48 protein-coding genes and 3 pseudogenes (2 of these 51 only partly in view) are annotated in these 57,671 nt (G+C 72.7%); 24 read left to right on the plus strand and 27 right to left on the minus strand.

What is annotated here, in order from left to right; translation table 11 throughout:
* Both ACN28G_RS23885 and ACN28G_RS23890 read left to right on the plus strand, forming a co-directional pair.
* Window positions 1-41: the end of an SAM-dependent methyltransferase gene (locus ACN28G_RS23885; protein ID WP_280519285.1), read on the plus strand. It extends 1,084 nt beyond the left edge of the window; only the last 41 of its 1,125 coding nucleotides appear in the window; its start codon lies off the left edge, out of view; the stop codon is at window positions 39-41.
* A complete protein-coding gene (locus ACN28G_RS23890; RefSeq protein WP_175440685.1) occupies window positions 29-1,216 on the plus strand; it encodes an NADH-quinone oxidoreductase subunit D in 1,188 nt (395 codons plus the stop codon). The genes ACN28G_RS23885 and ACN28G_RS23890 overlap by 13 nt, the downstream gene beginning before the upstream one ends.
* Window positions 1,217-1,224: 8 nt before the next feature.
* Here ACN28G_RS23890 and ACN28G_RS23895 read toward each other — a convergent pair whose 3' ends face one another.
* From ACN28G_RS23895 to ACN28G_RS23910, 4 genes are all read right to left on the minus strand, one after another.
* Window positions 1,225-3,639, minus strand: a complete 2,415-nt coding sequence (locus ACN28G_RS23895) for a hypothetical protein (protein ID WP_421480369.1) — start codon at window positions 3,637-3,639, stop codon at window positions 1,225-1,227.
* Between the two features lie 168 nt (window positions 3,640-3,807).
* Window positions 3,808-4,809 (minus strand): glycine betaine ABC transporter substrate-binding protein, encoded by a 1,002-nt coding sequence (locus tag ACN28G_RS23900; RefSeq protein ID WP_421480370.1) that lies wholly within the window; start codon window positions 4,807-4,809, stop codon window positions 3,808-3,810.
* A 175-nt stretch (window positions 4,810-4,984) separates the two neighbouring features.
* Window positions 4,985-5,707, minus strand: coding sequence for an ABC transporter permease (locus tag ACN28G_RS23905; RefSeq protein ID WP_091445037.1), 723 nt, complete (start codon window positions 5,705-5,707; stop codon window positions 4,985-4,987).
* Complete coding sequence (locus tag ACN28G_RS23910; protein ID WP_091445040.1) at window positions 5,704-6,390, minus strand: ABC transporter permease; 687 nt, start codon at window positions 6,388-6,390, stop codon at window positions 5,704-5,706. Before ACN28G_RS23910 ends, ACN28G_RS23905 begins: the two co-directional genes overlap by 4 nt.
* 2 nt (window positions 6,391-6,392) lie before the next feature.
* Here ACN28G_RS23910 and ACN28G_RS23915 point away from each other — a divergent pair, with 2 nt between their 5' ends.
* Window positions 6,393-7,409: an ABC transporter ATP-binding protein gene (locus ACN28G_RS23915; protein WP_229688655.1), complete on the plus strand. Its 1,017-nt coding sequence runs from the start codon at window positions 6,393-6,395 to the stop codon at window positions 7,407-7,409.
* 39 nt (window positions 7,410-7,448) lie between these two features.
* Here ACN28G_RS23915 and ACN28G_RS23920 read toward each other — a convergent pair whose 3' ends face one another.
* The 7 genes from ACN28G_RS23920 to folP all read right to left on the minus strand — a co-directional run bounded on the left by ACN28G_RS23920 (window position 7,449) and on the right by folP (window position 12,023).
* Window positions 7,449-7,946, minus strand: coding sequence for a hypothetical protein (locus ACN28G_RS23920; protein ID WP_091445042.1), 498 nt, complete (start codon window positions 7,944-7,946; stop codon window positions 7,449-7,451).
* 71 nt (window positions 7,947-8,017) lie between these two features.
* Window positions 8,018-8,326 (minus strand): hypothetical protein, encoded by a 309-nt coding sequence (locus ACN28G_RS23925; RefSeq protein ID WP_091445045.1) that lies wholly within the window; start codon window positions 8,324-8,326, stop codon window positions 8,018-8,020.
* 56 nt (window positions 8,327-8,382) lie between these two features.
* Window positions 8,383-9,588: an ABC transporter permease gene (locus tag ACN28G_RS23930; RefSeq protein ID WP_421480371.1), complete on the minus strand. Its 1,206-nt coding sequence runs from the start codon at window positions 9,586-9,588 to the stop codon at window positions 8,383-8,385.
* A gap of 123 nt (window positions 9,589-9,711) precedes the next feature.
* Window positions 9,712-10,197 (minus strand): DUF3180 domain-containing protein, encoded by a 486-nt coding sequence (locus ACN28G_RS23935; RefSeq protein WP_373868442.1) that lies wholly within the window; start codon window positions 10,195-10,197, stop codon window positions 9,712-9,714.
* 70 nt (window positions 10,198-10,267) lie between these two features.
* Entirely contained in the window at window positions 10,268-10,795 is a 528-nt protein-coding gene (gene folK / locus ACN28G_RS23940; RefSeq protein WP_091445049.1) for a 2-amino-4-hydroxy-6-hydroxymethyldihydropteridine diphosphokinase, read from the minus strand.
* On the minus strand, window positions 10,792-11,157 hold the full coding sequence (gene folB / locus ACN28G_RS23945; protein WP_421480372.1) for a dihydroneopterin aldolase: 366 nt from the start codon (window positions 11,155-11,157) through the stop codon (window positions 10,792-10,794). The genes folK and folB overlap by 4 nt, the downstream gene beginning before the upstream one ends.
* The gene (folP, locus tag ACN28G_RS23950; protein WP_421480373.1) at window positions 11,154-12,023 is read right to left on the minus strand and encodes a dihydropteroate synthase; all 870 of its coding nucleotides are present in this window, start codon (window positions 12,021-12,023) and stop codon (window positions 11,154-11,156) included. Before folP ends, folB begins: the two co-directional genes overlap by 4 nt.
* 361 nt (window positions 12,024-12,384) lie before the next feature.
* Here folP and ACN28G_RS23955 point away from each other — a divergent pair, with 361 nt between their 5' ends.
* The 7 genes from ACN28G_RS23955 to ACN28G_RS23985 are packed head-to-tail and all read left to right on the plus strand — an operon-like array spanning window position 12,385 to window position 20,842.
* Window positions 12,385-12,699, plus strand: a complete 315-nt coding sequence (locus ACN28G_RS23955; protein WP_091445056.1) for a hypothetical protein — start codon at window positions 12,385-12,387, stop codon at window positions 12,697-12,699.
* 12 nt (window positions 12,700-12,711) lie between these two features.
* Complete coding sequence (locus ACN28G_RS23960; RefSeq protein ID WP_091445058.1) at window positions 12,712-13,074, plus strand: hypothetical protein; 363 nt, start codon at window positions 12,712-12,714, stop codon at window positions 13,072-13,074.
* A 49-nt stretch (window positions 13,075-13,123) separates the two neighbouring features.
* Entirely contained in the window at window positions 13,124-16,537 is a 3,414-nt protein-coding gene (locus tag ACN28G_RS23965) for an ATP-binding protein (RefSeq protein WP_421480374.1), read from the plus strand.
* A gap of 1 nt (window position 16,538) precedes the next feature.
* On the plus strand, window positions 16,539-18,491 hold the full coding sequence (locus ACN28G_RS23970) for an MFS transporter (RefSeq protein WP_421480375.1): 1,953 nt from the start codon (window positions 16,539-16,541) through the stop codon (window positions 18,489-18,491).
* Window positions 18,488-19,045 (plus strand): hypothetical protein, encoded by a 558-nt coding sequence (locus ACN28G_RS23975; protein WP_091445065.1) that lies wholly within the window; start codon window positions 18,488-18,490, stop codon window positions 19,043-19,045. The genes ACN28G_RS23970 and ACN28G_RS23975 overlap by 4 nt, the downstream gene beginning before the upstream one ends.
* Window positions 19,042-20,226: a M23 family metallopeptidase gene (locus ACN28G_RS23980; RefSeq protein ID WP_091445067.1), complete on the plus strand. Its 1,185-nt coding sequence runs from the start codon at window positions 19,042-19,044 to the stop codon at window positions 20,224-20,226. Before ACN28G_RS23975 ends, ACN28G_RS23980 begins: the two co-directional genes overlap by 4 nt.
* A 13-nt stretch (window positions 20,227-20,239) precedes the next feature.
* Complete coding sequence (locus ACN28G_RS23985; RefSeq protein WP_421480376.1) at window positions 20,240-20,842, plus strand: hypothetical protein; 603 nt, start codon at window positions 20,240-20,242, stop codon at window positions 20,840-20,842.
* Between the two features lie 5 nt (window positions 20,843-20,847).
* Here ACN28G_RS23985 and ACN28G_RS23990 read toward each other — a convergent pair whose 3' ends face one another.
* The gene (locus ACN28G_RS23990) at window positions 20,848-21,408 is read right to left on the minus strand and encodes a hypothetical protein (protein WP_421480964.1); all 561 of its coding nucleotides are present in this window, start codon (window positions 21,406-21,408) and stop codon (window positions 20,848-20,850) included.
* Between the two features lie 206 nt (window positions 21,409-21,614).
* Between ACN28G_RS23990 and ACN28G_RS23995 the strand changes: the two genes are divergently transcribed.
* Window positions 21,615-24,194, plus strand: a complete 2,580-nt coding sequence (locus tag ACN28G_RS23995) for an FtsK/SpoIIIE domain-containing protein (RefSeq protein ID WP_421480377.1) — start codon at window positions 21,615-21,617, stop codon at window positions 24,192-24,194.
* Between the two features lie 4 nt (window positions 24,195-24,198).
* Window positions 24,199-25,041 carry a hypothetical protein gene (locus ACN28G_RS24000; protein WP_229688654.1) on the plus strand — a complete coding sequence of 281 codons (843 nt, stop codon included), beginning with the start codon at window positions 24,199-24,201 and terminating at the stop codon, window positions 25,039-25,041.
* Between the two features lie 41 nt (window positions 25,042-25,082).
* On the opposite strand, the gene folE is transcribed toward ACN28G_RS24000, so the two are convergent.
* The 4 genes from folE to ACN28G_RS24020 form a co-directional block, all read right to left on the minus strand.
* A complete protein-coding gene (gene folE / locus ACN28G_RS24005; protein ID WP_091447608.1) occupies window positions 25,083-25,700 on the minus strand; it encodes a GTP cyclohydrolase I FolE in 618 nt (205 codons plus the stop codon).
* Between the two features lie 161 nt (window positions 25,701-25,861).
* Window positions 25,862-27,880, minus strand: a complete 2,019-nt coding sequence (gene ftsH, locus ACN28G_RS24010; protein ID WP_091445075.1) for an ATP-dependent zinc metalloprotease FtsH — start codon at window positions 27,878-27,880, stop codon at window positions 25,862-25,864.
* Window positions 27,881-28,204: 324 nt separating this feature from the next.
* A complete protein-coding gene (hpt, locus tag ACN28G_RS24015; RefSeq protein ID WP_091445077.1) occupies window positions 28,205-28,780 on the minus strand; it encodes a hypoxanthine phosphoribosyltransferase in 576 nt (191 codons plus the stop codon).
* 97 nt (window positions 28,781-28,877) lie between these two features.
* On the minus strand, window positions 28,878-29,015 hold the full coding sequence (locus ACN28G_RS24020; protein WP_421480378.1) for a hypothetical protein: 138 nt from the start codon (window positions 29,013-29,015) through the stop codon (window positions 28,878-28,880).
* A gap of 151 nt (window positions 29,016-29,166) precedes the next feature.
* Here ACN28G_RS24020 and ACN28G_RS24025 point away from each other — a divergent pair, with 151 nt between their 5' ends.
* The gene (locus tag ACN28G_RS24025; protein WP_421480379.1) at window positions 29,167-30,168 is read left to right on the plus strand and encodes a GlxA family transcriptional regulator; all 1,002 of its coding nucleotides are present in this window, start codon (window positions 29,167-29,169) and stop codon (window positions 30,166-30,168) included.
* Between the two features lie 83 nt (window positions 30,169-30,251).
* Here the strand turns inward: ACN28G_RS24025 and ACN28G_RS24030 are convergent, their stop codons facing one another.
* The 4 genes from ACN28G_RS24030 to dacB all read right to left on the minus strand — a co-directional run bounded on the left by ACN28G_RS24030 (window position 30,252) and on the right by dacB (window position 35,229).
* Window positions 30,252-30,842 carry a hypothetical protein gene (locus tag ACN28G_RS24030; protein WP_091439060.1) on the minus strand — a complete coding sequence of 197 codons (591 nt, stop codon included), beginning with the start codon at window positions 30,840-30,842 and terminating at the stop codon, window positions 30,252-30,254.
* Window positions 30,843-31,207: 365 nt separating this feature from the next.
* On the minus strand, window positions 31,208-32,194 hold the full coding sequence (tilS, locus tag ACN28G_RS24035) for a tRNA lysidine(34) synthetase TilS (protein ID WP_091445081.1): 987 nt from the start codon (window positions 32,192-32,194) through the stop codon (window positions 31,208-31,210).
* A gap of 10 nt (window positions 32,195-32,204) precedes the next feature.
* Window positions 32,205-33,272, minus strand: a complete 1,068-nt coding sequence (locus ACN28G_RS24040) for a zinc-dependent metalloprotease (RefSeq protein WP_091445083.1) — start codon at window positions 33,270-33,272, stop codon at window positions 32,205-32,207.
* Window positions 33,273-33,405: 133 nt separating this feature from the next.
* The gene (dacB, locus tag ACN28G_RS24045) at window positions 33,406-35,229 is read right to left on the minus strand and encodes a D-alanyl-D-alanine carboxypeptidase/D-alanyl-D-alanine endopeptidase (RefSeq protein ID WP_421480380.1); all 1,824 of its coding nucleotides are present in this window, start codon (window positions 35,227-35,229) and stop codon (window positions 33,406-33,408) included.
* A gap of 149 nt (window positions 35,230-35,378) precedes the next feature.
* On the opposite strand from dacB, the gene ACN28G_RS24050 reads away from it, so the two are divergent.
* On the plus strand, window positions 35,379-35,885 hold the full coding sequence (locus tag ACN28G_RS24050; protein WP_091445087.1) for an inorganic diphosphatase: 507 nt from the start codon (window positions 35,379-35,381) through the stop codon (window positions 35,883-35,885).
* A 46-nt stretch (window positions 35,886-35,931) separates the two neighbouring features.
* Here ACN28G_RS24050 and eccD read toward each other — a convergent pair whose 3' ends face one another.
* Window positions 35,932-37,329, minus strand: coding sequence for a type VII secretion integral membrane protein EccD (gene eccD / locus ACN28G_RS24055; protein WP_421480381.1), 1,398 nt, complete (start codon window positions 37,327-37,329; stop codon window positions 35,932-35,934).
* 103 nt (window positions 37,330-37,432) lie between these two features.
* Between eccD and eccCa the strand changes: the two genes are divergently transcribed.
* The 3 genes from eccCa to ACN28G_RS24070 all read left to right on the plus strand — a co-directional run bounded on the left by eccCa (window position 37,433) and on the right by ACN28G_RS24070 (window position 43,873).
* Window positions 37,433-41,440, plus strand: a complete 4,008-nt coding sequence (eccCa, locus tag ACN28G_RS24060; protein WP_421480382.1) for a type VII secretion protein EccCa — start codon at window positions 37,433-37,435, stop codon at window positions 41,438-41,440.
* Window positions 41,441-41,586: 146 nt separating this feature from the next.
* Window positions 41,587-43,047 (plus strand): type VII secretion-associated serine protease mycosin, encoded by a 1,461-nt coding sequence (mycP, locus tag ACN28G_RS24065; protein ID WP_421480383.1) that lies wholly within the window; start codon window positions 41,587-41,589, stop codon window positions 43,045-43,047.
* A 97-nt stretch (window positions 43,048-43,144) separates the two neighbouring features.
* The gene (locus ACN28G_RS24070) at window positions 43,145-43,873 is read left to right on the plus strand and encodes a phosphatase PAP2 family protein (RefSeq protein ID WP_091445096.1); all 729 of its coding nucleotides are present in this window, start codon (window positions 43,145-43,147) and stop codon (window positions 43,871-43,873) included.
* Between the two features lie 59 nt (window positions 43,874-43,932).
* Here ACN28G_RS24070 and ACN28G_RS24075 read toward each other — a convergent pair whose 3' ends face one another.
* The 6 genes from ACN28G_RS24075 to ACN28G_RS24100 form a co-directional block, all read right to left on the minus strand.
* Complete coding sequence (locus tag ACN28G_RS24075) at window positions 43,933-45,111, minus strand: MarP family serine protease (RefSeq protein ID WP_091445099.1); 1,179 nt, start codon at window positions 45,109-45,111, stop codon at window positions 43,933-43,935.
* A 118-nt stretch (window positions 45,112-45,229) separates the two neighbouring features.
* Window positions 45,230-45,919, minus strand: a complete 690-nt coding sequence (locus ACN28G_RS24080; protein ID WP_421480384.1) for an NUDIX hydrolase — start codon at window positions 45,917-45,919, stop codon at window positions 45,230-45,232.
* Window positions 45,916-46,698 carry a redoxin domain-containing protein gene (locus tag ACN28G_RS24085; RefSeq protein ID WP_421480385.1) on the minus strand — a complete coding sequence of 261 codons (783 nt, stop codon included), beginning with the start codon at window positions 46,696-46,698 and terminating at the stop codon, window positions 45,916-45,918. The genes ACN28G_RS24080 and ACN28G_RS24085 overlap by 4 nt, the downstream gene beginning before the upstream one ends.
* Window positions 46,699-46,766: 68 nt before the next feature.
* The gene (gene nth, locus ACN28G_RS24090) at window positions 46,767-47,546 is read right to left on the minus strand and encodes an endonuclease III (RefSeq protein WP_421480386.1); all 780 of its coding nucleotides are present in this window, start codon (window positions 47,544-47,546) and stop codon (window positions 46,767-46,769) included.
* A gap of 85 nt (window positions 47,547-47,631) precedes the next feature.
* The gene (locus ACN28G_RS24095; RefSeq protein WP_091445107.1) at window positions 47,632-48,789 is read right to left on the minus strand and encodes a CapA family protein; all 1,158 of its coding nucleotides are present in this window, start codon (window positions 48,787-48,789) and stop codon (window positions 47,632-47,634) included.
* An 11-nt stretch (window positions 48,790-48,800) separates the two neighbouring features.
* The gene (locus ACN28G_RS24100; RefSeq protein WP_091445109.1) at window positions 48,801-49,643 is read right to left on the minus strand and encodes an adenosylcobinamide amidohydrolase; all 843 of its coding nucleotides are present in this window, start codon (window positions 49,641-49,643) and stop codon (window positions 48,801-48,803) included.
* Window positions 49,644-49,862: 219 nt separating this feature from the next.
* Here ACN28G_RS24100 and ACN28G_RS24105 point away from each other — a divergent pair, with 219 nt between their 5' ends.
* The 7 genes and pseudogenes from ACN28G_RS24105 to ACN28G_RS24135 form a co-directional block, all read left to right on the plus strand.
* Window positions 49,863-50,540, plus strand: coding sequence for a Crp/Fnr family transcriptional regulator (locus ACN28G_RS24105; RefSeq protein WP_007073398.1), 678 nt, complete (start codon window positions 49,863-49,865; stop codon window positions 50,538-50,540).
* Between the two features lie 268 nt (window positions 50,541-50,808).
* Window positions 50,809-51,411, plus strand: a pseudogene (locus tag ACN28G_RS24110) (TetR/AcrR family transcriptional regulator); the annotation flags it as partial.
* 164 nt (window positions 51,412-51,575) lie between these two features.
* The gene (locus ACN28G_RS24115) at window positions 51,576-53,288 is read left to right on the plus strand and encodes an acyclic terpene utilization AtuA family protein (RefSeq protein WP_421480965.1); all 1,713 of its coding nucleotides are present in this window, start codon (window positions 51,576-51,578) and stop codon (window positions 53,286-53,288) included.
* Window positions 53,285-54,886 (plus strand): acyl-CoA carboxylase subunit beta, encoded by a 1,602-nt coding sequence (locus ACN28G_RS24120; protein ID WP_421480387.1) that lies wholly within the window; start codon window positions 53,285-53,287, stop codon window positions 54,884-54,886. The genes ACN28G_RS24115 and ACN28G_RS24120 overlap by 4 nt, the downstream gene beginning before the upstream one ends.
* A gap of 28 nt (window positions 54,887-54,914) precedes the next feature.
* Window positions 54,915-56,876, plus strand: coding sequence for an acetyl/propionyl/methylcrotonyl-CoA carboxylase subunit alpha (locus tag ACN28G_RS24125; RefSeq protein WP_421480388.1), 1,962 nt, complete (start codon window positions 54,915-54,917; stop codon window positions 56,874-56,876).
* Between the two features lie 13 nt (window positions 56,877-56,889).
* Window positions 56,890-57,402 (plus strand): annotated as a pseudogene (locus ACN28G_RS24130) (acyl-CoA dehydrogenase family protein); the annotation flags it as partial.
* A 195-nt stretch (window positions 57,403-57,597) separates the two neighbouring features.
* Window positions 57,598-57,671: pseudogene (locus ACN28G_RS24135) on the plus strand (acyl-CoA dehydrogenase family protein); its annotated part runs 556 nt beyond the window's last position; the annotation flags it as partial.

Here is a 57,671-nt window from a genome sequence, read left to right on the forward strand (position 1 = left end):
GCATCGATCCCGACGCGGTCATGGCACGATGGCGAACATGACCACGGACACCGGTGATCTCCGCGAGCTGACCGTCGGCACCGGCGCGGGACTGGTGGCCGGCACCTCCGGTGAACAGCTCGGCACCGACATGGTGCTCAACATCGGCCCGCAGCACCCCTCCACCCACGGCGTACTCCGGCTCAGGCTGGTCCTCGACGGCGAACGGGTGATCTCCGCCGAGCCGGTCGTCGGATACATGCACCGGGGGGCCGAGAAGCTCTTCGAGGTACGCGACTACCGGCAGATCATCGTGTTGGCCAACCGGCACGACTGGCTCTCGGCGTTCTCCAACGAGTTGGGCGTGGTGCTCGCCGTCGAGCGGTTGATGGGCCTGGAGGTGCCGGAGCGGGCGGTGTGGCTGCGGATGGCCCTCGCCGAGCTCAACCGGGTGCTCAACCACCTGATGTTCCTCGGCTCGTACCCGCTGGAGATCGGGGCGATCACCCCGATGTTCTACGCGTTCCGGGAGCGGGAGACCCTCCAGGCAGCGCTTGAGGAGGTGTCCGGCGGACGGATCCACTACATGTTCAACCGGATCGGTGGGCTCAAGGAGGAGGTACCGGCCGGGTGGACGGGGCGGGCCCGCGACGCCATCGGTGTCGTCCGGCGACGTATGCCGGACCTCGACGACCTGATCCGCCGCAACGACATCTTCCTGGCCCGTACCGTCGGGGTGGGGGTGCTCTCCGCCGCCGACGCCGCCGCGTTCGGCGCCTCCGGGCCGGTGGCCCGCGCCTCCGGGCTCGACTTCGACCTGCGCCGCGACGAGCCGTACCTGGCCTACGGCGAGCTGGACGTGCCGGTGGTCACCCGCACCGCCGGCGACTGCCACGCCCGCTTCGAGGTCCTCCTCGACCAGGTGTACGCCTCACTCGACCTGGCCGAGCAGTGTCTGCACCGGGTCGACCGGCTCACCGGACCGATCAACACCCGGCTGCCGAAGGTGGTCAAGGCCCCGGAGGGGCACACCTACGCGTGGACCGAGAACCCGCTCGGGGTTAACGGGTACTACCTCGTCTCGCGCGGGGAGAAGACGCCGTGGCGACTCAAGCTGCGCACCGCCTCGTACGCGAACGTGCAGGCCCTGGCCACCCTGCTCCCGGGCGCTCTGGTGCCGGACCTGATCGCGATCCTCGGTTCGATGTTCTTCGTGGTCGGCGACATCGACAAGTAGTCCGCCGGTCAACGCCAGCGACCGCCCGACTCGTCGCCACCGGCGTAGGGGGTCGCCTGATCGCCGGGGTAGGACGTCTCGTATCCGCCGGCGTGCAGAGAACGGTCGGCGCCGGCGCGGGGAACGTCGCCGCGGGGCGGGTACCCGTAGCGCTGTTCGTCGGGACGCTGGTGCCGACTATGCCGGCTCGGCTCGGGCTCCCCAGTTGACCAGCCGCTGTCCGGCTGCCCAGCCGCCGGCCAGTCGGTCCCGGCGGCCGGCTGCCCAGCCGCCGGCCAGCTGCCGTCGGGCTGTTGTCCCGCCCACCGGTCCTCGGCCGCCGGTTGCCCCGGCGGGGCCGCCGGTCGCCACTGCTCGGGCACCGGCACGCCACCAGCCGGCAGCGCCGGGCGGCCCTCCGGCCCGGCCCGGCCGCCGCCCCACCGACCAGCACCGGCCGGACCGTACGCCCCGGCTTCGCCCTGCCGACCTGCCTGCTCCGGCCTGCCTGTCTGGCGGTGACCACCGGTGGGGCCGTACCTGACGGGCTGACCCGGATCCCCGGCCGGAGCGCCTTCCCCGGCCTGGTCACGTCGACCAGCACCGGCAGCTCCGCCGGGCTGTTCGTACCCGTCGGGTGGGACACCGTGGCGGACCTCCGCCCACTGGTCCTCCACCCGGAACCCGCCGCCGGTGCCGTCGGCGTGCATCGTCGCGCGCCGTTGGCCGACCCGCACCTCGTGGCCACCTTCGTCGGCGCGTACCTCGGTCCACCGGCTCCCGGCCTGCGCCTCCGACCAGCCTTCGGCCGCACCGTGCCCGGTGGCGCGGCCGTGCGTTCCGGAGTGCCCACGCGGATCGGCGTGCCCGTACGGATCGGCGTGCCCACGCGGGTCGGCGTGCTTGTACGGGTCGGCGTGCCCATACGGATCGGCGTGACCGTACGGGTCGGGGCTGCCGGTCCACTGTTGCCCAGCGGGACGGCCGGTCCACTGTTCTTCATCCGGTCGACTGGTCGGGGCGGGACCGGGCGGGACCCGCCGCCCAGGAGGGGCAGGGTCGTCACGCCCGGCCCAGGACCGGGACCGGTCCGGACCAGCCGGCCCCGGCCAGGCCTGCTGTTCCCCATCGGACCAGGACCGCCCGGCCGATCCCGGATCGGACCAGGAACGGTCCGCCCCGGGTGGGCCCGCCGGCCCAGGTCCGGAGTCGGACCACGCCCGCTGGTCGGCACCGCCCCAGCGGGCGTGCTCCTGCCGGTCCGTCCGCGAGCGGTCATCGGCGCGGGACCGGTCATCGGGCCAACCATGGTCTGGCCGGGAATGCTCCGCGGCTCCCCGCCCAGGCTCGTCGTGTGTGGTGGGCGGCGACCACGGGCGCGCGTACCGGTCATCCGTTACCGGCGCGGCGCCGGATCCGTCCAGCACGGTGTGCCGGGTGACGTGCACGGTCTCGGTGTGCCGCACCACCCCCAGCTGGCGGGACGCGAAGTCGGAATGCCCGCCCGATGGCACCCCGCCCGATGGCACCCCGCCCGATGCCGTCCGTCCCGCAGACCGTCCGGCCGCTTCCGATCCGGTGCCGTACCGACCCGGCGGGCCGGCCGGCTGCTCGTACGCCGGGCGGGCGGCAGCGCCGTACCGGCCGGTCGGAGCGGGTGCTGGCTCCGCGTCGTACCGCCGGCCGCTGTCGGCGGTCTCCCCCGACGCGCGCGCCCGCCCGGGCGACCCGGCCACGTCCGGGGCGGAGGATACCGGGTGCCAACCGTCCGGTTCGGCCCTCGCGGAGTCGACCGACGGGGGTGGCCAGCCCGGCGGCGTCCCGGTCGTGGCACCGTCCGGCACCTCGGCAACCGGTATCCGGGAACGGGGAACCGCCACCGGCACCTCGGGGACGGAAACCCCGGCCGCCGGCACCTCCGGAACCGACGCCCGGGCCCGCGGCACCTCCGGAACCGACGCCCGGGCCCGCGGCACCTCCGGAACCGACGCCCGGGCCCGCGGCACCTCGGGGACGGGCAACTGGGCCCGTCCGGGACCTGCCGGCTGGTCCACGGCGGGCGGGGGCGGGGAATCGTCAGTGGGGGCGGAGTCGAGCCGTCGACGCAGCTCGGCCACCGCGTCCTGGGCCCGCTGAGACTGGTCGAGGGCCTGGTTGCCCCGCTGGGCGGCGGCGACGATCTCGCCGCGCAAATCCCGACGGAGTTCCTCGATCTCCTCGTACACCCCGTCCGCATCGGTGCCGTCCTCCGGCCGCAGCGCGATCGACAGACCGATCAGCACGACCGAGGCGATGGCCAGTACCGCCGCGAACCGCAGTGGTCCGTTGCTGTCGGCGATCAGCAGTGTCAACGCCGCTACCGGCGCAAACGCCACGCCGGTCCAGAAGAGCACGGTCAACAACGACGGGGTACGCCGATCGGCGGTGGGAACCGTGGCGGGCATGGGTGTGCAGCCTACCCAGCGGGTCCCGGGCAACGGAACAGTGGTGGACAACCCGGTAGGAACGGGGCGGACGCCGGAAACCGCCGGTTCAGGGGCCGGCCGGGCCAACAGACGAACGGTGCGGGACCCCGGATCGGGGTCCCGCACCGTTCGCAGCGCTCTGGTCGGTCAGCCCTGGGCGTAGGCGCCGTCGGAGGAGAAGATCAGACCCACACTGATGGTGCCGGTCCGCAACCCGGTCTTGGTCAGCGGACCGCCCTGGTCCAGCGACGAGAACGAGCCCACGGCGAGCCCGTACGTCTTCTCCAGGCCCGGCTTGCAGAAGGGCCGCTCCTGGCACTCCGGCGGACCGCCGAGCACCGTCGCGTTACCCGAGCACTTGTCGGCCAGGTCGGAGAGGGTACGGACGCCGTACTTGTCGGCGAAGGCCTGAGTGACGGCGAAGGCGTTCTGGTTCTGTGCCGCCGAGGCCGCCCCGAAGGTGAGGCCGTTGCGCTCGCCGAGGCCCTTGAGCGCCTCGACGGTCTTCTCCACCTCCGGGGAGGAGACCGGCTGCGCGTCCTTGTTGAGCTTGGCGTTCAGGAACTCGGCCATGGTGGCGGCGTACTCCGGTACCACCTGGATCTCACCCTTGGCCAGGGCCGGCTCGTAGAGCTCCCGGTTGCCGATGGTCTGCACCGTGACGTCGTACCCGGCCTCGGTGAGCACGATCCGGTAGAGCTCGCCGAGCGTCTGGCTCTCGGCGAAGTTGCCGGCGCCGACCACGATCTTGCCGCCGGGGCCCTTGGCGATGCCGTTGGTCAGTCCGTTGCCACCGGCGAACTCCTCGGCGGCCACCTTCGAGGACTTCCGGTCCACGTCGACGGCCTTGTTCAGCTGGATCAGCTTCTCGGTGTCGAGCGCCGTGGAGACCTTGTCCAGTGCCGCGATGAGCTGCGGATCGGCCGCCTCGGCGTTGACCGCGGGGAGGATGTTGTCGGCGTTCTGCAGGTTCTTGTCGTCCTCCAACGCCACCAGCTGGTCACCGGCGACCGGCGCGCAACCGGCCCCCGACGCCTCCTGCTGCGGGGCCTCGGTGCCGGAGGAACCGGCGTCACCGCAGCCGGTGAGCAGGCCTGCCGCGGCGAGAGCACCCACCGCGCCGATGGCCAGCCGTGTACGAGCGCGCATGATGCCCGCCTTCCGTGTCCCGGCGCGGCCCTACCGGGCCGGCCGCGTGTCCGACGGGCGAACTGAACCGGCCGCCCGTGCTCTCCAGCCAACATCCTCACGTACGGGTCCGACAAACCCAGGCGACGTTTGTCACCGGATCGTCACCGAGAAGCAGCCCCGCGGGTGCCGCCGGTCAGTTGCCGGCGATCGCGTTGCCGGCCCGACGGTTGGCCCGACGCCTCGCCGGTCGCAGCGGACGCGGGGTCACCAGCCGCTCGATCAGGGCCAGCACCAACTCGGCCAGGAGCGCGAGCCCGGCCACCAGGAGGCCGCCGGCCAGGATCTGGCCTCCACCGCTGGCGATGCTCAGCCCGAACCCGGCGCGGATGATCTCCCCCAGCCCGCCACCGTTGACGAACGTGGCCAGCGCGGCGGTGGCGATCACCTGGACCGTCGCGGTACGGAAACCGGCCGCCAGGTACGGCACCGCGAGCGGCAACTCGACCCGGCGCAGCACCTGCCCACCGGAGAGCCCCATGCCACGCGCCGCGTCGCGGGTCTCCGGATCGACCTGACGGACCCCGGTGTACGCGTTGGCCAGCAGCGGAGGAACCGCGAAGACGGCCAGCGCCACCACCACCGCGGGTCGGCCGAAACCCAGGAAGGTAAGCGGCAGGATGGTCAGCAGCGCGAGGGTGGGCACGGCGAGCGTGACGTTGGAGACCAGCACGACCAGGCCGCCGCCGCGGCCGGTGTGCCCGAGCCAGAGCCCGAGCGGCCAGGCCAGCAGACAGCCCAGGGCCACCGCCGTCGCGGACATGCTCAGGTGCTCGCCGAGCCGGTCCAGGATCCCGCCCGGGTTGGTCCAGTTCAGCGGGTCGTTGAGCCAGCGGACCGCCTGCTCGACGGCGCTCACCGGGCCCGCCTCGTCACCCAGGGGGTGAGCAGTCGTCCCGCCCCGGCCAGCAGCAGATCGGCCAGCAGGGCCAACAGCACGCAGAGCAGCGTACCGGTCATGATCTGGGCCTTGTAGAAGTTGTTCTGGAAGCCGGCGAAGATCAGCTGACCGAGCCCACCGCGCCCCACCACCACCCCCACCGTGACCAGCGCCACCGTCGACACCGTGGCCAGCCGGAGCCCGGTGAGGATGCCCGGCAGCGCCAGCGGCAGGTCGATCCGGAACAACCGCCCCCACCGGCCGTACCCCATGCCCTCGGCCGCCTCGCGGACCTCCGGCGGCACCTGGTTCAGACCGGCCACCGCGTTGCGCACGATGACCAGCAGCGCGTACAGCACCACCACGCTGAGCACCGTGACCGCGCCGATGCCGAGGTACGGCGCGAGGAACGCGAAGAGGGCCAGCGAGGGGATCGTGTAGAGCACCCCGGTCAGCGCGACGATCGGCCCGGCCAGCGGCCGGAACCAGTACGCGGCGACGGCGAGCGGCAGGCCGACCAGAGCGGCGATCAGCACCGCGCGGACCGTCAGCCAGGCGTGGTCACCCACCGCGGCGAGGATCGTGTCAGAGTTGTCCCGCACATACTGCCAGGAGAACCACGGGTTACCCGGGTCGGCCCGGTAGCTCAGGCGGAGGGACATACGTGGACGGTACCGTGAAGACCGCAGCCGACGCCGACCCGGATCGGGCCGGGCGGACCTCTGCGGCCTCGATCAGCCTGCACGGGATCCGCAAGCGTTACCCGGACGGCACCGAGGCGGTCCGGGAGCTGAGCCTGGAGATCGCCGCCGGTGAGCTGGTGGTGCTGATCGGCCCCTCGGGCTGCGGCAAGTCGACGGTACTACGGATGATCAACCGGCTGATCGAGCCGACCGGCGGGCGGATCCTGCTCGGCGACACCGACGTCACCCACGCGGACCCGGTCGAGCTGCGCCGCCGGATCGGCTACGTGATCCAGAACGTGGGGCTCTTCCCGCACCAGACGGTGAGCGCCAACGTCGGCACCGTTCCCCGACTGCAGGGCTGGTCCCGCGACCGGGTCCGCCGGCGCGTCGAGGAACTGCTCGACATCGTCGGTCTGGACCCGGCCCAGTTCGGTCGCCGCTACCCGCACGAACTCTCCGGCGGTCAGCGGCAGCGGGTCGGGGTGGCCCGGGCGCTCGCCGCCGATCCGGTCGTGCTGCTGATGGACGAGCCGTTCTCGGCCGTCGACCCGATCGTGCGGACCCGGCTGCAGGAGGAGTTCCTCCGGTTGCAGGCCGAGGTGCGCAAGACCATCGTGCTGGTCACCCACGACCTGGACGAGGCGGTCCGGCTCGGTGACCGGATCGCGGTGCTCTCCGAGGGCGGCCGGCTGGAACAGTACGACAGCCCGGCGGTACTGCTCGGGGCGCCCGCCACGCCCTTCGTCCGGGAGTTCGTCGGTGCCGACCGCGGGATCCGCCGGTTGGCCGTGACCCCGGTCGGCGCCGACGCGCTCGACCCGGTGCCGGCCGACGAGGTCGACCTGCCCCACGTCGCGCTCGGCACCTCGGCGTACGACGCGCTGGCCGTCATGCTCTCCTCGGCCGTGGACCGGGTGCTGGTCGACGCCGACGGTCGACCCGTCGGGGTGCTCACCCGGCACCGGCTGCTCTCCCTCGGCCAACCGACGACCTGACCCGTGCCGACAGGGCGGCCACCCCGTCCGCCCTCCTGCTCACGCCCGACCGCCGAGGCTCGCGGCCCCGACGATCCAGCCGGCGAAGACGCCGTACGTGGCACCCGTGCCGACCGCCTGGAACGCGGTCATCAGCGACGCGTCCGTGCCGAGCAGCGAGCCGAGCAACGCGGCGAAGGCCCCGGCCAGGACGTACGCCGCCCAGCCGGAGAAGAACTGGCTGAGTCCGCCGGGCGCCCGGGCGGTCTGGGCCGCCGGCAGCAGGTAGAGGAAGAGGGCGGCCAGCACGACCACCAGGATGGCCCGTAGGTCACCCGGGGCCATTCCCGGTACCTCGTCGAACCCGAACTGCCAGGACGGCCAGGCGAGCAGCCGCATGAACCAGCCACCGGCCCCGCTCGGATCGGTGTTCGCCTCGGCCCAGTCCGCGTACGCCGGGCTGCCGCAGACCGCGACGAGCAGCAGCGCGGCGAACGTGCCCGGACCCGCCGCGGTGCCGTGACCCCGGGCGGTCCCGGTCCCGTTGGTGACAGCCATGGTTGATCAGTTCCCGGACCACCCCGGCGGGCAAACCCGCTGGCCAGGCCAACGTGAAAGGCGGTCGGGTATCAGTGCTTCATCAGGTAGTCGATGAAGGCGGCCCGCAGCAGGGGAGCATGCTCCTCGTACCCGTGACCGGTCAGTTCCCGCCACAGGGCGGCGGCCTCGTCGATGGTCGGCCCGACCGAGTTCGGCGCACCGTCGAGTGCCGCGGCCTCGTCGGCGTTGGGCAGGTGACGCAGCACCGACCAGAAGAAGCCGACGTCGCGACGTTCCCGGGCGAGCGCGAACGCCTGTTCCCGAAGCTCCTCAGTGGAGAGCGCGTCGAGTTCTTCGAAGGTGCGTCCCGCGCCGCCGACGTCCGGTGTCTCGGTCATGGCACCGAGCCTAACCGGCGAGATCATCGTCCGCTCGGTGGACGCGACGGGAGAACTCAACCGTCGTCGGTCTCCCAGCGTCGGGGCCCGGACCCCCAGTCCGGCGTGGTCCACGGGTCGACCGGGCGACGTACCGGCTCGGTCGGCAGCGCCGGGGACCATGAGTTGACCGGCCGGGTTCGCGGCACCGACCAGCCCGAACTGATCGCCCCGTCGCCGCTGGTCGGGCTCTCCGCCCCGTCCGCGTCCGCCGCCCGGGGCCGTCCGTACGTCTCGACCAGGCGGGTGACCAGGAGCCCGACCGCCAGCACGGTGCCACCCACCGCCCACCGGTTGACCGCCCAGCCCCGCGCCTGGACCCAGGCCAGGAAGAGCGCCACCAGGCTGACCGCCAGCAGGGTCCCGAAGATGCCGCCGCGCCGACCGTAGGCGCTGGTGCCGGCGAGCATCGCCGTGCCGACCGCCAACACGGTGAGGTCGAGGCCGTTGACCGGGGCCAGCGGCGCGGTCGCGTCGGCGGCGAGAAGCACCCCGGCCAGCACGGCCAGCACGGTGGAGGCCACGAGCGAGAGCCCGGTCACCACCGCCGCCGCGATGCCCTGCCGACCGGCCGGGTCACCGCCCGGCCGGGTCCGTCCGACGAGCCGGCGAACCGACCGGATCGCCCCGAACGCCCCACCGAGGACCGCCAACGCGGCGAACCCGGCGAACAGGTACAGGGCGTTGCGGCGGGGGTCGTGTTCACCCTGCGCCAGGACCGGCGCCGTCCGCTGTTCGATGTACCCGATCACACCGGCCGCACCGGCCAGGCTCGCCGCCCAACCCGGCACCCGCAGCACCACCACGGCTAGGGCCAGCACCAGCCCGCCGAGCACGGCCGCCACCGTCGCCGGACCGAGCGCTGCCGGAACCCCGCGTTCACCCTGCTCGGCGAAGTGCAGCGCGGCGGCGACCGCCACCGGGCCGATCGCCAGGTTGACCGCCGAGGTCCGCAGGCTCAGCTCGGCGGCGAGGGTCAGCAGCCCGAGCGCCACCAGGTCGATCAGCAGGGACCGCAGGCCACTCCCGCTCAGCGCCGCCGGCTGCGCCTGCCAGAGCAGGTACGCCAGCACCGCCGCACCGACCAGCAGCACCGCCTCCCAGCCGAGATGTACGGCGACGCGGTCCGGACCAGGCTCGTCAGGTAGCTGGTCGTCGACGGCCACCCAGGGCCCGGCTCCGTCCGACGGCGGTTCTCGACGGCCCGGTTCGTCGTAACCCATGACGCGCCTCCCACGGTGGCCGGTGGTCCGCCAGCTCTGACGCGGCAGGCCGTCGGCGGCCGGTGCTTCTGCGCTCGCCAGGCGACGGTACCCGGGCGCCGGGCCGGGTGTAACCCCTGTCGATCAACGGGCCCCCGGTCGCCCCTCCCGTTCGCCGTCGGTGCGGTCGTCGTCGGGCCGCTCGGGCACCCGGCAGGAGCGTTCCAGCCAGAGGGCCGCCCCGACCAACGCGAGCGAGGCGAGCAGGCCCGCACCTGCGGCGGGCCGGTCGGCGATGGCGGCGTTGGTGCGCTCGACGAACAACCAGCCGGTCACCCCCGCGTAGCCACCGGCGAAGATCGCGCCGGCCAGGGCGGAGGCCTTGGCGAGCACCACGAACCGGGCCACCAGCAGTGGATCGACCGGCTCCCGGCCGGGCTTGCGCTCGATGCGCGCCCGGGTGTTCAACCCGGCGTACCCCTCGATCACGGCCAGGGCGGCCAGGGTGAGCACCGGCAACCAGGGCAACTCCGGCAGCGCCCGGTAGTAGAGGCCACTGATCAGCAACCAGGCGACCGCCGCGGCGGCGAGCCCGGCCACCACCAGGGTGGAGATCCTGGTGGGTCCCATCCTCGACCGGTCCGGGTCGTTCCTGCCCGGCGGTGGGGGCTGTGCTGTCATGCCGACCGGCTCCACTGGGTCATGCCGTCGACTCTATCGCCAGATCGGGGCGGGGACGCAGCGCGAGCGCGTCCTCGGCGGCCGGGCCGGTGTTCAACAGGTCGGTCAGCCAGCCGTGCCCAACCAGCCGTCCGTACGGCTGGATGTCGATCCACGGTCGCAGCACGAAGGCCCGCAGGTGCGCCCGGGGGTGCGGCAGGGTCAGCTCGGGGTCGTCGCTGACCACCGGCTCGTCGTCGGGCCCCCAGACGGTCACGACGTCGACGTCGAGGGTGCGGGGGCCGAACCGGCGGGCCGGATCGCGGGTCCGCCCGGCGGCGTTCTCGGCCGCCCGGGCCAGCTCCAGCCAGTCGCGTGGGCCGGCGGCGGGATCGACGGCGAGCAGCACCGCGTTGAGGTACGCCGGCTGGTCGACATCCCCCCACGGTGGAGTCTCGTACACCCCGGAGGTAAGCAGCACGCGGTCGGCGAAGGTCTCCACCGCGGTGCGCAGGTGCCCGAGGCGGTCACCGAGGTTGCTGCCCAGCGACAGCACCGCCCGGGTCACCGGGTACGCCCGCGGGACATCGTCACGGCCACGTCGGTGAAGGTGTGCGGCACCGGCGCCTCCGGCTTGTGCACGGTGACCGTGGCGGTGGTCACCCGGGGGTCGGTCAGGCAGACGTCGAGCAGCCGGTCGGCGAGGGTCTCGATCAGGTTGACCGGTTCACCGGTGATCACCTCGACCAGCCGCTGCGCCAGCTCGCCGTAGTGAACGGTGTCGGTCACGTCGTCGCTGGCGGCGGCCGGGCGGAGGTCCAGGCGCAGCTCCGCGTCGACCACGAAGTCCTGCCCCTGGGCGCGTTCGAAGTCGTACACCCCGTGCCGGCCGCGCGCCCGCAGCCCGGAGAGGGTGATGGTGCCGGTCACGGCGCTCCTCGCTGCTCGGTGGTGCTCGGTGCCAGTCGGGGACGGCCGCTGGCCTGCCAGACCGCCAGGGCGTCCACGGTGTCGCGCACGTCGTGCACCCGTACCCCCCACGCGCCGGCGGCCACGGCGAGCACGCTGGTGGCCACCGTCGCCGCGGCCCGGCCGGCAGTGGGCCGGTCCCGGCCGTCCGGACCGGCGAGCAACCGCCCGAGGTACGACTTGCGGCTCGCCCCGAACAACAGCGGGAACCCGAGGTCGAGCAGTTCCGGCAGGCGGGCGGTGAGCGCCCAGTTGTGTGCGGCGGTCTTGGCGAAGCCGAGCCCCGGATCGACCACGATCCGGTCGGCGGCCACCCCGGCCCGCAGTGCCTCGTCGATCCGCTGGCCCAGCTCGGCGCGGACGTCGCCGACCACGTCGACGTAGCTGGCCAGCTCGGCCATCCGCTGCGCGTGCCCCCGCCAGTGCATCAACACCCAGGGGCAGCCGGCGGCGGCGACCACCCGGGCCATCGCCGGGTCGGCCAACCCGCCCGAGACGTCGTTGACCAGGTCCGCGCCGGCGGCGAGTGCCGCCTCGGCCACCCGGGCGCGGGTGGTGTCGATGCTGGTCGGCACGCCTGCGGCGGCGAGCTCCCGGATCACCGGCAGCACCCGGGCCGCCTCGGTGTCGGCATCCACCCGGTCGGCCCCCGGACGGGTCGACTCCCCACCGACGTCCACCAGGTGCGCCCCGTCGTCCCGGAGCCGCACACCGTGTGCGACGGCGGCGGCCAGGTCCGCGTATCGACCGCCGTCGGAGAAGGAGTCGGGGGTGACGTTGAGGACGCCCATCACCACCGGGGTCCGCGCCCGTACCAGATCGGTCACGACTTGACGGTACCGGTCGCGCCGACCGACTCCGACGGCCCGGGTGGTAACCGACAGGAACGCGTCTGACGTGCCGTTTAGCACAGGTGTACTATCGGTCGTCCGCGCCCGATCGGGTCGCCTCTTCGCGGCTTGTCGCAAAGCAGGGCGGGCCGTACGCTTTGGAATTGCCCAGCATCGAGACGGCGAAGCCCGGAGGGAGGGCTGAAGCGGGAGCAAACCGCCCAAACTTCACCACTCTCCGTGGTGAGCCACCAACACAGGGTCCGAGCACCGTCCCCTGTGCCCAGTGAGCAATGTTCCCGCCCGGCACACCTACCGCACCGCCGCGGCACGCCGGCCGCGATTTGGGGAGGTTCCAATGATCGCCATCGAGCTCCTGGAGACGACGTCTTCCGGCGTCGCCCAGACGCTCCACGCCCTGGCGTCGACTCCACTCGCCGAGCCGGCGCCCAAGGGCATCGACACCGAGGGTGTCGTCACCTTCTTCGCCAGCAAGATCGCACCCATTCTGCTCGCCGTGCTCGGTGTCATCTTCATCGGGCGAGCCAGCCGGGGTGAGATCTCCAAGGTGCTCACCAGTTCGGCGATCGCGATCGTCGGGCTCGCCTTCATCGCCGGAGCCGCCACGCTCTTCTTCGTCGGTGACTACCTGATCGATCTGATCTTCGAGTAGGCGCGGTCACAGATGCGGCTGCGCACCGACGACGACATCTACCGGGCTCGCCTGGTCTACCTCGGCCCGCCCGGCTACACCCTTCCCGTCCACCTGCCATACGCCCAGTACGGCGTCTTCATGCTGCTCGTACCCCTCTACATGTTCATCCACTGGTTGTTCACCTTCACCGTCGAGATCTTCCCGGCCTGGGAGATCGCGCTCGCGATCGTGACCACCTCGTTCATCTTCCGGTACGTCGATCCGGACCGGCCGGCGCGAATGGTGATCCGTACCGCGCTGACCGACTGGCGACGGACCCGGGAGCCGGCCGCCGAGCAGCGCGATCCGCGCCTGGTCGGGAGCCGGATCAGGATCCGGGAGGAGCTGGCATGACCGGGCGTACACCGTTCGGGTGGTCGAACGAAGCGGGTGGGACAGTCGCATGAATCGCCCCTCCACGCCGGGATACCCGGCCGGCCACCGCGCCGCACCGAGCGGTAACCGAGCGCGTTCTTTCGACTACCCCCAGGACGAGTCGGTCGGCGACGACCCCGCCGGAGATCCGGCGCTGACGACCGGTCCCGGGCAGGGTGGGGTCGGCGTCTTCCAGGCTCCCCGACCGACCCCGCACCGTCCGCCCCGCACCCCGGTCGAGGCGGCCTCGACGGTCGGCGACGCGGACATCGACTCCCCCTTCCTCGACCTCTTCGGTGCCACCCGTCCCCGGGGCAACCGGCCCGCCATCGCCGCCGGCCCGGGACGGGTCGTCGACCGCGAGCACCCCCGGACCATTCCGCATCAGGTGACCGCGCCGGTTCCGACCCGGCCCGCCTCCCGCCCGCCGCTGACCGACCAGGCTCCACCACCGGACGTTGCGGCACCCGTCCCGCCGTCGCCGAGCCCTGCCGGGCCGCCGCCCAGCCCCAGCCCCGGCCCCCGGGTGCCACACCAGGTCGGAGACCGCCTGCCCACCCTCCGCCAGACCACCGGCGCCGAACTGGACCGGACCGAGACCGAGACCGACGTCAGCCGGGCCGTCTTCCCACCCGAGTCGACCCGGCAGTCCACCGGTGCCCGGCCCGCCCCGGCCGGGGACCGGGCCGGTGGCCAGCCCGACCCGCACCCGCTCACCGCGATTCGCGACCTGCCTCGCCCGCCCGAGCCCGAACCGCCGGTCCAGGCCCGGCCGGAGCGGGTGGCGCCGATCGAGGCAGCGTCGCCGGCCACTCGCGATACGCCCGCCCAGCGGCGGACGGATCGGCCGGTCAAGCCCCGCCGACTCAAACCACCAAAGATCAAGTTCGGGGACCGGGACCCGTCGGTCGAGCTGGCGATCACCGAGATCGCCGGTCACCTCACCTTCACCCCGAACACCGTCACCGCCTGGTACTGGCTGCCCGAGGTCCGGTGGGCATTCCGGCCCGACGCCGAGCGCGAGGCGCTGCTCTCCGCGATCTCCGAGCAGTACGCCGGACTCGCCGGCTTCCGGCTGCACCTACGCCGCACCACCCGGCCGTTCCCCGCCGACGAGTGGGCCCGCACCATCGACACCCACACGGCGGCGCCACTGCCCGACGTGCCGGGCACCGCCGGTTGGGCCGACCACCTGGTGGCCGCCCAGCGGCACCTGCTCTCGGTCAACCACGCCGAGGGCCAGACCTACCTCGGGGTCACCTTCGCCCGCCGGTCACTCGGCGACTCTCTCTCCGAACGGGTGCTGCGCACCTTCGGCCGGGGCGTCGCCGAAGGTGAACGACGTCGACTTGGCCGTACCGTCGAGCAGTTCGACGAGGTGCTGGGTGCGTTCGGCATGCGCGGCCGGCGGGTCACCTCCCAGGAGTTGGAGTGGCTGCTCTACCGCTCGGTGGCGCTCTGCATGGCGCCGCCCGGCGTCCTCTCCCCCGTCGCCGACGGCCGGTGGGAGCGGGGCGACCTGCTCGCCCTCACCGAACAGGTCGAGCGCTACCGCACCCCGTACGGCTCGACAGTCAAGCTGGTCAACCGGATGACCGGCGAGGAACGGCACGTGGCCGTGCTCGCCGTGGGCCGGATGGAACCGCTGGAGATCCCCGAACGGCACGAGCCATGGCTGCACTTCCACGAGCGGCTGCCCTGGCCGATGGAGATCTCCACCCGGGTCGACATCCTCGGCTCCACCGACTCGTTCCGTAACCTGGAGCACCGGCTGCGCATGATCCGGTCCCAGCAGCTCGACTACGCCGAGCACGGCATCGACGCGCCGCCGGAGCTGGAACGGCTGGCCAAGCGGGCCCTGGTCATCGGCGACGAGATGACCACCGGCCTACCGGTCGACTCCGCGCGCGCGCACGGTTGGCACCGGATCGCCGTCGGGGGCCGCAACCGGGAGGAATGCCTGGAACGGGCCCGCCGGTTGATCCAGCTCTACGCCCGGGAGCTCCGGGTCTCCCTGCAGCACCCGAAGAACCAGGACTGGCTGGCCCGCGAGTTCATCCCCGGCGAGCCCATCGCCAACACCGGGTACGTCCGGCGGATGCCGGTCCCGTTGCTGGCCGCCGCGCTGCCCCAGGCCGCGTCCACCGTCGGCGACCGACGCGGCGACCTGATCGGCCGGACCGCCGGTACCTGCCGCCGTCCGGTCTTCCTCGATCTCCACTTCCCGATGGAGGTCCGGGAACGCTCCGGGCTCGCCGTCTTCGTCGCCGAACCAGGCGGCGGTAAGTCCACCCTGCTCGGTGCGCTCGGCTACCTGGCCGCCCGACGTGGGGTGCAGGTGACCCTCCTCGACCCGTCCGGCCCGCTGGCCCGGCTCTGTGCGATGCCCGAACTGCGGCCGTACGCCCGGGTGCTGAACCTGACCGGCTCCGAGCACGGCACGCTGGCACCGTACTCGCTCATCCCGACCCCGCTTCGCAGTGAGTTCAGCGCCGGCCCCGCGGGTGACCGGGAGTTCGAGATCGCCGTCTCCAACGCCCGGGCCGAACGCCGGATGCTCGTCCAGGACATCTGCATGATGCTGGTACCACCGCAGGTCGCCCGGGAGGCCTCCACCGCGACCCTGTTCCGGCACGCCGTACGACAGGTCCCCGCCGAGGAGACCTCCACCCTGGACGACGTGGTGGCCTGCCTCGGTCAACTCGACGACGACGCCGGCCGGGAACTGGCCAACCTGCTGCTGGACACCGCCGAGATGCCGCTGGCGATGCTCTTCTTCGGTCGACCGCCCGAAGGCCTGCTCGGCGCCGACGCGGCACTTACCGTCATCACCATGGCCGGGCTACGGCTGCCGGACCTCAAGATCGAACGGGAGTACTGGTCGGCCGAGGAGGCGTTGGCCCTGCCGATGCTGCACACCGCGCACCGACTGGCCGTACGGCGCTGTTACGGCGGCTCCATGTCGTCCCGCAAGCTGGTCGGTCTGGACGAGGCCCACTTCATGGAGGGTTGGCGATCCGGGCGTTCGTTCCTGGTCCGGCTGGCCCGGGACTCCCGCAAGTGGAACCTCGCCGCGCTGGTGGCGTCGCAGAACCCCCGCGACATTCTCGGCCTCGATGTCCAGAACCTGGTCTCCACGGTCTTCGTCGGGCGGATCGCCGAGGACGCCGAGATCGCCACCGAAGCGTTACGCCTGCTGCGGGTACCGGTCAACGACGGCTACGAGGCCACCCTCGCCTCGTTGTCGACGGCCGACGCCACCTCGGCCGCCCGGCTCGGGTTCCGGGAGTTCGTCATGCGCGACGTCGACGGTCGGGTGCAGAAGGTTCGGGTGGACGTCTCCTACGTCGACGGGCTGTTGCAGCACCTCGACACCACGCCCACGGCGATCGCCTCGGCCACCGGAAACCTGCCGACCACCCTGTCGGACCTGGAGGCGTGACATGGTGCGGGCCCGAGCACGGATCGCGGCGCTCCTGCTCACGCTCGGCGTACTCGCGGGCGCCACGATCTCCTGGCCGTTGGTAAACGCCACGCCAGCGTCGGCGGCACCGGTCGTCGGTGCCCAGCGGGCCGCCGCCGACCTCTGTTCCACCCAGGAGTGGCAGGCCGACTTCCGCGCCTGCGTCGGTCGACTCCAGCAGGTCGCCGAGACCGAGGTGACGTGCCGCAAACCACCGACCCCCACGGCGCCCGACTCCGGCCTCGCCGGCTGGTTCGCCGCCCGCCCGGACTCGGCCAAGGAGCCGGGCCCGAAGGGTATCTACAGTGACTACGGCTACGCCGGTTACAGCTACACGACGTACGACATCGACGCCGGTTGCGCCACCGCGGTCCTGCATCCGGACTACAAGTTCACCAACACGGTGGCCAACGGCGAGTTCATGGTCGCCACCGCGATCGTCGGCGCGTCCAACGCGCTACGGGAACGCGCCTGGGACCCCGGCTCGATGTGGGGCTGGGCCGATCCACTGGTGGATCAGGCGACCAAGGCCGTCTACCAGAAGGTGTTCAGCGTCTTCGGCATCGTCACGCTCTGCGTCGTCGGGTTGTATCTGCTGTGGCGGTCCCGACAGTCGGACATGAGCAGCGCGATGACCACCGCCGGTTGGGCTTTGCTGGTCATGGTGGCCGTGACCGCCCTGGCCGCCTGGCCGGTCAAGTCCGCGAACATCGCCGACGGCACCCTGGTGACGACGCTCGGCGTGGTCCACAACGCGGTCGGCCCGGCGGCGCGGGACACCCCACCCGAGCAGTGCGATGATCCAGACCCCCAAGCTTGCAAAGACCACAGGCCACCGGCCGTCCGGGCCAGTGACACATCGGCCGAGTCCATGCTCTATCGCAACTGGCTGCGGGGCGTGCTCGGTTCAGCGGACAGTGAGACCGCGAAGAGGTACGGACGAGCTCTGTATGACGCGAAGTCGCTGTCCTGGGAAGAAGCCGAGAGGCTGCGGGCCAACCCGCGGACACGTGAGGCGACCGTCAAGGCCAAGCAGCGGCAGTGGATGACCGTGGCCGCGCAGATCAAGACCGAGGACCCGGAGGCGTACGAGTACCTGCAAGGGGTACGGGACATGGACCGGGTCGGTGCCGGCTTCATCGCGGTCCTCGCGGCCCTGCTCTTTGCGATGTTCGACCTCACCGCCTCGGTGCTGGTGCTGCTCGGTTTCCTGATCTTCCGCTGGGCGGTCATCGCCGCGCCGATCCTCGGCACGCTCGGCCTGCTGCGTCCGGCGAGTGCCGGACTCCGGCGGCTGGGCAACGCCGTCGTGGCCGCCGTCTTCAACATCGCCATCTTCGGTACCGGTGCCGCCATCTACCTCTTCGCGGTGGATCTCATCATGAGCACCCCCACCCTGCCGGGTTGGCTCCAGGTGGTGCTGGTCTGGCTGAGCGGGGTGGTCGGTTGGCTCCTGCTGCGGCCGTACCGGCGGATCACCCAGTTGGGGGGCAAGGACAGCAGCGAGGCGGTCAGTTCGGCCGGGTCCTGGCATCGGCGGTTCTTCCGCGACATGCGGACCGCGGCCCGGTTGGACGTGGCGGAGCCCGGTGGCACCGCCGAGCCGACCGCCGGTCGCCAACGGACGGTGGTCGTCGCGCCGTCCAACGTCCGACCGGAAGCCCGCCGGGAAGACCCCGCCCACACCGGCAAGCCCGCCACCGAGCGGCAACGGCCGGACGGACGGGAGCGTCCCGACGAAGCGACCGAGCCTGCGAAGCAGCCGGATCGGCCTTCCAGGGTCGCCCCACGTCCCCGTCGACGCCAGCCCGCCAGTTGGCAGGAGCCGGACGTGCCCGAGGAGACCCCGTCGTTCGCGATCTACCGGCCCGGGTCGACCGACCGCACCCAAGCGGCCACACCCGCTCCGCGGGTGCGCTCCGAGGCTCGGTGAGGGCGATGCGCCGGGCGGTGGAGTTCATGTTCACCCGGGTGTTGCGGTCCCGGGCGGGAGCCGCACTGGTCATCGCCGTCCTCGTGCTCGGTGTGATCGCCACCGCCCGGCTGGTGGCCGGGAGCACGGATGCCACCTCGGGACTCAGCGGCGGTCCCGCCCGGCCGATCACCACCGTGGATCCCTCGGTCGGTGACGACGGTGTCATCGATGTCCCGGATCCGCCCGCGCCGGTCACCAGCCCTGGCGAGCTGACCCCGGAACAGACCGCGGACCGGTTCACCGCCATCTGGCTCGGGGGGCCTGACGTCACCGCGGACCAGTGGCAGGCGGACCTGCGGCCGTTGTCGACTCCGGAGCTGACCGAGAAGCTGGCCGGAGCCGACCCGGCCGCGGTGCCAGCAGAGCGGGTAGTCGGTCGACCCACCATGCGACCCCGACACGAGTCCTTCGTCGAGCTGCTGATTCCCCTCGACTCGGGACAACTCCGGCTTGAACTGGTGGCACCGGACGGACGGTGGCTGGTGGATGCCGTGGACTGGGAGCGGGCATGAGCGATGCGAACTGGGGTTCGGGGCAGCCGAGCCGGAACCGGCCTATTCGGCTCGGTGCCCTGAGTGCCGCCCTGACGGCGACCCTGGCCCTGCTCTGCTGCACAGGTGGTGCCGGAGCCTTCTTCCTCACCGAGCTCAGCGGTGACGCGGCGGAGGAGCGGGTGGAGAGTCAGTCGGCGTGCGGGCCGGACCACAAGGTCGATGCGACCGGCCGGATGCCGAGGTCCGCCGGCTACGGAGAGCGGCAGCTGCGCAACGCCGCCATCATCATCAAGGTCGGTCAGGACATGAAGGTGCCGGCCCGTGGCTGGGTGATCGCCATCGCCACCGCCATCCAGGAGTCCGGGTTGAAGAACTACGCGAACTCCACCGTGCCGGAGTCCCTGGCCCTGCCGCACGAGGCGGTCGGCCGGGACCACGACTCGGTGGGGTTGTTCCAGCAGCGCCCCGGTTGGGGATCGGTCAAGCAGCGGATGACCCCCTCCTACTCGGCCCGTAAGTTCTACGAGAAGCTGATCCAGGTGCCGAACTGGGAGAAGCGGTCACTTACCGATGCCGCGCAACGGGTACAGATCAGCGCCTTTCCCGACGCGTACGCGAAACACGAGGAGACGGCGAGCCGCATCGTCGATGCTCTTGCCGGTGGGGCGGCCCGCACCGTCCGGGTCGCGGACCAGGCCGTCTGCAACTCCGCCGCCCGGGGACAGATCGCCGCCTCGGGCTGGACCGCCCCGATCCCGGGCGGCGTCGGCTCCGGCTTCCGGACCAGCCAACGACCCAGCCACAACGGGGTGGACATCGCCGCGCCCAAGGGGACGCTGATCCGTGCCGCTTCCGGCGGCCGGGTTCTCGTCTCCCGCTGCGATCCGGATCGGGCCGGTCGTCTCAGTTGTGACGTCGACGGCTGGCCCAACAAGGGCGGCTGCGGCTGGTTCGTCGACATCCTGCACGCCAACGGAAACATCACCCGCTACTGTCACCTGGTGGAGCGGCCGGAGGTCCGGGTCGACCAGCGGGTCAAGGCTGGTCAGGTGATCGGTAAGGTCGGCAGCAGCGGAAACTCCTCCGGGCCGCACCTCCACTTCGAGGTGCACGTCCGCTCCGACCGGTCCAGTGCCGGAGCCGTCGACCCGGTGCCCTTCATGCGGGAACGGGGTGCTCCGCTGAAGGGGGCGGCGTGAGGCAGCGACAACGATGACCGGGCCTTTGCCGGACCCGTTCGCCGACCACCCGGACTGGGCACCACACCCGCCGAGGCCGATCCAGATCGTGCCGGCCACCGGTCGGCGTGACCTTCGTGGCAAACGGGTCTCGATAGGCCTACCCGGATTGGGCTGGCGGAATGACCTACGCGCCGACGAGCAGGTCGTGCAGTCCAGTCGCACCTACGTGCCGGTGATCCCGGAGCACGAATGGTATCGGGCCGAGGACGAGCAGATCGAGGTGTTCGCTCCACTGGTGCCGGTCGAGCGGGTCTGGGTCGAGACGCTCGACAGTCGTCCCTCGGCAAGCACCCACCAGAGCGAGTCCTCCGTGCGTCTCGTCTCTCTTGATTCGCCTGCTCACCGCGCACCGGTCCCGGTCTTCGAAGCGGATTCGGTGACCGGACGCCGGGTCGTCCACGTCGAAGGGGCCACCGAACATCGTGATCTGCGTGCGGTGACCGAGAGTTATTCAGGCACCGACGGTGACATCTGCGTGCGGGTTACGCCGGAGATGGAGTGGTACCGCTGGGCTTGGCGTGGCCAGCCGCCCACCACTCTCGAAGTACCCGTACATCTACTTTGGATCGAATAAAGGACTCAGCTCAACTTTCTACCGCCACAAACACGCCAGCCATCCGGATCGTCGGTCACATCAAACTGCCAGTTTTCTCTTCGACTGCTACGTGGCTCGCCATTCGCCGAGCTAGAGACGGTCAACGTCGTAGCGACACTCTGCCCTTGACCGTTATCGGCAAGAGACAAGGGTCCCCAACTCACCCTTACCGTCACATCGAATCTGACCTCACGGTCTAGGATTTCTTGACGTAGTACACTGACAGCAGTGAGGTCTGGTTTTTGCTCACACATGAACACACTGGCTTTAGTGTCATCTCGGTCTACGAGGAATGCTCGCAGGTAGTTGTCCACGACGACGTCTGGAGCACTGCGGTCCGGGGCGGTGGCCCGGTCGTACAGGAGATAGCCGGCGGCCGCGCCACCGGAAGCCAGCAGGGCCAGTACTCCGATCAGCAACGCGAGCAGGGCGCGGCCCCGCTGTGGACGCTGCGGAGCGGGCGTCGCCAGTGGCGGCGTGAAGTCGTCGGGCGGGGTCCGCTGCGCCGGTACGCGAGACACCTGGGAACCGGCGGGGGGCTGCACTGATTCCACCCCCTGAGGCTATCGGTTGGACGCGCCGTACCCAATGCCCCAGATGCAGCGGATCGTGAGGGACCGGATCGGCTCGGTGAGGATCGGCCCGATCCGCGACAAGACCGGCGCATCGCCGTGGCACGTCCCGGAGCAGCGGCTCGGCCTGGGATACCGTCTCTGCTCGGGGAGGGAGTTTGCCAGCCTCGGGAAGAGGGGTGGACGCGGTGGCCGTTCCGAAGGCACGTACCGGTCGCGCCGCCGCCCTGCACCGGCGAGCGGCTGCCGTCGTGACAGCCGCGGCCGAGGTGCTGGACGAGATCCGGCCGGCGCCGGCCGACCAACGTCGCCAGTACGAACTTGCGGACCAGCTCCGTTCGGCGGCGGAGGTCCTCGCCCCCGGCTGGGCGGGATCGTCGCTGGAGTCGCTGGCCGCCGAGACCCCGCCGGGGGAGGGACCGCCGGCCTTCGTACGGATCGGCACCGGGGCGCCGCTGGACGATGCACGGTTTCCCGCTGTGGTGCCGCTGCTCGGCACCGCTCACCTGGTCGTGGACACCGACGCACGGGAGCCCCGGGTCGCCGGGCTGCTCCGGTCCGTACTGCTGCGGTTGCTGGCCGCGACACCGGCCGGTTGTCTGCTGGTACGGGCGGTGGACGGGACCGGGCCGGGTGAGGTCTTCGCCCCGTTCGGTGCGTTGGCCGACGCCGGACTGTTGCCGCCGGCCGCGCGGGACCTGGCCGGCCTGCGTGCGGTGCTCACCGAGGCGGAGCAGTGGGTGGCTCCGGACGCCGGTCGACACCGCCGTCGCGACCGTACGCTGCTGGTGATGGTGGCGAAGCTGCCGGAGCTGACCGGGCCGGACGACCTGGCCCGGTTGGTGGCGTTGGCCGAGTCCGGCCGGACGTCCGGACTGCATCTGGTGGTGGCCGGTTGGCCGAGCACGGCGAGGTCGTCGTTGCCGCAGGCAACGACCGTGACGCTGCGCAACGGGTACGCGTTGATCGGTGACCCGCCGGGTACCTCCTTCGGCGGGCTGGGCGGTGGTTCGTCCGGCGGCCTGAACACCCCGGTCTTCGTGGCCGAGGATCCGCCGGTGGAGCTGGTGACGACGGTCTGCCGGCGACTCGCCGAGCAGGTCGAGGCGGGCACTCGACTGGCGCTGGCCGGCCTGCTGCCGAAGCCTGAGACGCCACTGTGGTCGGTGTCCTCGGCGGCGGGGCTCAGCACCACGGTGGGTGACGCCGGTGGTCGACCGGTACCGGTGGGCTTCACCGAGCTGACCCCGCACTGGCTGGTCAGCGGCCGTTCGAAGGCTGGCCGGTCGGCCTTCGTCACCAACGTGCTGCTCGGCCTGACGGCCCGGTACGGCCCCGAGGAGTTGGCCTGTCACCTGGTCGATCTCGGGCCCGGCGAGTCGTTCGTGGAGTTCCTGCAGACCGAACGCGACCGTTCCTGGATACCCCAGGTCCGATCTGCCGCGCTCGCGGCCGACCGGGAGTACGTGCTGGAGCTTTTCGACCAGCTCGAAGCCGAGGTACGTCGCCGGGAGGAGGCCGGTCAGCGGGCGGGTGGGCAACGGTTCGCCGAGCTACGCGAGCACACCGCGCTACCCCGGATCGTCTGCGTGCTCGACAACCTGCCGCTGCTCTTCGGTGAGCCGGGTGCCGGGCCGGCACCGGACCGCCTCGGCACCACCGTCCTGGCCCGGCTGGACACGTTGGCCCGGACCGGCCGGGCGTACGGGGTCCATCTGCTGCTGGCCGGCGAGGGGGATCTGGGGCTGGGCACCGGCTCCGGATCGCGTGACTCGATGCTGGGGCAGTTTCCGGTACGGGTGGCGTTGCCGGGCGGGGGTGCGGTCCTGGAGCCGAGCAACGACGCCGCGGCGGGCTTGCCGGTGGGCAGTGCGGTGGTCAACACCGCCGGCGGGTTGGGTGGCCCACGGGGTGCTACCCGGGGTCACGAACGGATGGTCCGCTTCCCGGACCCGTTCGACGCGGTGGAGACGGTGACGGAGTTGCGTCGTCGACTGTGGGCGGCTCGGCCGGAGGGTTCGGCTCCCCCGGTGGTCTTCGCCGGTGACGCGCGTCCCTCGTTGCGTAACGATCCGCGGTACCGGGCTGCCCTGCTGGGTCGGGCCGCCGAACCGGCAGCACTGCTGGGTCGGGCGGTGGACGTCGCCCGTTCGACGGTGGCGGTGCCGCTGGGTCCGGCCGCCGGGCGCAATCTCGCCGTCCTGGGCCCCGGCCTGGCGGCGGCGCAGCTCCTGGTCACGGCGGCGCGTGCCACCGCCGCACATCATCCGCCGGGCACCGCCCGGTTCGTCATCGCGGCCCTGACGGAGGAGGCCAGGGCCGCCGCCGCCGGTCTCGCGGGTGGCCTGACCGGGCAGCACACCGTCGAGATCGTCGACCTGGCCGGTCTGGTGTCGGCGTGGCCGGGCGGGGGGCCGACGGTCCTGGTGGCCTTCGGGTTGGACGTGCCGTCGGCGACCGAGCTGCCCGGGCAGTGGCTGCGATCGCTGTTGCGGGAGGGGCCACCGGCCGGTACGCATCTGCTCGGTTGGTGGCGTTCGGTGCCGTCGTTCGCCGCGCTGCTCGGGCCGGAAGCGGAGCTGGGCGAGCTCGCCGCCGTGGTGGCGGTGGACATGCCGGGTGCGCAGTTGACAGGGGTGTTGGGCCGGCCGGTCCAGTGGCGGCCCCGCCCGGGTCGGGCGATGCTGTGGGACGGCCCGGACCGGCAGGGCACCCTGCTGGTGCCGTTCGCCGCCGAGGACGAGGAGAAGGTGGCGTGAGCCGATGAGTGGTCTCCGGATGGTGCCGGTGGCGGGGCGTGAGCATCCCGGCCACGGGCGGTACCCCGATGACGAGCGAGCTACCGGGGCAGAGCAGCCCGACGCAGAGCAGCCCGCCAGCCACTCGCCCGCCGGCGAGGAACGGGCCCGTCCGGAGCGGCCCGAAGAGGAACGACCCGGTGAGGACCGGCACACCGACGGGCGGCCCGGCGGTGGCGATCCGGTGGCCGCCGCCTGGACCGCCTATCTCGCCGCCGCCCGGCAGTTGGACGGGGTACGCCGGACCGCGGCGACCGCCGCCGGGGAGCAGGCCCGGTCGGTGCAGGCCGCCCGGGAGGAGCTGACCGGGGTCAGCGCCCGGTTGACGGCGCAGCACCGCACCCTGCGGGAACGAGGGGTACCGGCGATGTCGCTGTCGCCGTCACCGCCGGAGCTGGCGGCGTCGACCCGGTCGATGGCGGAGGGCCCCTCGGCCGTCCTGGCGGCGTTGCGTACCGCCGGGGGTTGGCTCGCCGATGCCGACGGCGTGTTGGCCGCCCGGGGCGCATTCTGGTCGACCCGGTGGCGCAACGTCCTGGTGTACGGGCCGCTGTCGCTGGTCGTACCGCTGCTCCAGGTGCTGCTGTACCTGGTCGCGGGTCCGGGCGTGGTGACCGTGGTGGCGTTGGTCGTCGGGCTGCCCATGCCGGCGGTGGCCTTCGTCGCCGGCTGGTTCGCTCTCCGCCGGCTGGTGGTCCCCGGGCCGGAGGGGCGACTGGACCGTACGCCCCGCTTCGGTGCCCTGGTCTGCCTGGTCCCGGCCGTGGTGACCACGGCCGGGCTGGTCCTGGCGACGTTGGCCGGCTGACCCACGCCGGTGGGGAGCGGCGATCGGTGATCAGCCCCGGTTCAGCGGGGGATGATCAGGGCCATCGCCTCGGCGCGGGACTTGGCGTCGCGCTGCAGCACTCCCCGGACGGCCGAGGTGATGGTCTGCGCCCCGCTCTTCTGGATGCCGCGCATCGCCATGCACATGTGCTCGCACTGCAGGACGACGACCACCCCGCGCGGTGCGAGTCGTTCCATCAGCAGGTCGGCGATCTGGGAGGTGAGGCGTTCCTGCACCTGGGGACGGCGGGCGTAGACCTCCACCAGCCGGGCCAGCTTGGACAGGCCGGTGATCCGGCCGTCCGGGCCCGGGATGTAGCCGATGTGCGCGCTGCCCCGGAACGGGAGCAGGTGGTGTTCACAGAGGCTCATCACGTCGATGTCCCGGACGAGCACCAACTCCTCGTGGTTGGCCTCGAAGGTGGTGGTGAGCACCTGGGCCGGGTCGACCCGCAGGCCGGCGAAGAGTTCGGCGTACGCGCGGGCAACCCGGGCCGGGGTCTGCACGAGGCCGTCGCGGTCCGGGTCCTCGCCGACCGCGACGAGGATCTCGCGTACCGCCTTCTCGATGCGGGCGAGGTCGATGGCCTCCTCGACCGGACGGCCGGTCAGCCTGCCGTTGACCAGACGGGCGGCGATGTAGTCCAACGCGTCGTCGCCGTCGGGCTCGGTGGCGGAGCCACCGGCCCACGAGCTTCCGGGACCAGCCGTCGGCGCGGTGGTGGGGCCGGTGACCGACGGGGGTACGGCGGAGGCGGCCAGCCCCGGGGTGTCGGGGCTGGCCGCCGTGTCGTCGGTGCTCAGTGCGGGCCGTCCGAGTTGCTCTGGGAGTTGGTGCCACCGACCGTGGCCTGTACGCCGTCGGCGTGTGCCTGGGCCTTCAGCTTGTCCTTCTCGGCCGGGGTGAGCACGGGCGGCTCGGTGGAGGGCTGGCGCTTGCCGAAGCCGTTGTACGGGGCCATCGGCGGGCGCTTCACCACCCGTTCGCAGATCCGGGCCATGTCGGCGGTGGAGAGGGTCTCCTTCTCCATCAGCTCCAGGACCATGTTGTCCAGCACGTCCCGGTACTCGACCAGGATCTCCCAGGCCTCGTCGTGGGCCAGCTCGATCAGCGCCCGCATCTCGCCGTCGATCTCGGCGGCCACCACGTCGGAGTAGTCCCGCTCGTGGCCCATGTTGCGGCCCAGGAACGGCTCGTCTCCGCTGGTGCCGTACTTGATCGCGCCGAGCTTCGAGCTCATGCCGTACTGCGTGATCATCGCGCGGGCCAGCTGGGTGGCCTTCTCGATGTCGTTGCCCGCACCGGTGGTCGGCTCGTGGAAGACCAACTCCTCGGCGGCCCGGCCACCCAGCGCGTACGCCAGGGTGTCGATCATCTCGGCCCGGGTCTGGGTGTACTTGTCCTCGGTGGGCAGCACCAGGGTGTGGCCCAGCGAACGACCACGGGACAGGATCGTCACCTTGTGCACCGGCGCGGCGTGTGGCAGCGCCCAGGCGACCAGCGCGTGCCCACCCTCGTGGTACGCGGTGATCTTCTTCTCCTGGTCGCCCATCACCCGGGTCCGGCGCTGCGGCCCGGCGATCACCCGGTCGATCGACTCCTCGAGGGACTCGTTGGTGACCGCGCGCTCGTCCTTACGGGCGGTGAGCAGCGCCGCCTCGTTGATCACGTTGGCCAGGTCGGCGCCGCTGAAGCCGGGCGTCCGGCGGGCCACCGCGTCGAGGTCGACGTCGGGGGTGAACGGCTTGCCCTTGGCGTGCACCCGCAGGATGGCCTTGCGGCCCTCCATGTCGGGGGCGTCGACCGGGATCTGCCGGTCGAAGCGCCCCGGGCGCAGCAACGCGGGGTCGAGGATGTCCGGCCGGTTGGTGGCGGCGATCAGGATGACCCCGCCCTTGACGTCGAAGCCGTCCATCTCGACGAGCAGCTGGTTGAGGGTCTGCTCCCGTTCGTCGTGGCCGCCACCCATGCCGGCGCCACGGTGCCGTCCGACGGCGTCGATCTCGTCGACGAAGACGATCGCCGGGGCGTTCGTCTTGGCCTGCTCGAACAGGTCACGGACCCGGGAGGCGCCGACACCGACGAACATCTCCACGAAGTCGGAGCCGGAGATCGAGTAGAACGGCACCCCGGCCTCACCGGCGACCGCCCGGGCGAGCAGCGTCTTGCCGGTACCGGGCGGGCCGAAGAGCAGCACACCCTTCGGGATCTTCGCGCCGAGCGCCTGGTACTTGGCCGGGTTCTGCAGGAAGTCCTTGATCTCGTGCAGCTCCTCGACGGCCTCCTCGGCACCCGCGACGTCCGCGAAGGTCGTCTTCGGCGTGTCCTTGGTGATCATCTTGGCCTTGGACTTGCCGAAGTTGAGCACCCGGGAGCCGCCGCCCTGCATCTGCGACATGAAGAACAGCAGCAGCAGCACGAGCAGTGCGATCGGCAGCAGGTTTACCAGCAGGCTGACCCAGATGCTGTCGGACGACACCTCGACGTCGGCCGGACCGGTCACCCGGTTGTTGGCCTTGGCGTCGAGGACCTGGTTCCAGACCTGCTCGCCGGCCTCGTACGGGAACTGGGCCTCGATCAGGTCGGTGGTGGTGTCGCCGAACTCGGCCTCTTCGGCCAGGTCGAGCCGGATCGTCTGTTCCTTGTCCTGGAAGACGACCTTGTTGATCTTGGACGTGTTGAGCTGATCCAGCGCAACGGTGGTGTCCACCCGGTGGTAGCTGGGACCAGCGGTGAACAGCTGACTGAGCACAACGGCGCCGAGGATGACCAGGATGATCCAGACCACCGGTCGGCGGAAGAAACGCGTACGTTCCATGCTGTCGTCGAGCGCCGAGGCGCCCGCATCCTCCTGATCGACGTCCTGACCGTCTGATGGTGTCGCCGCGTGGGCGGCAGCCGGGGCCGCCTTATGGGCCGACCTCGACTCCCGGGGCACGAAACCGCCGTGCCGCGGTCATTCGACGGTACACCGTGTGCACGAGATGCGAGCGTTTCGGGGCTGCTCGCACCGGTGGGCGAGCGCGGCCGAACGCGAGTCGAGCCTCACGATCACCGTTTCCCGCCACCGGTGACCACGCTAGCCGGCCCTGCTGAGAGCGCGCTGTACGTCTCCGAGACGGCCGTCGACCGCGCCGGCGGTTCAGCTACGGGCGTAGACCTCGGGCTTCAGCACCCCGACGTAGGGCAGCTCGCGGTAGCGCTCACCGAAGTCGAGCCCGTAACCGACGACGAACTCGGTGGGGATGTCGAAGCCGACGTACTTCACCGGGACCGGCACCTTGACCGCGTCCGGCTTGCGGAACAGGGCCACCACCTCGACGCTCGCCGCCGAGCGGGACTCCAGGTAGCGCAGCAGCCAGTTCAGGGTCAGCCCGGAGTCGACGATGTCCTCGACGACCACCACGTGCCGGCCGGCGATGTCCCGGTCCAGGTCCTTGAGGATGCGTACCACCCCGGAGGAGGTGGTGCCCTGGCCGTACGAGGAGATGGCCATGAAGTCCAGCTCCGCCGGGGGACCCTGCCGGCCCAGTGCCCGGGCGAAGTCGGCCATGAACATCACCGCGCCCTTGAGCACGCAGACGAGCAGCAGCCCGTCGGTGACCCCGGCGTAGTCCGCCGAGACCTGCTTGGCCAGCTCGGCGGTCTTCTCGCGGATCTGCGCCTCGGAAATGATCACGTGGTCGATGTCGGCGTCGTACCAGGAGCCGTCAGCCATGCTCCTAGCCTGCCGTATGCCGGCGGCCCCTCGTCGGCGGGGCCACTCCTTTCGGCGCGACCCCGCCGGAACACAAAGAGCATGACGGACATTTCACTCAGCAAGCATCCGGATGCCATCGGCGGCCGTCGTCAGACGGGTGCCAGTCCGCCGAGTCGCGGCTGTCCACGGTCCACCCCAGGGCGGAGGCGCCGGCGAGCGTGAGGAAGAGGAACAGAACGAAGAGGATCTCCATGGCGGCGCTCACTTTCGCGTGACTGGTTCCTGGATTCGCCGCCGGTGCGCACCGGTCTGACGACAGTCTGCGCCGGTCCCGGTGCCACCGAAAGTGGCAGCGATGCCACTGATCCTCGATTTTCTGCCAGCCGAGCGGTTACCCTCGTCACATGCTCAACTCGGTAGCGGTCATCGCCCTGGAGGACGTCGCCGCCTTCGAACTCGGCGTGCTCGCCGAGGTCTTCGGCACCGACCGAACGGAGGACGGTCTTCCCGCCCACGACTTCACCGTCTGCACCGTCGACGGCGGGCCGGTGCGGACCAGGTCCGGCTTCGGGCTGTCACCGCACGCCGACCTCGGCCCGGTGGCGCACGCCGACCTGGTGGCCGTCCCGGCCCACCTCGTCGACACTCACGTTCCGACCGCCGTGCTCGACGCCCTGCGCCGGGCCGTCGACCGGGGCGCGTACGTGCTGAGCGTCTGCTCCGGCGCCTTCATCCTCGGCCAGGCCGGCCTGCTCGACGACCGGGTGTGCACCACCCACTGGCGGCACGTCGACGAGTTGCAGCGGCTGCACCCCCGGGCCAAGGTCCAGTGCAACTCCCTGTACGTCGCCGACGGCCCGGTGCTCACCAGCGCCGGCACCGCCGCCGGCATCGACGCCTGCCTGCACCTGGTACGCCAGGAGTACGGCTCCGCGACGGCCACCCGACTGGCCCGTCGGATGGTCGTGCCACCGCACCGCGACGGCGGGCAGGCACAGTACGTCGAGGCGCCGATCCCCGCCACGCCCGACGCGCCGACCCTGGAGCCGGTACTGGAATGGCTGATGGGCCACCTGGACCGGCCGATCACGGTCGACGCGATGGCCGAGCGCGCCGGCATGTCCCCGCGTACCTTCGCCCGTCGGTTCCGGGCCGAGACCGGCACCACCGCGCACGACTGGCTGACCAACCAGCGGGTGCTGTTGGCCCGCCGACTGCTGGAGGAGACCCGGCTGAGCGTGGAGCAGGTGGCCGGCCGGGCGGGTTTCGGCGACGCGGCGGCGCTGCGTCACCACTTCGTCCGGCGGGTGGGTGCCACCCCGCACAGTTACCGCAGCACCTTCCGCGACCGTGGCCAGCCACCGCTCGCCGCACCGCCCGGTCTCGACGCCCTGTCGGCGAGCTGAACAGCCGACCGTGGAGACGCCGCTGGCCGGTACCCCCGGATGGGGGGTACCGGCCAGTCGGCCTTGAGCCTGTATCGCGGGGGTCAGCTGTTCCAGTGCTCGGCGACCAGGTCAGCGGCCTGCTTCTCCCACTGCGCGTAGTGGTCCGGGAACGCCGACACCTGCACCGTCTGCGCGGCCCTGGTCAGCGACATGTCCTCCCAGCCGTCGACCTGCTTCAGGCCCTTCAGGAACGCCGTGGTCGCATACTGCGGATCGGTGATCTGCTCCACCGTCCCCCAACCACTGGACGGACGCTGCTGGAACAAGCCCTGCGAGTCATGATCGTTACGGTCACCCAGATGACCCAGGTTCTCCAACTTCGACTCCTGCAAACTGGTGGCGATCGCCACCACCGCGGCCCGCTCGTCCATCCCGGCCTTCTTCGTCGCCGCGATGATCTCCTTCGTGTTGGTCACCTGCTCGTCGTTCAACTCGATACGCGACTGACCCGACGGCTCACCATGCGGCAACAGAGCCGCCGTGTCCGGCTTCGACTCCTGCACCGCAGCCACCGGAGCCAGACCCGAGGTCACCGGGGTGGCGTCCTGATGGTTCAGCGGACCCGCCGCCAGACCACCGGCAACCGCCAGACCCGCGATACCCAACACACTCCTACGAATGATCGTGGTCATGAGAAAGCTCCAACCTGGGGGTCGACACCCACACCACAAGGGGGAAAAAACACCGGTGCGGATGCGAGCACCACGAGGCGCCCACCAACAAGACAAGGGGGAAAGATCCCGCCGACCGGGAGCAGAGAAGAACCCCGCTCACCGCGCCGGGTCCAGATGTAACGACCGACCACCCACCGTCATTCCCCGGCGGGCCCACCCGGCCCGGCCCGCAGGCCGAACCGCCGAGCTACTCGGTCGTACGCAGGGTGTAACGACCCCCGGCCCGCACCCATTCCGGCCCCACGAGCCCGACATTCGGCCCTGAATCACCCTAAGACTCCCCGGAAAACCGGACGTCGAGGTCGCCGACCGACGACCCGGAATCACCGGTCTTCGACGACGAGCCGCCCGTCACGTCGGACCACCCGCAGACCACCCGGCAGATGGACCGCCCCCTGGCCCCGCCAGGCGGTCACCAACGCGTCGAGCGCGGCGACATGCCGGTGCGACAGAGCGGCGGCGGGGGCTCCGAGTTCCCGGGCCCAGGCGTGCAGGACCCGGCTGCGCACCGCCGGGGCGAGAGCCGTCAGGGCGGTAACCGACAGTCCGTCCCCGGCGTCCCGGATGTCCGCAAGTGCCGTGGCGGCCAGTTCGTCGAGCACGAGGGTGTCGGCGGCGAGCTGCCGGGCCGTCCGGGCCAGGCTGTCCACCACCGCCGGGCCGAGCGCCCGGACCAGCGCCGGCAGCACGTCGGCGCGTACCCGGGCCCTTGCGTACGACGGGTCGGTGTTGTGCGGGTCCGCCCAGGGACGCAGCCCGAGGACCGCGCAGGCGGCCTGGGTCTGCTCGCGGCTCACGTCGAGCAAGGGTCGTAGCAGCGGCACCCCGTCGAGGTCCCGGCGGACCGGCATCGCGGCGAGCCCGCGCGGGCCGGCCCCGCGGGCCAGCGCCAGTAGTACCGTCTCGGCTTGGTCGTCCCGGGTGTGTCCGGTGAGCAGCGCGGCCGCCGTGTGTCGCCGGGCCACCTCGACCAGCGCCCGGTAGCGGGCCTGCCGGGCGGCCGCCTCGGGGCCACCGGGGCCGGTCACCTCGACCCGTACCGCCTCGACCGGGGTGAAGCCGTACCGGCCGGCCCAGTCGGCGACCGCGTCGGCCCGCTCGGCGGAGCCCGCCTGCAGGCCGTGGTCGACCGTCACCAACCCGGCGGTACGGCCCAGTCGAGGTGCCACGAAGGCGGTGGCCGCGGCCAGGGCGAGTGAGTCCGCGCCCCCGGAGCAGGCGACCAGCACCGGGCCGTCGCCGGGCAACCCGGACAGGGCCTGCCGGACCGCCACCCGGATCGCGGCCACCGGCGGGGCGAGCGTGGCCACGACGGTCTGGTCAGCCGGCCGCGGGAAGCGGGCCGGCCGGCCCGTACACCCGGTTGACCCAGGCGTCCGGATCGCCCAGCTCCTCCAGCCGGGGCAGGGTGAGCGGCGAGCTGAAGATCTTGTTGAAACCGGCCATCCCGACCCGCTCGACGACGCCGTGCACGAACTTGCGCCCCTCGGCGTACTGACGCATCTTGACCTCCACGCCGAGCAACCGGCGGAGGGCCTTCTCCAGCGGGTTGCCCGCCTCACGGCGCCGGTTGAACGACGACCGGATCTGCTCGACGCTCGGGATGACCGCCGGACCGACCCCGTCCATCACGAACTCGGCGTGCCCCTCCAGCAGGGTCATCAGGGCGGTCAGCCGGTCGAGTACGGCCCGCTGGGCCGGGGTCTGCACGATGTCCAGCACGCTGGTGCGGCTCTCCGGGTCGCGGATCGCGTCGGCGAGGGTGGAGACCCCCCGGCGCAGCCGCTCCATCAGGTGCTCGCTGTCCTGGGACGCGTCGACGAAGGCCTGCACCTCGCCGAGGAAGTACGCCCGCATCCACGGCACGGCGGTGAACTGGGTGCGGTGGGTCACCTCGTGCAGGCAGACCCAGAGCCGGAAGTCACGCGGGTCGGCCTGGAGTTTGCGCTCCACCTCGACGATGTTCGGCGCCACCAGCAGGAGCTGGCCCGGGTCGGCGGAGAAGACCTCGTACTGCCCGAGCACCCGGCCGGAGAGATAGGCCAGCACCGTGCCGGCCTGCACCCCGGTCAGCCGGGAACCGATCGCCTCGGTCAGCGCCCCGGGTGCCTTGTCCCCGGAGAGGCGGCTCACCAGCGGGGTGATCACCTCACGCAGCCCGGCGATGTTCGTCGCCGCCCAGTCCCGGCGGTCCACCACCCGTACCGGTGGGTGCGTCACCTGCGAACGCAACCCGGTGTAGTCGGCGACGTGCTCCGCCGCCTCGTCGGTCAGCCGCCGCAGGTCCGCGACCACGTCGGTGGCCTCGGCGTACGACACCCGGGGGCCGGACTTGCTCAACGCCCCCGCCGTCGCAGCGGCCAGATCCCAGTCCACGAACTGCGCCATGCACCCCACCGTACCCGGGCCGCACACCACCGACCCGGAGCTGCCGAAGCGACGACGACCGGCTCAGCGGCAGCCGCAGCCGGCTCCACCGCCATCGGATCAGCGGCAGCCGCAGCCGACTCCACCGCGACCGTCAGCGGCAGCCGCAGCCGGCCAGGGCCGCCGCTATCCGGTCCAGCGCCAGCCGGGTCTGTTCGATCGTGTCCGCCGGCGCCCGGTCGGTGAGGACCGCGAAGCTGAGCAGCCGGCCGTCGGCGGTGGTCACCAGCCCGGCGATCGCGTGCACCCCGGTCAGCGTGCCGGTCTTGGCCCGGACCACCCCGGCGCCGGTGTTCGTCACCGCCGAGTCGTACCGGCTGAGCAGGGTGCCGGACCAGCCGCCGACCGGCAGGCCGGCAAAGATGGCGGCCAACTCCGGGCGGCTGCCGTTACCGGCCAGCGCGATCAGATCGGTGAGCAGCGACGGGCTGATCCGGTTGCTCCGGGACAGCCCGCTGGCGTCGGCCAGGGCGAGCTCGTCGGCGGGCAGCCCCAACTCGCCCACCACCTCGTCCATCGCGGCCCCCGCGCCGACGAACGAGGCGGGCTGACTGCGGGCCAGCGCGACCTGACGGGCCAGCGCCTCGGCGACCAGGTTGTCACTGTCGCTGATCATGAAATCCACCAGCCGGATCACCGGCGGTGACTCGACCGTGCCCAGCTCGGCACCGGGTCCGGGGGTGCCGGCGTCGGTCCCGCCCGGAGCAGGGGAGCTACCCCGCTGCACCGCGTCGCCCGGTACCCCGAGCAACCGGGCGAAGGCGCGGCCGGCGGCCAGGTCGGGTTCGGGTACCCGTTCGGCACCACCGTTGCCGGCGGCCAGGTCCTTGCGGGCGCGTACCGGGTCCTTGCGGGCGCCGTCGGTCATCAGGGCGGTGACCGCGCCGCCGTAGCCGCCGGTGGGAATGTCGTCGTCCCAGCCCGGCTCGTACTTGGGGCCCGAGTAGAGGCTGGAGTCGACGATCACCTTCGTCGCGGCGACCCCGCCCAACGCCTGCCTGACCTGCTCGGCCAGCTCGTCCAGCCGGGCGGCACCGGGGTAGAAGCCGTCGTCGTCGACGGCCAGGGTCGGGTCGCCGCCACCGACGATCACCACCTCACCCTCGTTCGGCCCGGCCACGGCCCGGGTGGGGATCCGGTACGCCGGGCCACGGGCGGCGAGCACGGTCACCGCGGTCACCAGCTTGGCCACCGAGGCCGGCACGGTGCCGTCGTCGGCGCCCTGGCCGTACAGCGTCTGCCCGGTCCGTACGTCGGTCACCGACACGTTGACCCGGCTACCCAGGGCGGGCGCGCCGACCAGCGGGGCCAACGCGGCGCGTACCCCGTCCGGGGTGGGTTCGGCGGCGTTCGGGTCGAGGCCGGTGAGCACCGCGGCCGGTGGCGGCTCGGTGGTGGCACCCGGCGTGGGGGCGGCGACCTCGTCGCCCAGCCAGCCGGCGACCGGGCCGGGGCGGGTCACCACCACTCCGGCACCGGCCAGCACGAGCAGCAGCACCCCCGCCAGGACGAGCAACCGACGGCCCCGCCGGCGGGGCGCCGGACCCGGCGGGCCGGCATCGGGCGGCGCGGCGGTCACCCCGGGTGCGTCGGCGTACCCGGAGCCGGTGCCGGGCGGTCGGTCGGCGCTGCCCGCCGACCCTGCGGGGGGTGCTCCCGGCGGCCGGTAGATCGGCGGCGGGGGAAGGTCGCGACCGGCGCCACCGGTCGGGCCCGTACCGGTGGAGGTGCCGCCGTTCGGCCCGGTCGGGGCGGGGCCGGTCGAGGCCCCGACTGCCGGTCCGGGCATCGGTTGGGCCACCCGGGGAACGTTCGCCTCCGGGACCGGGACCCGGCCGGTCACCCCGCCGGCCCCTGGCCGACCGGTCCGCCGCCCATCCGGCCCCTCCGGGCGGTAGTGTGAATCTTCCCTCCCCACGGCCCCCTCCTCCCCGGTGCAAAATCGGCTTGGGTGACACTACTTCGGTCCGAACACTATGTGGCGTCCGGAGCCGGCGGGTGGGCATTCATCCGACCGGGGGCGCGACTGGTTCCGTTGGCCAGCGTGGGCAAACGAGGGAGCGTGAGATGGATTTCGACGTCACGGTTGAGATCCCCAAGGGTCACCGCAACAAATACGAGGTGGACCACGCGACCGGCCGGATCCGGCTGGACCGCACCCTCTTCACGTCGACCCAGTATCCGGCCGACTACGGCTTCATCGAGGGCACCCTGGGCGAGGACGGCGATCCGCTGGACGCGCTGGTGCTGGTCCCCGAGCCGACGTTCCCGGGTTGTCTGATCCGGTGCCGCGCGATCGGTATGTTCCGGATGACCGACGAGAAGGGCGGCGACGACAAGGTCCTCTGCGTGCCCTACGAGGACCCGCGTCAGGAGCACCTGCGCGACATCCACCACGTCAGCGAGTTCGACCGGCTGGAGATCCAGCACTTCTTCGAGGTGTACAAGGACCTGGAGCCCGGCAAGTCGGTGGAGGGCGCCACCTGGGTCGGCCGCGTGGAGGCCGAGGCGGAGATCCAGGCGTCCTACCGACGCCAGCAGGAGGCCGAAGCGCGCGGCGAGGCCACCCACTGACCACCCGGGGCACTCCGGTGCCCGTCCGACCGCGCCCGTGGGCCGCTCAGCCGAGCAACCCGCGGGCGCGCTCGTAGAGGCCCAGCACCGCACAGGCCACCGGCACCACCGAGACCACCAGCGCCGTGTCGGTCAGGTCCGCGATCCGGCCCAGGTACGGCGACACCGGCCGGCGTGCGTACGTGCTGCCCGCCGCCACGGTGACCAGGGCCAGCGCCGGGCCGGCGATGGCCAGCCCGGTCAGTCCGGTGGCACCGGCGCGCTGGGCGAGCACCACGCCGAGCACGGCCGCCCCGGCCAGCGCGGCGGTGATCGTCGGCACCCGGTGACGCAGCGCCACGAAGAGCCGGCAGCGCAGCAGCAGTACGGCCGACCCGACCGCCACCAGCAGCAGCCCGGCACCCCCGCCCGCGGTGGCCAACACCGACGCCGCGGCGACCGCCAGGACGGCGTGCCCGATCAGCAGGCCGGCCAGCATCTCCTCGGTACGGGCCACCGCCGCGTGCACCCGGGAGCGGTCCGGCAGGTCCCGGGCCCGTTCGCCGTCGGCCGTGCCGGTGGGCAGCGTGATCGGCGGCAGCGGCAGCTTGCCGAACCGGATGGCCAGCAGCGGTAACGCGCCGATGGCGAGGACCAGTACGCAGAGCAGCACCGCCGCGGTCGACGCCGGGGCGAGGAAGAGCCCGCCGAGGGCGGTGAGGGCGCCGGCCAGGCCGACGGTCGCCCCGGCCACGAAGACCCGGAGTCGGGCGGCCACGCCGACCAGACCGAGCACCGCGACCAGCAACAACGTCACCGTACCGGCCAGCAGTTCGGGCGCGCCGAGCCAGCGCAGCAGGGGAACCGGGCCGACCGGGTCGCCGGAGCTGACCGCCAGGGCACCGGCGGCGAAGGCGTACGGCAGCGCGTACCCGCCGAGCGTCGCCCCGGACGCGGCGTCGCCGTACGCGCGGGAGGCCGCCGTACCGGCGAGGGTGAGCAGTACCGCCACCGCGAGCGCGACCGGCCACCGGCCCGGCTGTCCCGGCGCTGGCACCAGGACGGCGACCAGCCCGGCCACCAGCGGAACCCCCGCCCCGACCAGGGTGGCCGTCCGGGTGGCACCGGGCGACCAGGCGCCGCCGCGCCGCCGCGCCCCGTCGGCGATCGCCTCCACCACGTCGTCGTACTCCAGCTCGGGCCACTGCGCCCGGGCCTGCACCAGGTGCAGCACCTCACCGTCGCGTACCCCCTGCGGGAGCAGGGCCTGGGCGGTCTGCAACACCGTGCCGTCGGTCCGTCGCAGCACCCAGCCGCCGTGTCGTTCGCCCTCGTCGGCCAGGCCCTCACCGGCGTGTCGGAGCACCTCCGGCAACAACTCGGCCAGGGGCGCCTGTTCCGGCAGGGCCACGTCCAACCGGCGTCGGGGTGCGCTGATCGTGACCCGGGCCAGCCCGATTGACATCGACTTATCTCCATACGGGACGAGGGCGGCGGCTGCGCGGACGACAGGACTTTACCTACGATGAGCCAGGCTCGGGTTACCGAGCGCTGTGGGGGAGGATCGAGTGTCCACTGTCGTCATCAAGCGACCGCCCCGGCGGCCGGCGCCCGAGATCCCGGTCGGTGAGCTGCCGGTCGAGGCGCCTCCGGAGATCCCGGCGGTCACCGGCGGGCGCTGGCAGCAGATGTTGATGGTGCTGCCGATGTTGGGTGGCACGGTCGCGATGGCGATGATGTTCGGCCGGGGCGGGGGCGCGTACTCGTACGTGGTCGGCGGCATGTTCGGGCTCTCCTCGGTGGCCATGCTGGCCACCTCGTGGGGTGCCGCCTCGGGCACGCCGAAGAAGTCCGAGATGATGGCCGCCCGCCGCGAGTACCTGCGCCACCTGGCCACGCTGCGCCGACGGGTCCGGCAGACCGCCGGCGCCCAACGGTCCGGGCTCTACTACCGGCATCCCGACCCGGGGCGACTCTGGTCCACGGTGGACAGTCACCGGGTCTGGGAACGCCGGCCGACCGACCCCGACTTCGCCGTGGTCCGGGTGGCGGTGGGTCCGCAGACGCTGGCCACGCCACTGATCCCACCGGTCACCCGCCCGCTTGAGGAGCTGGAGCCGATGACCGCCGGGGCGCTGCGGCGGTTCCTCGACGCGTACTCGGTGGTGCCCGACCTGCCGGTGGCGCTCTCGCTACGCAGCTTCGCCCGGGTCTTCGTCCGGGACGCACCGGCCGGGGGCTCGTCCGGGCGGGGCGAGACGGCCGTCGGCGGGCCGGACCGCCGGGCGGCGGGGACCACCGACGCCCAGGCACTGACCCGGGCCATGCTGATCCAGCTCGCCGTCTTCCATGCCCCGGACGAGCTGCTCGTCGCGGTCTGCGCCGGGCCGGAGCGGCGGGCCGGCTGGGAGTGGATCAAGTGGCTGCCGCACGCGCACCATCCGGACCGCCTCGACGCGCTCGGTCCGGTACGGCTGGTCACCAGCTCCGTCGCCGAGCTGGAACGGCTGCTCGGCGACGTACTGTCCGCCCGGTCCCGGTTCAGCCCGACCGGACCGGTCACCGACGGGCCGCACGTGGTGGTGGTGCTCGACGGAGCCGACCTGACCGGGGCCACCGACCTGACCGGTGACGGCGGCATCGACGCGGTCACCGTGCTCGACCTGGACACCCCGCCACCGCGCCTGCTGGACCGGTTCGCGCTGCTGCTGGAGCTGCGCGGCGGCCGGTTGCACTCGGTCTCCGCCGACGGCCACGCCGAGGTCGGCACCGCCGACCGGCTCGAACCGGTCGACGCCGAGGCGATCGCCCGGCGCCTGGCCCCGCTCCGGCTGGCCGGCGCGGTGCGCGGACCGGACGCCCCGTCCGGCGCCGAGCTGGGCCTGCCCGAACTGCTCGGCATCGGCGACCCGGAGAGCTTCACCACCGAGCAGGGCTGGGCGCCCCGGCCGGCCCGGGACCGGCTGCGGGTGCCGATCGGGGTGGGTGCCGACGGGGGCGCGATCGAGCTCGACCTGAAGGAGTCCGCGCAGGACGGCATGGGGCCGCACGGGCTGCTCATCGGGGCGACCGGTTCCGGCAAGTCCGAACTGCTGCGCACCCTGGTGCTCGGGTTGGCTGCCACGCACAGCTCGGAGCAGCTCAACGTGGTGCTTGTCGACTTCAAGGGCGGGGCCACCTTCGCCTCGTTCGACCGCCTGCCGCACACCGCCGCGGTGATCACCAACCTGGCCGACGCGTTACCCCTGGTCGACCGGATGGTCGACGCGATCAACGGCGAGTTGGTACGCCGGCAGGAGCTGCTGCGTCGGGCCGGGAACTTCGCCAGCCTGCGGGACTACGAACGGGCCCGGGCCGCCGGCACCCCGCTGGCCCCGCTGCCGTCGCTGCTGCTGGTCTGCGACGAGTTCTCCGAGCTGCTGTCGGCCAAGCCGGACTTCATCGACCTCTTCGTGCAGATCGGCCGGCTGGGACGGTCGCTGGGGGTGCACCTGCTCCTGGCCAGCCAGCGCCTGGAGGAGGGCCGGCTACGGGGCCTGGACACCCACCTGTCGTACCGGATCGGGTTGCGGACCTTCTCGGCGTTGGAGTCCCGCACGGTGCTCGGCGTGCCCGACGCGCACGAGCTGCCCCGCTCCCCCGGGCACGGCTACCTGCGGTTCGGCACCGAGCCGCTGATCCGGTTCAAGGCCGCGTACGTCTCCGGCACCCTGCGCCGCCGGAGCCCGACAGCGGGTGCCGGTGGGACCGCGGCCCCCCGCCTGCTCGCCTTCTCCACCCATCACGTGCCGGTGCCCGAGCCGGCCGATCCGGTGCCCACCGGCGTCGTCGACGAGGCCGGTACGGAGAGTCTGCTCGACGTGCTGGTCGACCGGCTGGCCGGGCAGGGTCCGCCGGCACACCAGGTGTGGCTGCCACCGCTGGGCAGTCCACCCGCCCTCGACGAGCTGCTCGGCCCGGCCGGCGCCGACCCGGCCCGGGGCCTCACCTTCGGCAACCCCGAGCTGCACGGCGCCCTCCAGGTGCCGGTGGCAATCGTCGACAAGCCGTACGAGCAGCGCCGGGATCTGCTCTGGCTGGCGCTGGACGGCGCGGCCGGGCACGTGGCGGTGGTGGGTGCGCCGCAGAGCGGCAAGTCCAACCTGCTGCGTACCCTGGTATGCGCGCTGGCGTTGACCCACACCCCGGCCGAGGCCCAGCTCTACTGTCTGGACTTCGGCGGCGGCGGGCTGGCGGCGGTGCGCGGCCTGCCGCACGTCGGCGGGGTCACCGGCCGCACCGACCCGACCGCGGTCCGGCGTACCGTCGGCGAGCTGGTCACCGTGCTGACCGACCGGGAGCGGATCTTCGCCGAGCTGGGCGTCGAGTCGATGGCCGCCTACCGACGGCGGCGCTCGGCGACGGCCGCCGCCGGGCAGCCGGTGACCGATCCGTTCGGCGACGTGTTCCTGGTGGTCGACGGCTGGAGCACGCTGCGCGGCGAGTACGACGACCTGGAGCCGCTGATCACCGACCTGGCCACCCGGGGCCTGTCGTACGGGGTGCACGTGGTGGCCACCGCCGTACGCTGGATCGACTTCCGGCCCGCCATCCGGGACCTGTTCGCCTCCCGGATCGAGCTGCGGCTCAACGATCCGTCGGACTCCATGGTGGCCCGCCGGGCGGCGGCGAACGTGCCGGAGAGTACGCCGGGGCGGGGCATCACCGCCGAGAGCCTGCACTTCCTGACCGCACTGCCCCGGCTGGCCGGTGCCGGTGGGGAGACCGCCGAGGTGGTCGAGGCGGTTGCCGCCGCCTGGGCGGGACCCTCCGCGCCACCGGTCCGGCTGCTACCGCCGGTGCTTCCCTACGCCGAGCTGCCGGTGACCTCCGCGCGCGGTCTGCAGGTGCCGGTCGGGATCGCCGAGGCGGACCTGCGGCCGGTGCTGCTGGACTTCGCCGCCGAGCCGCACTTCGTGGTCTTCGGTGACGCCGAGTGCGGCAAGTCCTCGTTCCTGCGGGCGCTGGCCACCTCGATCACCCGGCGCTTCACCCCGGAACAGGCCCGGGTGATCCTGGTGGACTACCGGCGCAGCCTGCTCGGGGTGATCGACGAACTGCCACACCTGATCGGGTACGGCACGGCCGCGCCACACACCACCGACCTGATGGAGTCCTCCGCCGGCTACCTGCAGGACCGCATCCCCGGATCGGAGGTCACCCCGGCGCAGCTGCGCCAGCGGTCCTGGTGGTCCGGGCCGGAGTTGTTCGTGCTGGTGGACGACTACGACCTGGTGGCCGGCGGGCCGACGAACCCGCTCCGCGCCCTGGTGGAGTTCCTGCCCCAGGCGCGGGACGTCGGGCTGCACCTGGTGCTGGCCCGGCGGTCCGGCGGGGCCGCCCGGGCCCAGTTCGAACCGATCGTGCAACGACTCCGGGAGCTCTCCACCGCCGGGCTGGTGATGAGCGGCAGCCCGGACGAGGGGGCGTTGGTCGGCTCGGTGCGTCCCGGGCCGTTGCCGCCCGGACGCGGCCGGCTGGTCACCCGCCGGGAGGGCGTACGGCTGGTGCAGTTGGCGCACCTGCCCCCACCCTGACCGGTACCCCGGCGTGGGCCGGGCCGACCCGCCGACCGGCCCGTGGCGCGGGCTTGGCCGACCCGCCGGGCGGGCTTGTCCGCGGTTCGCCCCGACCGGAGCGGGGAATTGGGTAATCTCCGAGGATCAAGCTTCTGTCGCGATGAATGGCTGAGAATGTGACTGGGACTCGGCACGGCCGTTCGGCAGCGTCCCGACGCGCCACGGTCACCAGCGTCCTGACCCCGGGTCGGCCGGACCGCGTCGCCGTGGCCGGCCGGACGGCCGGCCGGTTGCTGCTCGGCGTCGCGGTGGCTGTCGTCGGTGTCACCGGCGCGGCCCCGGTGGCCGGGGCCGCGCCCCTCCACCGACCCGCGACCACCATCGCCGTACCGACCGCGCTCGCTCCGCCGACCACCCTGCCCCCGGCCTCGACCCTCGCTGCGCCGACCACGCTGCCGGTGGCGTTCGCCCCGGTGGACACGCCGCGCCGGGTCGACCACGTCCGCGACGAGCAGTGGCAACTAGACGCGCTGGGGGCGAAGACCGCCTGGCGTACGTCGACCGGCCGGGGCGTCACCGTGGCGGTGGTCGACTCCGGGGTGGACGGTGGTCACCCCGACCTGGCCGGTCAGGTGCTGCCCGGTCTCGACCTGGTCAGCCCCGGCGGGGGCGGTAGCCCCGACCCGGTCGGTCACGGCACGACGGTGGCCGGCCTGATCGCCGGACGGCACGACGACCGGCAGGGGGCGGTAGGCCTGGCCCCGGAGGCGAAGATCCTGCCGGTCCGGGTCCTCGACGCGGACAACCGGTACGACGACGCGTTGATCGTCGCCAAGGGAGTGCGATGGGCCGTCGACAACGGCGCCCGGGTGATCAACCTCTCCCTCGGTGGCAGCGGCGACAGCGCCGCCCTGGCCGCTGCGGTCGACTACGCGTTCGCCCGGGACGTGGTGGTCGTCGCCTGCTCAGGCAACGTCGCCACCTCGACCAGCAGCAAGGTCTGGTACCCGGCGCGGGAGCCCGGCGTGATCGCGGTCGCCGGCCTGGAGCGCGACACCGAGCAGCTCTGGTCCGGGTCGATCACCGGCCCGGCCACCGTGCTCACCGCGCCGGCGAGTGGGCTCGTCGGTGCGCGTCCGGGTGGCTACTGGCGGGTGCAGGGCACCAGCTTCGCCGCGCCGCTGGTCTCCGCCTCGGCCGCGCTGATCCGGGCGAAGTACCCGCAGATGTCGGCCGGCGACGTGGTCAACCGCCTGATCAGCACCGCCCGGGACATCGGCCCACCCGGGCGGGACGACCGGTTCGGCTACGGTCTGGTCGATCCGGTCGCCGCGCTGACCACCGACGTACCGTCGGTGCCGCGCAACCCCCTGGACGACCAGGTCTCGCCGGGGGTGGCCGGCTTCGGCCCGGCACCGGGCAGCAGCCAGGCCGACGACACCGACGGCGCCGGCACCGATCTCGGCTTCACCGCACCCCGGCAGCAGACCCGCTGGACCGCTCAGCCCGCCGGGGGCCAGGACGACTCGACCTCGGGGCGGCTCTGGGCCGGGCTGGCCGTCGGCACCGCCCTGGTCGCCGGTAGCGCACTGATGTTCCGTCGGCTCCGCCGGTGGACCCGCTGACCTGCGGTCAGGTCCGAGCCGGGCGACAGGTCCGAGCCGGACAGCAGGTCCCCGCGGGGCAGGTCTGAGTCGTCGTCGTCCCGGGTAGGTCAGGACCATGAGCCGCACCCCCGTGCCCCCGGTCGAGCCCTCCTGGCGGGTACGCCGACTCGACCCGGACCATCCGCGTGGTCTGTCGCTCACCCTGGCCGGCACCGCCGCCGCTCTGGTGGCGGTGCCCTTCACGGGTCTGGCACTGCTGGTCCTGACGGGCTGGACCCCGCTGCGTGAGCTGGACCGTCGGGTCACCGACGGGCTGCACGCCCACGCCCTCGACCACCCCGGGTGGACCCGGCTGGCGACGCTCTGGACCGACGTCTTCGCACCCAACCCGCTGCGGGTGGGCGCCCTGCTGGTGGCCCTCTGGCTGCTGCGCCGGGGCAACCGGCGGCTGGCCGGCTGGGTGGCCGCCACCATGGTCTTCGGCGGCCTGCTCGGTCCGCTGCTGAAGCTCCTGGTCAGCCGGGACCGCCCCGACCTGTCCGACCCGGTCTCCTTCGCCAGCGGCTACGCCTTCCCGTCGGGCCACGCCCTGAACGCGGCGCTCTTCGCCGGGGTGCTCCTGGTGGTCTTCCTGCCGGACACCCGGGGCCGGCCGGGGCGACGGGCCGCACTCTGGCTGGCCGCCAGCGCCCTCGCCGGGTTGACCGGGTTCAGCCGGATCGTCCTCGGCGTGCACTGGACCAGTGACGTGCTGGCCGGCTGGCTGCTCGGCGCGGCGGTGGTCACCGCCACCGTCGCGGCCTTCGCTCCCTGGCGGCACCGAGGCACCGGTCCGGCGGCCTGACCGGACCGGCCGAGCACCGGCCGACCCGCGCCATCGGGATCACACCTCGACCACCGGGCTCAGGTGCACTCACCGGTGCCGACCGCCCGGGTCCGCTCCGCACCGGCCAGCGCCACCGGCCGGGCCTCGGCGGCCGTCACCGCGAAGCCGGTGTTCGGGTCGTCGGCGACCGCCGCGAAGATCACCCCGAGCACCAGCCCGTTGGAGGAGACCAGCGGGCCACCGGAGTTGCCGCTGCGGACCAGGGCCCGGATCGTGTAGATCTCCCTTTCGACCTCGGTGGCGGAGTAGATGTCCGGCCCCTTGATCCGGCCGACGTCCCGGATCCGGGCCGACTGGGCGTTGTACGGCCCGTCGAGCGGGAAGCCCAGCACGATGGCGTCCGCCCCGCTGGCGACGTTGCCCGCGGCGAACCGCATGGACGGGCCGGGCAGGTTGGGCACCCGCAGCACGGCGAGGTCCCGGCCCGGGTCGTAGACCACCACGTCGCCGTCGTACCGCTGGCCGTTCAGCTCGACGGCGACGGTCCGGGTGCCGGCGACCACGTGCGCGTTGGTCATCACCCGGTCGTCGGCGTACACGAAACCGGAGCCCTCGATCCGGCGCGAGCAGCTCGGCGCGGAACCGAGCACCTTCACCACCGACCGTTGCCCGTTGGTCACCACCGGCGAGCCGGCCAGCGCCGGGTCGGGTGGCGACACCTGGCGCGCCCGGGTGGGGGCCAGGTCGCCGAAGACGTCCGGGAACCCGTTGGTGTCGACGGTGTCCCGCAGTGCCGTGGAGAGTTGCTGCGCCTGGTCCGGCATGACCTGGTCCACCACGGCCAGCACCGCGCTGTTGCGTACCGAGGAGGCCAACCACGGCAGCGACGAGGATCCCAGCGGCACCGCGACCAGCCAGGCGACCAGGAGTACGGCGAGCAGCGAGACGAACGCCCCGCCCACGTCGTCGGCGCGCCGGCCGACGTCACTGGTGATCGTCCTGCGGAGATGGGAGCCGAGCCAGCCAGCCAGCGCCTGACCGACCACGGCCAGGCCGAAGACCGCCACCAGTGAGATCAACACCCGCATGCCGCTGTCGATCACCTGGTTGGCAAGCATCGGGCCGAGCTGCAGCCCGATCAGGGCACCCACGAAGAAGCCGGAGAAGGACAGCACTCCGATGACGAAACCCTGGCGGTATCCGCTGATCGCGAACACGAGCATGAGCATGAGCAGTACGAGATCCACGGCGGACACCCGTCAAGGGTACGGGCACCGCGCACGACCACCGTCAGGCGCTTGCAGAAGGTGACGACGCGGTACGTCGTCAGGCCCACGCAGGCGGCCGACGCTGCTGGCCGTCACCGGTGCACCGTCAGGTCGGCGACGCGGTGGTCTCGTCGATGCCCGCCGAGGGCGCCGGGGCGGCGTCGGTGGGCGGCAGGTCCACCACCCGGTCGGCGGACCACGGCCGGGACCAGCCGCCCATCTCCAACAGTGCGGCGAGCACCCCGGCGGTGAAGCCCCAGACCAGCATTCCCCGGGCGGCGAAGGCCGGTCCGATCCAGCCGCTGGGGTGGCGGACCTGGAGCCGGTTCGCCGGGTCGACCAGCTCGGCGACGGGCAGCCGGGCCACGTGCGCCACCTCGGCCGGCTGCCGGGCGTGCACCGGATGCGGCTCGTGCCACCAGCCGAGCACCGGCGTCACCACGAACTCACTCACCGGAATCCAGAGCCGGGGCAGCTCGGCCAGGACGGTGACGCTGTCCGGGTCGAGGTCGACCTCCTCGTTGGCCTCCCGTAGCGCGGTCGCGGCCGGCCCCGGGTCACCGGGATCGGCCGCGCCACCGGGGAAGGCCGGCTGTCCGGCGTGGTTGCGCAGGTTCGCCGCGCGCTGCAGGATCAGCACGTCCGGGCCGGTGGCCGCATCCTCGCCGAGCAGCACCAGTACGGCGCTCTCCCGGCCACCGGTGACCGGGGTGGTCAACCGGGTGAAGTCCTGCGGCCGGGCACTGCCGAGCCGGCCCAGCAGCGGCTCGATCCAGGTAGGTGGTCGACGGCTCACGCCGGCACCGTCACGCCCAGATGGTCCCGGACCAGCTCGGCCAGGCGGGCGTCGTCGAGGGCCCCGGTCACGTCGAGGTGCCGGATCCGGCCGTCGGCGCCGACGAACAGGGTCATCGGGATCGCGTTGCGCCGCAGCGCGTTCTGCACGCTGTCCCCCTGGTCGAACAGCATCGGGAACCGGACGCCGAAGTCCTCGCCGATGGACTGCGCGCCGGCCCGGCGGTCCCGGCTGTTGATCCCGATCACCTGGAACCGACCGTCGGCCCGCTGGCTGAGCCGCTGGAAGGCGGGCAGCTCCTCCCGGCAGGGCGGGCACCAGGAGGCCCAGACGTTGATCACCGCGGGACCGCGTACGTCGGCGAGTGTGACGTTCGCCCCGCCGGTGAAGCAGGTCAGCGCCAACTCCGGCAGCCGCTGCCCGACGACCTCACCCGTCCCGCCGGTCGCGCCGGACGCCGCCGGCGAGCCGGCATTGTCGGAACCAGCCGGCGAGCCGGCATTGTCGGAACCAGCCGGCGAGCCGGCACCGTCGGAACCAGCCGGCGTACCACCGGGAGCTGCGGACGAGGCCGGACCTGCGGGCGAGGCCGGGCCGGCGGGGGTGGAACGGGCCGGGTCGGCCGACGGCGGCGGGGTGGTCAGGCCGGCGCAGTCGGCGAACGGCGAGGGCCGGGTGGGCCGGCTGTCGGCGGCGTCCGGAGCCGGCTCCGGTGCGGTCGTGCAGCCCGTTATGACCAGCATCACCGGTACGACCAGGGCGGCGAGTCGTCGCTGCACGGCACCTCGTCGCTGCACGGCGCCTTTGGGCTGCACGGCACCTCCGGGCTGCATGGCACCTTTGGGCTTCACGGCACCTCCGCCGGGACCGCTGCCGGTGGCACCAGATCGGGATCGACCCCGGCGGCCACCGCGAGGTCCCGGGCCCGGGGCCCCTTGAGCAGCTTGACCGCCAGCGCCGGATCGGTCGGCCCGGTGCCGTACGCCGGGCAGAGCTTCGTCAGCGTGCAGGCGCCGCAGGCCGGCTTGCGGGCGTGGCAGACCCGCCGGCCGTGGAAGATGATCCGGTGCGACAGCATCGTCCAGTCGCGCCGTTCGTAGAGCGCGCCGACGGCGTGTTCGATCTTGACCGGATCGGTCTCGGTGGTCAGCCCCCAGCGCCCGACCAGCCGCTGGAAGTGGGTGTCGACGGTGATGCCGGGCACGTCGAAGGCGTTGCCGAGGATGACGTTGGCGGTCTTGCGGCCGATGCCGGGGAGGGTGACCAGCTCGGTGAGGCGCCCCGGCACCTGGCCGTCGTACCGCTCGACGAGAGCCCGACCGAGCTTGATCAACGAGTCGGTCTTGTTCCGGTAGAAGCCGGTCGGTCGGATCAGCTCCTCCAGCTCCGTCCGGTCCGCCCCGGCGTAGTCGACGGCGCTCGGATAGCGGGCGAAGAGCTTCGGGGTGACCTCGTTGACCTTCTTGTCCGTGCACTGGGCGGACAGGATGGTGGCCACGGCGAGTTCCAGCGGGTTGGAGTGGTCCAGCTCGCAGTGGGCGTCGGGATGGGTCTCGGTAAGCACCCGTCCGATCCGCCGGGCCCGGCGTTTCCGCCCGAGTTCGGTCTCGTTGGCACTTCTGGTCACGCCGGCCAGCCTACGTCGCCACGACAGCACCCCGCTGCACCCCGCCCGGCGCCGGCCGCCGGCACCGGGCGGCGCGTCGCGCGGGTCAGCCCCGGTCGGGTGCGGAGATCCGGCCCTCGTCGTCGAGGCGGGCCCCGGTCTTCGGGAAGTCCAGCCGGTTCAACTCCCGGACCAGCCCGAGACCCCGGTCGTCCGGGTCCATCGTCGGCTTGCCGGCCCCGTTCATGTACGTGGAGGTCAGCTTCCCGCCGGCCCAGGTCCCGTCCGGCTTGAGCGACACCTTGAGCACCCCGCCCCAACCCAGCCGGCCGGAGTTGTTCAGGGTGTTGCCGCCCCCGGCGAAGTTGCCCAGGCTGTAGGCGATGAGCCGGCCCTGGTGGAACTCCATCCCCCGCAGCACGTGCGGGCCGTGCCCGACCACCAGGTCCGCCCCGGCCTCGACCATCGTCCGGGAGAACTTGATCGGGTCACCCCGGTTCTCGCCGAGGAACATCTCGGTGCCCGGTCGGGTCCGGGTCATGGCGGCGCCCTCGGCACCCATGTGCACCTGCACCACGACCAGGTCGGCCATGGTCGCCGCCTTCTTGACCACCTTCGCCGCCGCCTCGATGTCGACCAGGCTGTTGGACCAGGCGTACGACGAGAAGCCGGCGACCGCGACCTTGACGCCCTTCGCCTCGACCACGGTGATCTGGTCCGGTGCGCCGGTGTGCGCCAGCTCGTGCTCCTCCAGCGCCTGCTGGGTGTTCTCGTAGCCCTTCGGGCCGAAGTCGTAGCCGTGGTTGTTTGCCTGGTTGAGCAGGTCGAACCCGGCGTCGCGCAGATGCGCGGCGTACTCCGGTGGGGCCCGGAACTGGAAACAGCGCGTCGAGTTGGGGCCGCACTTGCCGGTGCCGGTGTCGACGGTGAGCGGCTCCTCCAGGTTGCCCATCACCACGTCGGCCTTGAGGGCACCCTTGACCGAGTCGAAGAAGCCCTTCCCGCCGTTGGCGGGCAGCCGGGACGGCGCGTTGCCCATGATGATGTCACCGGTGGCGGAGAGCGAGATCACCTTCTCCTCGTCGGCCGGGGAGCCACCCGGACCGGGTTTGCCGCTGGCGCCCTTGGCGCTGCTGGGCGCGGGCTCCCAGACGGCGCTGGGCTCAGGGGTCGAGCAGCCGGCGACGGCGAGCAGCGCGGCCAGGGCCACGCCGAGGGCGAGGCGGCGGCGCGGACGGGTTCGGGGCAGGGCGGCGGCGGACATCGCCGGAGACCCTACCGGGCGATTTCCGGCCCGACGATGACCGTTCGGTCGGACTTTTGCCCACCCGTCCGTTCCGAAGGCGGGTACCGATCAGGCTTCCGGCCTTGCGCCCGCTCCGACCACGGGGGCCGGTCGGCCAGCCCGCCGGCCCGGACTGCGGCGTACACGGCTCTGGCCAGCAGGGCACCCCACTCCGAGCGGGGCCCACCGTAGTCGGCCACCGGCCCGTCGACCGGGCACAGCACGGTCACCGCGTCGGTAGGGGTGCCGGTGCCCGGATGCCCGAGCCCGATGATCGCCTGGGCCTTCGCCTCGGTCGCCGTGGCCACCGCGTTGACCAGGGCGGCATCGGTGAGCCGGATCGGGACGTACCCCACGATGTTGACCGTCCCGACCCTCGGCGCCGGCGGCCGGGCACGCGACCCTTCCCCAGGTGACGGCCTGCCGGCCCGGCCGGCAGGGACGGCGGCGGGGTGGGTGGCCCGACCGGCGGTGGTGGCGGGGTCGGCGGCGGGGTCGGCGGCCCAGATCGGTAGGCCCAGGCCCACGGTGGCCCAGACCCGCACCCCGGACTCCGACCGGCTGACCACGTCCGCGACGTCCACGCCGGTCAGCAGACCGACCCCGGGCCCGTCCAGGCCGAGGTCGGCGGCCAGCTCGGCCAGGTGGTCGGCGGGGTCGTCCCGCCGGTACGACATCGGCACGGTCGCGTTCACCACCCAGCCCCGGGTACCGAGCCCGCCGCCGAGCGGGGCGGAACTGACCGCGCGCAGCGGTCGCTCGGCCCGCCAGACCAACAGCGGCAGTTCCCACCCCTGCTCGACGCGGGAGGTCAGACCGGGTTCGTTCAGCACGAGGCTGACCCTACGGGCAGCTCGACGTGGGAGCGCTCACATCCGGCAGGGCAACGGATCGTAGCGGTTGACCAGGTCGGTCAGGTTACGTCCAACGATCAAGTTTCCAGGGGTGCACCTCTGATTACTGCTCACATGCGCCTAGACTTGGCGGCGCGCGAGGGATCAGCGGACGGCGGACCCGGGCCGACGGACGGCACGCGCAGGCGGAGGTGCGCGATGGACGAGGTACTGGCCCGTAGTGGGATCTTCCAGGGCGTCGACCCGGAGGCTGCCGAGGCGCTCGCCAAGGAGATGGAGACGATCGAGGTCCGCAAGGGCGAGGTCGTCTTCAACGAGGGCGAGCCCGGCGACAGCCTGTACATTCTCCTGTCCGGCAAGATCAAGGTGGGTCGCCGCGCGGCGGACGGCCGACAGAACCTGATCGCCGTGATGGGCCCCTCGGACATGGTCGGTGAGCTGTCGCTCTTCGACCCCGGGCCGCGTACGGCGACCGCCACCGCGGTGACCGACACCCGGCTGGTCCGACTCCGTAAGCAGGCCCTGCGCCCCTGGCTGAACAACCGGCCGGAGATCGCCGAGCAGTTGCTCCGGGTGCTGGCCCGCAGGCTGCGCCGGACCAACGACTCGCTTGCCGACCTGATCTTCACCGACGTGCCGGGCCGGGTCGCGAAGAACCTGCTCCAGATGGCCGGCCGGTTCGGCACCCGCGACGGCGGGGTGCTGCGGGTCACCCACGACCTGACCCAGGAGGAGATCGCCCAGCTCGTCGGCGCCTCCCGGGAGACCGTCAACAAGGCGCTGGCTGACTTCGCCTCGCGGGGCTGGCTGCGGCTGGACGGCAAGAGCATCATCATCCTGGACCCCGAGCGGCTGGCCCGCCGCGCCCGGGTCTGACCCCCGCCTCCTCCTGACGGCGCGCGCGGCACCGCCACGCGCGCCGTCGCCGCACACCGCGCCATCACCGCGCACCGCGCCATCACCGCGCACCGCGCCGGTGGCACTCGATCGTGGCAAGAGTGCTGTCCAGGCCGGCGGTGGCCACCGTTTCCCGGAAACTGCCTGACCCGAGCCTGGATACGGCGGACCCACGGGTACGGGTGAGGCTCGGTGCGCCGAAAAAGTCAGGCTTGACTGTTTGTTTCGGGGGCGACACGCTGTTCCGGTGCCCACCGCATCGAGCCGCGTACCGCAGCAGGAGCGCAGCCGTGCCACCCGGGCGCGGCTGCTGGCGGCGACCGTCGAATGCCTGGTGGAGCAGGGCTGGTCCGGTACCACCACCACCGGAGTCGCCGCCCGCGCCGGTGTCTCGCGCGGTGCGCAACTGCACCACTACCCGACCAGGGCTGCCCTGGTCACCGCCGCCGTGGCCCATCTCGCCGAGCGCCGGGCGGACGAGTTGCGCACCGAGGCGCAGGCCCTACCCGCCGGCACGCAGCGGCTCGACCGGGTGGTCGACCTGCTCGGTGCAGCCTTCACCGGGCCACTCTTCGTCGCCGCGCTCGAACTGTGGGTGGCCGCCCGCACCGACCCGGAGCTACGCGCCGCCCTGGTGCCGCTGGAGAACCAGGTAGGTCGGGAGATGCACCGGCTCACTGTCGAACTGCTCGGCGTCGACGAGCGTCGGCCCGGCGTCCGCGAGGCCGTCCAGGCGACCCTCGACCTGCTCCGTGGGCTGGGCGTGGCCAACCTGCTCAACGACGACTCGGCCCGCCGTGCAGCCCTCCTGCACACCTGGAAACGCCAGCTCGCCACCCTGCTCACTCCCGGACGCCCCGCAGGAACCATGCCCGCAGGGACCATGCCCGCAGGGACCATGGTCGCGGGGACCGTGCCCGCAGGGACCATGGTCGACCCGACCGACGCCGAGCACGGCGAGGTGGCGTCGTGAGCGAGCCACGCGAGCGAACCGTCGACGCCGTGGGCGGCCCGCTGGCGACCGGGCCGCTGCGGGTCGGCAACGCCTCCGGGTTCTACGGCGACCGCTTCACCGCCTGGCGGGAGATGCTCGACGGTGGCGAACTGGACGTGTTGACCGGTGACTACCTGGCCGAGCTGACCATGGTCATCCTCGGTCGGGACCGGGCGCGCGACGCCGGCCTGGGTTACGCCCGGACGTTCCTGCGCCAACTGGAGGACACCCTCGGCACCGCGCTGGAGCGCGGGGTACGCATCGTGACCAACGCCGGTGGGCTGAACCCGGCCGGTCTGGCCGCCGCGATCGGCGCGCTCGCCGACCGGCTCGGCCTCACCGTCCGGGTCGGTCACGTCGAAGGTGACGCCCTCGACCGGCCGGACGCCCTCACCGCCAATGCGTACCTCGGCGCGTTCGGCATCGCCGCCTGCCTGGATGCCGGGGCGGACGTGGTGGTCACCGGCCGGGTCACCGACGCCTCGCTGGCCGTCGGGCCGGCCGTCGCCCGGTTCGGCTGGGGGCGCGACGATCTCGACGCGCTGGCCGGGGCGACCGTCGCCGGACACCTGATCGAGTGTGGCGCGCAGGTCACCGGCGGCAACTTCAGCTTCTTCACCGAGCTGCCCGACGGCGGCCACCGGCCCGGCTTCCCGATCGCCGAGATCCACCCGGACGGCTCCGCGGTGCTCACCAAGCATCCCGGCACCGGCGGCGCGGTCACCGTGGAGACGGTCACCGCCCAACTGTTGTACGAGGTGGACGGGCTGGCGTACCTGGGGCCAGACGTGGTGACCTGGCTGGACACGGTACGCCTGCGACCGGACGGGCCGGACCGGGTACGGGTCCACGGGACCCGGGGCACGCCGCCGCCGGAGACCCTCAAGGTGGGCGTCAACCGGCTGGGCGGCTTCCGCAACTCGATGACCTTCGTGCTCTGCGGCCTCGACATCCCCGCCAAGGCAGCGCTGGTACGCGGACAGGTCGAGGCGGCCGTCGGCCCGGCGGGGCTGGAGTTCACGCTGGCCCGTACCGACCATCCGGACGCGACCGAGACCGAGGCGGCGAGCGCGCTGCTGCACGTACACCTGCGTGACGGTGACCGGGCGCGGGCCGGGCGGGCCTTCTCGGCGGCGGCGGTGGAGCTGGCGCTGGCCTCCTACCCGGGCTGCACGCTTACCGGCCTGCCGGGCGACGCCACCCCGTACGGCGTCTTCACCGCCGGGACCGTGCCGCAGTGCGAGGTGCCGCACGTCGCGGTCCTGCCGGACGGCACCCGGCAGCCGATCGCCCCGCCACCGGTGACCCGTTTGCAAGGGCCCCCTGTACAACAGAATGCGTTAACAAGGGGCCCTTCCTTGCGCTCTGGGCGGCGGGGGGCGTTGGGGGAGGTGGTGGGGGCACGCTCGGGCGACAAGGGCGGTGACGCCAACCTCGGGGTGTGGGCGCGCACCGACGCGACCTGGGGTTGGCTGCGCGACTGGCTGACCGTGCGGCGGCTGGCCGAGTTGCTGCCGGAGACCGCGCCGTTGACCGTCGAGCGGTACGAGCTGCCCCACCTGCGCGCGGTCAACTTCGTGATCCGGGGGCTGCTCGGGCCGGGGGTGGCCGCCTCCACGAGGTTCGATCCGCAGGCCAAGGCGTTGGGGGAGCTGCTGCGGGGGCGCATCGTCGACCTGCCCACCGACGACGGGACGGGAGTCGGGACCATCGCGGCGGGCGGTGACCGGTGACCGTACTGGAGAGCAGCCTCGACCCGTCCGCCCCGGCCCAACGGGCCAACCGGGCGGCGTTGCGGGAGCGCCTCGCCGAGTTGACGGCCGCCCTCGACCGGGCCCGGGCCGGTGGTGGCGAGAAGTACGTGGCCCGGCACCACGCCCGCGGTCGGCTGCTCCCCCGGGAGCGCATCGAGCTGCTGGTCGACCAGGACAGCCCGTTCCTGGAGTTGTCGCCGGTCGCCGGGTACGGCACCGACTTCCCGGTCGGGGCCGGCGTGGTCACCGGCATCGGGGTGGTCGAGGGGGTGGAGTGCCTGGTCGTGGCCAACGACCCGACGGTGCGGGGCGGTGCGGTGAACCCGTGGTCGCTGGCGAAGACCCGCCGGGCCGGCGAGATCGCCCTGGCCAACCGGTTGCCGATGGTCAACCTGGTCGAGTCGGCCGGGGCGGACCTGCCCACCCAGGCGGAGATCTTCATTCCCGGCGGCCGGGTGTTCCGGGACCTGACCCGGCTCTCCGCGGCGAAGATCCCCACGGTCAGCGTGGTGTTCGGCAACGCCACGGCCGGTGGTGCCTACATCCCCGGCATGTCGGACTTCACGATCATGATCCGGGACCGGTCCCAGGTCTACCTGGCCGGCCCGCCGTTGGTGCGGATGGCTACCGGCGAGGTCACCGACGACGAGTCGCTCGGCGGCGCGGTCATGCACGCCACCACCTCCGGCCTCGCCGATTTCCTCGCCGCCGACGAACGTGACGGCATCCGGCTGGCCCGGCGGTGCGTCCGCCGGCTCAACCGGCACAAACCGGGTCCGCCGCCGCGCACCGGTTCGGCCACACCTCCCAGGTACGACCCGGAGGAGCTGCTCGATCTGGTCAGCGCCGACCTGAAGGTGCCGTTCGACCCGCGTGAGGTGCTGGCCCGGCTGCTGGACGGCAGCGAGTTCGACGAGTTCAAGCCGGCCTACGGCACCGCCCTGGTCACCGGCTGGGGCGAGCTGCACGGGTACCCGATAGGCGTACTGGCAAATGCCCGGGGGGTGCTGTTCGGCGCGGAGGCGCAGAAGGCCACCCAGTTCATCCAGCTCGCCAACGCCGCCGACACCCCGCTGCTCTTCCTGCAGAACACCACCGGCTTCATGGTGGGCAGCGCCTACGAGCAGGCCGGCATCATCAAGCACGGGGCTCTGATGATCAACGCGGTGGCGAACTCGACGGTGCCGCACCTGACGGTGAACCTCGGCGCCTCGTACGGTGCAGGCAACTACGGCATGTGCGGCCGGGCGTTCGAACCCCGGTTCCTGTTCACCTGGCCGAACGCCAGGTCGGCGGTGATGGGGCCGGCGCAGTTGGCCGGGGTGCTCTCCATCGTGGCCCGGCAGGCCGCCGCCGCCCGGGGCCGGGAATTCGACGCCGAGGCCGACGCCACGATGCGGGCCACTGTGGAGCGGCAGATCGAGTCGGAGTCCGGGGCGCTCTTCCTCTCCGGCCGGCTCTACGACGACGGGGTGATCGACCCCCGGGACACCCGTACCGTGCTGGGGTTCTGCCTGTCGGCCGTGCACAACGCGCCGGTGCGGGGCAGCACCGGCTTCGGCGTCTTCCGCCCGTAGCACCGCCAGCCGAGGGAGGACCGTACCCGTGATCCGGACGTTGCTGGTGGCCAACCGGGGGGAGATCGCCCGCCGGGTCGTCGCCACCTGCCGGCGCCTGGGTGTCGCCACGGTCGCCGTGCACTCCGACGCCGACGCCGACACGCCGTTGGTCGCCGAGGCCGACCAGGCGGTACGACTGCCGGGGCGCACGCCCGCCGAGACGTACCTGCGGGTGGATGCGCTGCTGGACGCGGCCCGGCGCAGCGGCGCGGATGCCGTGCACCCGGGGTACGGCTTCCTCGCCGAGAATGCCGACTTCGCGACGGCGGTGACCGACGCCGGGCTGACCTGGGTCGGCCCACCGGCCCGGGTGATCGCCGCGATGGGTGACAAGCTGGCGGCGAAGGCGCTGCTCGCCCCTGCGGGCGTACCGATGCTGCCGACCTGGACCGACCCCGACCTGATCACGGAGTACCCGGTGCTGGTCAAGGCGTCCGCGGGCGGTGGCGGCCGCGGCATGCGGATCGTCCGCGACGCCGCCGGGTTGGCCGGGGCGGTGGCCTCCGCCGGGCGCGAGGCGGCCGCCGCGTTCGGCGACGGCACGGTCTTCGTCGAGCGGTACGTCGAGGGTGGCCGCCACGTCGAGGTGCAGATCTTCGGCGACACCCACCGCACGGTGGTGGCGCTCGGGGAGCGGGACTGTTCGATCCAGCGCCGGCACCAGAAGCTGGTCGAGGAGGCCCCGGCCGGGCTCGCGCCGGAGCTGCGGCGACGACTGCACGAGGCGGCGGTGGCGGCCGGCCGGGCGGTCGACTACGTCGGGGCGGGGACGGTGGAGTTCCTGCTCGCCCCGGACGGGGCGTTCTTCTTCCTGGAGATGAACACCCGGTTGCAGGTGGAGCACCCGGTCACCGAGGCGGTCACCGGGCTGGACCTGGTCCGGCTGCAACTGCTGGTCGCCGAGGGTGCGCCGCTGCCGCTGACGGCCACCCCGCCGACCACCGGCCACGCCGTCGAGGTACGCCTCTGCGCCGAGGAGCCGGCGCGGGGCTTCCGGCCGGCCACCGGCACCCTGCACCGGTTCGCGGTGCCCGGCGTCACGGACACGTTCACCCCGGCCCGGGGGCTGCGCCTGGACTCCGGGGTGACCGACGGTTCGGTGGTGGGGGTGCACTACGACTCGATGCTGGCCAAGCTGGTCGCCTGGGGTGAGACCCGCACCGAGGCGGTCCGGGCGCTGGCCGGCGCGCTGGCCCGGGCCGAGGTGCACGGGGTGGCCACCAACCGGGACCTGCTGGTCCGGGTGCTGCGCAGCCCCGAGTTCGGCGCCGCCGAGGTGGACACCGGGTTCCTGGACCGGCACGACGCGGTCTTCGCCCCGCTGCTGCCGGCCGACGAGCTGCCCCTGGTCGCCCTGGCCGGCGCGCTCGCCCTGGCGGCGGACCGCCGGGCCAACGCCCCGGTGCTCGCCGGGCTGCCCTCGGGCTGGCGCAACGTGCCGGCGTTCCCCCAGGTCACCCGGTTCGCCGGGGCGGACGGCGGTGAGCTTGCCGTCCGGTACCGGCTGGACCGCACCGGCGCGCTGGCGGACTGGTCCACCGATCCGGCTACCGACCGGCAGGTGACGCTGGTCGGGGCGGCCCCGGACCGGGTGGTGCTCGACGTCGACGGGGTGCGGCGGGCGTACCGCGTACACCGGGTGGGGTCCGAGGTCTTCGTGGACGGTCCGGACGGGGCGGCGAGCCTGACCGAGCTGCCGCGTCTCCCGCCGCCCACCGTGGCGCTGGCGGCCGGTTCGCTGCTCGCCCCGCTGCCCGGCACGGTGACCCGGACGCACGTCGGGGTCGGCCAGCGGGTGACCGCCGGTGACCTGCTGCTGACCCTGGAGGCGATGAAGCTGGAGCACCCGGTCGTCGCCCCGGCCGACGGGCTGGTCAGCGAGCTACCGGTGCCGACCGGCGGCCAGGTCGACACCGGCACCGTCCTGGCCGTCCTCACCCCCGAGTGACCTGGAGGACCCGATGGACTTCGACCTCACCGACGAACAGGCCCAGCTCCGCGACGCGGTGCGGGCGCTTGGCCGACGGTACGGCCACGGCTACTTCGTGGCGAAGGCCAAGGCCGGCGAGCACACCACCGAGCTGTGGAGCGAGGCCGGCCGGCTCGGCTACCTCGGGGTCAACATCCCCACCGGGTACGGCGGTGGCGGCGGCGGCATCACCGAGCTGGCCATCGTCTGCGAGGAGCTGGCCGCGGCCGGCTGCCCGTTGCTGCTGCTGGTGGTCTCCCCGGCCATCGCCGGCACGGTGATCGCCAGGCACGGTACCGAGGAACAGCGGAGTCGTTTCCTGCCCGGCCTCGCCGACGGCTCGACGAAGGTGGCCTTCGCGATCACCGAACCGGAGGCCGGGTCGAACTTCCACCAGCTCGGCACGGTGGCCCGCCGCGACGGCGACGACTGGCTGATCTCCGGCCGCAAGTGCTACATCTCCGGCGTCGACGAGGCCGACCACGTCCTGGTGGTAGCCCGGGTGCCCGCCGACCCCGACGGCACCGTCTCCCCTGGCGCCGGCGGCGCGACGGCGAGCGGTTCCCCCGACGACGGTGGCGCGACGGCGGGCGGCTCCCCCGACGACGGTGGCGCGACGGCGGGCGGCTCCCCCGACGACGGTGGCGCGACGGCGGGCGGGAAGGGCGGGAAGGGCGCGACGGCGGGCGGCTCGCCGCGGCTCAGGCCGGCGCTGTTCGTGGTGCCGACCGACGCGCCCGGACTGACCCGGTCGCGCCTGGAGATGGAGATCGT

This window comes from Micromonospora sp. WMMA1923 (assembly GCF_049179195.1).
GTDB lineage: Bacteria > Actinomycetota > Actinomycetes > Mycobacteriales > Micromonosporaceae > Micromonospora > Micromonospora yangpuensis.

Coding starts and splice junctions, on each gene's coding strand:
- ACN28G_RS23890 (WP_175440685.1), top strand. CDS start 29: ATGGCGAACATGACCACGGACACCGGTGATCTCCGCGAGCTGACCGTC.
- ACN28G_RS23895 (WP_421480369.1), bottom strand. CDS start 3,639: ATGCCCGCCACGGTTCCCACCGCCGATCGGCGTACCCCGTCGTTGTTG.
- ACN28G_RS23900 (WP_421480370.1), bottom strand. CDS start 4,809: ATGCGCGCTCGTACACGGCTGGCCATCGGCGCGGTGGGTGCTCTCGCC.
- ACN28G_RS23910 (WP_091445040.1), bottom strand. CDS start 6,390: ATGTCCCTCCGCCTGAGCTACCGGGCCGACCCGGGTAACCCGTGGTTC.
- ACN28G_RS23920 (WP_091445042.1), bottom strand. CDS start 7,946: ATGGCTGTCACCAACGGGACCGGGACCGCCCGGGGTCACGGCACCGCG.
- ACN28G_RS23925 (WP_091445045.1), bottom strand. CDS start 8,326: ATGACCGAGACACCGGACGTCGGCGGCGCGGGACGCACCTTCGAAGAA.
- ACN28G_RS23930 (WP_421480371.1), bottom strand. CDS start 9,588: ATGGGTTACGACGAACCGGGCCGTCGAGAACCGCCGTCGGACGGAGCC.
- ACN28G_RS23935 (WP_373868442.1), bottom strand. CDS start 10,197: ATGGGACCCACCAGGATCTCCACCCTGGTGGTGGCCGGGCTCGCCGCC.
- ACN28G_RS23955 (WP_091445056.1), top strand. CDS start 12,385: ATGATCGCCATCGAGCTCCTGGAGACGACGTCTTCCGGCGTCGCCCAG.
- ACN28G_RS23960 (WP_091445058.1), top strand. CDS start 12,712: ATGCGGCTGCGCACCGACGACGACATCTACCGGGCTCGCCTGGTCTAC.
- ACN28G_RS23965 (WP_421480374.1), top strand. CDS start 13,124: ATGAATCGCCCCTCCACGCCGGGATACCCGGCCGGCCACCGCGCCGCA.
- ACN28G_RS23970 (WP_421480375.1), top strand. CDS start 16,539: ATGGTGCGGGCCCGAGCACGGATCGCGGCGCTCCTGCTCACGCTCGGC.
- ACN28G_RS23980 (WP_091445067.1), top strand. CDS start 19,042: ATGAGCGATGCGAACTGGGGTTCGGGGCAGCCGAGCCGGAACCGGCCT.
- ACN28G_RS23985 (WP_421480376.1), top strand. CDS start 20,240: ATGACCGGGCCTTTGCCGGACCCGTTCGCCGACCACCCGGACTGGGCA.
- ACN28G_RS24000 (WP_229688654.1), top strand. CDS start 24,199: ATGAGTGGTCTCCGGATGGTGCCGGTGGCGGGGCGTGAGCATCCCGGC.
- ftsH (WP_091445075.1), bottom strand. CDS start 27,880: ATGGAACGTACGCGTTTCTTCCGCCGACCGGTGGTCTGGATCATCCTG.
- hpt (WP_091445077.1), bottom strand. CDS start 28,780: ATGGCTGACGGCTCCTGGTACGACGCCGACATCGACCACGTGATCATT.
- ACN28G_RS24020 (WP_421480378.1), bottom strand. CDS start 29,015: ATGGAGATCCTCTTCGTTCTGTTCCTCTTCCTCACGCTCGCCGGCGCC.
- ACN28G_RS24025 (WP_421480379.1), top strand. CDS start 29,167: ATGCTCAACTCGGTAGCGGTCATCGCCCTGGAGGACGTCGCCGCCTTC.
- ACN28G_RS24030 (WP_091439060.1), bottom strand. CDS start 30,842: ATGACCACGATCATTCGTAGGAGTGTGTTGGGTATCGCGGGTCTGGCG.
- ACN28G_RS24040 (WP_091445083.1), bottom strand. CDS start 33,272: ATGGCGCAGTTCGTGGACTGGGATCTGGCCGCTGCGACGGCGGGGGCG.
- ACN28G_RS24050 (WP_091445087.1), top strand. CDS start 35,379: ATGGATTTCGACGTCACGGTTGAGATCCCCAAGGGTCACCGCAACAAA.
- eccD (WP_421480381.1), bottom strand. CDS start 37,329: ATGTCAATCGGGCTGGCCCGGGTCACGATCAGCGCACCCCGACGCCGG.
- mycP (WP_421480383.1), top strand. CDS start 41,587: ATGGCTGAGAATGTGACTGGGACTCGGCACGGCCGTTCGGCAGCGTCC.
- ACN28G_RS24070 (WP_091445096.1), top strand. CDS start 43,145: ATGAGCCGCACCCCCGTGCCCCCGGTCGAGCCCTCCTGGCGGGTACGC.
- ACN28G_RS24095 (WP_091445107.1), bottom strand. CDS start 48,789: ATGTCCGCCGCCGCCCTGCCCCGAACCCGTCCGCGCCGCCGCCTCGCC.
- ACN28G_RS24105 (WP_007073398.1), top strand. CDS start 49,863: ATGGACGAGGTACTGGCCCGTAGTGGGATCTTCCAGGGCGTCGACCCG.